General features: G+C 43.5%; 57 protein-coding genes (2 of these 57 cut by a window edge). 37 read left to right on the top strand and 20 right to left on the bottom strand.

Features of this window, described 5'->3' with window-relative positions; all coding sequences use genetic code 11:
• The 5 genes from GQF63_RS15140 to GQF63_RS15120 all read left to right on the top strand — a co-directional run.
• Positions 1 to 97, top strand: the 3' end of a protein-coding gene (locus GQF63_RS15140; protein ID WP_160370084.1) for an ABC transporter permease. The gene continues 2,309 nt to the left of window position 1, outside the view; 97 of the gene's 2,406 nt are visible here — the last part of the coding sequence; the start codon falls outside the window, past its left edge; it ends in the stop codon at positions 95 to 97.
• 86 nt (positions 98 to 183) lie between these two features.
• The gene (locus GQF63_RS15135; RefSeq protein ID WP_160370083.1) at positions 184 to 2,586 is read left to right on the top strand and encodes an ABC transporter permease; all 2,403 of its coding nucleotides are present in this window, start codon (positions 184 to 186) and stop codon (positions 2,584 to 2,586) included.
• A gap of 71 nt (positions 2,587 to 2,657) precedes the next feature.
• Positions 2,658 to 5,063 (top strand): ABC transporter permease, encoded by a 2,406-nt coding sequence (locus GQF63_RS15130; protein ID WP_160370082.1) that lies wholly within the window; start codon positions 2,658 to 2,660, stop codon positions 5,061 to 5,063.
• 84 nt (positions 5,064 to 5,147) lie between these two features.
• A complete protein-coding gene (locus GQF63_RS15125; RefSeq protein WP_160370081.1) occupies positions 5,148 to 5,807 on the top strand; it encodes an ABC transporter ATP-binding protein in 660 nt (219 codons plus the stop codon).
• 48 nt (positions 5,808 to 5,855) lie between these two features.
• Complete coding sequence (locus tag GQF63_RS15120; protein ID WP_160370080.1) at positions 5,856 to 6,701, top strand: transglutaminase family protein; 846 nt, start codon at positions 5,856 to 5,858, stop codon at positions 6,699 to 6,701.
• Between the two features lie 4 nt (positions 6,702 to 6,705).
• On the opposite strand, the gene GQF63_RS15115 is transcribed toward GQF63_RS15120, so the two are convergent.
• On the bottom strand, positions 6,706 to 7,767 hold the full coding sequence (locus GQF63_RS15115; RefSeq protein WP_160370079.1) for an NHL repeat-containing protein: 1,062 nt from the start codon (positions 7,765 to 7,767) through the stop codon (positions 6,706 to 6,708).
• Positions 7,768 to 7,893: 126 nt separating this feature from the next.
• On the opposite strand from GQF63_RS15115, the gene GQF63_RS15110 reads away from it, so the two are divergent.
• From GQF63_RS15110 to GQF63_RS15045, 14 genes are all read left to right on the top strand, one after another.
• Complete coding sequence (locus GQF63_RS15110) at positions 7,894 to 8,544, top strand: epoxyqueuosine reductase QueH (protein ID WP_160370078.1); 651 nt, start codon at positions 7,894 to 7,896, stop codon at positions 8,542 to 8,544.
• Positions 8,545 to 8,618: 74 nt separating this feature from the next.
• Positions 8,619 to 9,158 (top strand): YceD family protein, encoded by a 540-nt coding sequence (locus tag GQF63_RS19790; protein WP_160370077.1) that lies wholly within the window; start codon positions 8,619 to 8,621, stop codon positions 9,156 to 9,158.
• A 15-nt stretch (positions 9,159 to 9,173) separates the two neighbouring features.
• Positions 9,174 to 9,365 carry a 50S ribosomal protein L32 gene (gene rpmF / locus GQF63_RS15100; protein WP_160370076.1) on the top strand — a complete coding sequence of 64 codons (192 nt, stop codon included), beginning with the start codon at positions 9,174 to 9,176 and terminating at the stop codon, positions 9,363 to 9,365.
• 104 nt (positions 9,366 to 9,469) lie between these two features.
• A complete protein-coding gene (gene plsX, locus GQF63_RS15095; protein ID WP_160370075.1) occupies positions 9,470 to 10,408 on the top strand; it encodes a phosphate acyltransferase PlsX in 939 nt (312 codons plus the stop codon).
• Positions 10,409 to 10,413: 5 nt separating this feature from the next.
• The gene (locus GQF63_RS15090) at positions 10,414 to 11,403 is read left to right on the top strand and encodes a beta-ketoacyl-ACP synthase III (RefSeq protein WP_160370074.1); all 990 of its coding nucleotides are present in this window, start codon (positions 10,414 to 10,416) and stop codon (positions 11,401 to 11,403) included.
• Between the two features lie 69 nt (positions 11,404 to 11,472).
• Complete coding sequence (accB, locus tag GQF63_RS15085; RefSeq protein ID WP_160370073.1) at positions 11,473 to 11,952, top strand: acetyl-CoA carboxylase biotin carboxyl carrier protein; 480 nt, start codon at positions 11,473 to 11,475, stop codon at positions 11,950 to 11,952.
• Between the two features lie 61 nt (positions 11,953 to 12,013).
• On the top strand, positions 12,014 to 13,375 hold the full coding sequence (accC, locus tag GQF63_RS15080) for an acetyl-CoA carboxylase biotin carboxylase subunit (RefSeq protein ID WP_160370072.1): 1,362 nt from the start codon (positions 12,014 to 12,016) through the stop codon (positions 13,373 to 13,375).
• A 90-nt stretch (positions 13,376 to 13,465) separates the two neighbouring features.
• Positions 13,466 to 14,338 carry a twin-arginine translocase subunit TatC gene (gene tatC / locus GQF63_RS15075; RefSeq protein ID WP_160370071.1) on the top strand — a complete coding sequence of 291 codons (873 nt, stop codon included), beginning with the start codon at positions 13,466 to 13,468 and terminating at the stop codon, positions 14,336 to 14,338.
• Between the two features lie 6 nt (positions 14,339 to 14,344).
• Positions 14,345 to 14,782 carry a ribose 5-phosphate isomerase B gene (rpiB, locus tag GQF63_RS15070; RefSeq protein WP_160370070.1) on the top strand — a complete coding sequence of 146 codons (438 nt, stop codon included), beginning with the start codon at positions 14,345 to 14,347 and terminating at the stop codon, positions 14,780 to 14,782.
• Between the two features lie 16 nt (positions 14,783 to 14,798).
• Positions 14,799 to 16,385, top strand: coding sequence for a M28 family peptidase (locus GQF63_RS15065; RefSeq protein ID WP_160370069.1), 1,587 nt, complete (start codon positions 14,799 to 14,801; stop codon positions 16,383 to 16,385).
• Between the two features lie 128 nt (positions 16,386 to 16,513).
• Positions 16,514 to 17,332, top strand: coding sequence for an ABC transporter ATP-binding protein (locus tag GQF63_RS15060; RefSeq protein WP_160370068.1), 819 nt, complete (start codon positions 16,514 to 16,516; stop codon positions 17,330 to 17,332).
• A complete protein-coding gene (locus GQF63_RS15055; protein WP_212592599.1) occupies positions 17,329 to 18,117 on the top strand; it encodes a hypothetical protein in 789 nt (262 codons plus the stop codon). Before GQF63_RS15060 ends, GQF63_RS15055 begins: the two co-directional genes overlap by 4 nt.
• Positions 18,118 to 18,471 (top strand): GntR family transcriptional regulator, encoded by a 354-nt coding sequence (locus GQF63_RS15050; RefSeq protein ID WP_160370066.1) that lies wholly within the window; start codon positions 18,118 to 18,120, stop codon positions 18,469 to 18,471.
• Between the two features lies 1 nt (position 18,472).
• Positions 18,473 to 19,258: a hypothetical protein gene (locus GQF63_RS15045; protein ID WP_160370065.1), complete on the top strand. Its 786-nt coding sequence runs from the start codon at positions 18,473 to 18,475 to the stop codon at positions 19,256 to 19,258.
• A gap of 73 nt (positions 19,259 to 19,331) precedes the next feature.
• On the opposite strand, the gene GQF63_RS15040 is transcribed toward GQF63_RS15045, so the two are convergent.
• Positions 19,332 to 19,889, bottom strand: coding sequence for a ferritin (locus GQF63_RS15040; RefSeq protein ID WP_246163559.1), 558 nt, complete (start codon positions 19,887 to 19,889; stop codon positions 19,332 to 19,334).
• A 141-nt stretch (positions 19,890 to 20,030) separates the two neighbouring features.
• Here GQF63_RS15040 and GQF63_RS15035 point away from each other — a divergent pair, with 141 nt between their 5' ends.
• The gene (locus GQF63_RS15035) at positions 20,031 to 20,957 is read left to right on the top strand and encodes a DnaJ C-terminal domain-containing protein (RefSeq protein WP_160370064.1); all 927 of its coding nucleotides are present in this window, start codon (positions 20,031 to 20,033) and stop codon (positions 20,955 to 20,957) included.
• A 3-nt stretch (positions 20,958 to 20,960) separates the two neighbouring features.
• Positions 20,961 to 21,230, top strand: coding sequence for a chaperone modulator CbpM (locus GQF63_RS15030; RefSeq protein WP_160370063.1), 270 nt, complete (start codon positions 20,961 to 20,963; stop codon positions 21,228 to 21,230).
• An 837-nt stretch (positions 21,231 to 22,067) separates the two neighbouring features.
• On the opposite strand, the gene arfB is transcribed toward GQF63_RS15030, so the two are convergent.
• Positions 22,068 to 22,478 carry an alternative ribosome rescue aminoacyl-tRNA hydrolase ArfB gene (gene arfB, locus GQF63_RS15025; protein ID WP_160370062.1) on the bottom strand — a complete coding sequence of 137 codons (411 nt, stop codon included), beginning with the start codon at positions 22,476 to 22,478 and terminating at the stop codon, positions 22,068 to 22,070.
• Between the two features lie 92 nt (positions 22,479 to 22,570).
• Here arfB and bshA point away from each other — a divergent pair, with 92 nt between their 5' ends.
• The 4 genes from bshA (at position 22,571) to GQF63_RS15005 (ending at position 26,170) form a co-directional block, all read left to right on the top strand.
• A complete protein-coding gene (gene bshA, locus GQF63_RS15020; RefSeq protein ID WP_160370061.1) occupies positions 22,571 to 23,719 on the top strand; it encodes an N-acetyl-alpha-D-glucosaminyl L-malate synthase BshA in 1,149 nt (382 codons plus the stop codon).
• A gap of 53 nt (positions 23,720 to 23,772) precedes the next feature.
• The gene (gene pyrH / locus GQF63_RS15015) at positions 23,773 to 24,477 is read left to right on the top strand and encodes a UMP kinase (RefSeq protein WP_160370060.1); all 705 of its coding nucleotides are present in this window, start codon (positions 23,773 to 23,775) and stop codon (positions 24,475 to 24,477) included.
• Positions 24,478 to 24,507: 30 nt separating this feature from the next.
• Positions 24,508 to 25,071 carry a ribosome recycling factor gene (gene frr / locus GQF63_RS15010; RefSeq protein ID WP_160370059.1) on the top strand — a complete coding sequence of 188 codons (564 nt, stop codon included), beginning with the start codon at positions 24,508 to 24,510 and terminating at the stop codon, positions 25,069 to 25,071.
• A 103-nt stretch (positions 25,072 to 25,174) separates the two neighbouring features.
• Positions 25,175 to 26,170 carry a sugar phosphate isomerase/epimerase family protein gene (locus GQF63_RS15005; RefSeq protein ID WP_160370058.1) on the top strand — a complete coding sequence of 332 codons (996 nt, stop codon included), beginning with the start codon at positions 25,175 to 25,177 and terminating at the stop codon, positions 26,168 to 26,170.
• 28 nt (positions 26,171 to 26,198) lie between these two features.
• Here the strand turns inward: GQF63_RS15005 and purE are convergent, their stop codons facing one another.
• The 9 genes from purE to GQF63_RS14960 all read right to left on the bottom strand — a co-directional run bounded on the left by purE (position 26,199) and on the right by GQF63_RS14960 (position 34,332).
• Positions 26,199 to 26,699: a 5-(carboxyamino)imidazole ribonucleotide mutase gene (gene purE, locus GQF63_RS15000; RefSeq protein WP_160370057.1), complete on the bottom strand. Its 501-nt coding sequence runs from the start codon at positions 26,697 to 26,699 to the stop codon at positions 26,199 to 26,201.
• 12 nt (positions 26,700 to 26,711) lie between these two features.
• Positions 26,712 to 27,854, bottom strand: coding sequence for a 5-(carboxyamino)imidazole ribonucleotide synthase (locus GQF63_RS14995; protein ID WP_160370056.1), 1,143 nt, complete (start codon positions 27,852 to 27,854; stop codon positions 26,712 to 26,714).
• A gap of 8 nt (positions 27,855 to 27,862) precedes the next feature.
• A complete protein-coding gene (locus tag GQF63_RS14990) occupies positions 27,863 to 28,375 on the bottom strand; it encodes an NADH-quinone oxidoreductase subunit B (RefSeq protein WP_160370055.1) in 513 nt (170 codons plus the stop codon).
• Positions 28,372 to 28,962 (bottom strand): NADH-quinone oxidoreductase subunit A, encoded by a 591-nt coding sequence (locus tag GQF63_RS14985; protein WP_160370054.1) that lies wholly within the window; start codon positions 28,960 to 28,962, stop codon positions 28,372 to 28,374. Before GQF63_RS14985 ends, GQF63_RS14990 begins: the two co-directional genes overlap by 4 nt.
• A gap of 111 nt (positions 28,963 to 29,073) precedes the next feature.
• Positions 29,074 to 30,417: a signal recognition particle protein gene (gene ffh, locus GQF63_RS14980; RefSeq protein ID WP_160370053.1), complete on the bottom strand. Its 1,344-nt coding sequence runs from the start codon at positions 30,415 to 30,417 to the stop codon at positions 29,074 to 29,076.
• Positions 30,418 to 30,553: 136 nt separating this feature from the next.
• Entirely contained in the window at positions 30,554 to 31,237 is a 684-nt protein-coding gene (locus GQF63_RS14975; RefSeq protein WP_160370052.1) for a zinc metallopeptidase, read from the bottom strand.
• Between the two features lie 343 nt (positions 31,238 to 31,580).
• A complete protein-coding gene (locus tag GQF63_RS14970; RefSeq protein WP_160370051.1) occupies positions 31,581 to 32,171 on the bottom strand; it encodes an RNA polymerase sigma factor in 591 nt (196 codons plus the stop codon).
• Between the two features lie 237 nt (positions 32,172 to 32,408).
• Positions 32,409 to 33,680 (bottom strand): serine hydroxymethyltransferase, encoded by a 1,272-nt coding sequence (locus GQF63_RS14965; RefSeq protein WP_160370050.1) that lies wholly within the window; start codon positions 33,678 to 33,680, stop codon positions 32,409 to 32,411.
• Between the two features lie 121 nt (positions 33,681 to 33,801).
• Positions 33,802 to 34,332, bottom strand: coding sequence for a DUF7935 family protein (locus GQF63_RS14960; RefSeq protein ID WP_160370049.1), 531 nt, complete (start codon positions 34,330 to 34,332; stop codon positions 33,802 to 33,804).
• 89 nt (positions 34,333 to 34,421) lie between these two features.
• Between GQF63_RS14960 and GQF63_RS14955 the strand changes: the two genes are divergently transcribed.
• From GQF63_RS14955 to GQF63_RS14925, 7 genes are all read left to right on the top strand, one after another.
• The gene (locus GQF63_RS14955) at positions 34,422 to 34,775 is read left to right on the top strand and encodes a HesB/IscA family protein (protein WP_160370048.1); all 354 of its coding nucleotides are present in this window, start codon (positions 34,422 to 34,424) and stop codon (positions 34,773 to 34,775) included.
• Positions 34,776 to 34,978: 203 nt separating this feature from the next.
• Positions 34,979 to 38,392: an isoleucine--tRNA ligase gene (gene ileS, locus GQF63_RS14950; RefSeq protein WP_160370047.1), complete on the top strand. Its 3,414-nt coding sequence runs from the start codon at positions 34,979 to 34,981 to the stop codon at positions 38,390 to 38,392.
• A gap of 3 nt (positions 38,393 to 38,395) precedes the next feature.
• Positions 38,396 to 38,779 carry a TraR/DksA family transcriptional regulator gene (locus tag GQF63_RS14945; protein WP_160370046.1) on the top strand — a complete coding sequence of 128 codons (384 nt, stop codon included), beginning with the start codon at positions 38,396 to 38,398 and terminating at the stop codon, positions 38,777 to 38,779.
• A 53-nt stretch (positions 38,780 to 38,832) separates the two neighbouring features.
• Positions 38,833 to 39,483: a lipoprotein signal peptidase gene (locus tag GQF63_RS14940; RefSeq protein ID WP_160370045.1), complete on the top strand. Its 651-nt coding sequence runs from the start codon at positions 38,833 to 38,835 to the stop codon at positions 39,481 to 39,483.
• Positions 39,484 to 39,550: 67 nt separating this feature from the next.
• The gene (locus GQF63_RS14935; RefSeq protein WP_160370044.1) at positions 39,551 to 40,501 is read left to right on the top strand and encodes a M20/M25/M40 family metallo-hydrolase; all 951 of its coding nucleotides are present in this window, start codon (positions 39,551 to 39,553) and stop codon (positions 40,499 to 40,501) included.
• Complete coding sequence (locus GQF63_RS14930; protein ID WP_160370043.1) at positions 40,489 to 41,421, top strand: SDR family oxidoreductase; 933 nt, start codon at positions 40,489 to 40,491, stop codon at positions 41,419 to 41,421. Before GQF63_RS14935 ends, GQF63_RS14930 begins: the two co-directional genes overlap by 13 nt.
• A 3-nt stretch (positions 41,422 to 41,424) precedes the next feature.
• A complete protein-coding gene (locus GQF63_RS14925; protein ID WP_160370042.1) occupies positions 41,425 to 41,952 on the top strand; it encodes an acyl-CoA thioesterase in 528 nt (175 codons plus the stop codon).
• Between the two features lie 24 nt (positions 41,953 to 41,976).
• Here GQF63_RS14925 and GQF63_RS14920 read toward each other — a convergent pair whose 3' ends face one another.
• The 6 genes from GQF63_RS14920 to GQF63_RS14895 all read right to left on the bottom strand — a co-directional run bounded on the left by GQF63_RS14920 (position 41,977) and on the right by GQF63_RS14895 (position 48,902).
• A complete protein-coding gene (locus GQF63_RS14920) occupies positions 41,977 to 45,207 on the bottom strand; it encodes a ligand-binding sensor domain-containing protein (RefSeq protein WP_160370041.1) in 3,231 nt (1,076 codons plus the stop codon).
• Between the two features lie 5 nt (positions 45,208 to 45,212).
• Complete coding sequence (locus tag GQF63_RS14915) at positions 45,213 to 45,944, bottom strand: LytR/AlgR family response regulator transcription factor (RefSeq protein WP_160370040.1); 732 nt, start codon at positions 45,942 to 45,944, stop codon at positions 45,213 to 45,215.
• Between the two features lie 593 nt (positions 45,945 to 46,537).
• Positions 46,538 to 46,945 (bottom strand): EVE domain-containing protein, encoded by a 408-nt coding sequence (locus tag GQF63_RS14910; protein WP_160370039.1) that lies wholly within the window; start codon positions 46,943 to 46,945, stop codon positions 46,538 to 46,540.
• A gap of 18 nt (positions 46,946 to 46,963) precedes the next feature.
• Complete coding sequence (gene gldC, locus GQF63_RS14905; protein ID WP_160370038.1) at positions 46,964 to 47,314, bottom strand: gliding motility protein GldC; 351 nt, start codon at positions 47,312 to 47,314, stop codon at positions 46,964 to 46,966.
• A 2-nt stretch (positions 47,315 to 47,316) separates the two neighbouring features.
• The gene (locus GQF63_RS14900; RefSeq protein ID WP_160370037.1) at positions 47,317 to 47,559 is read right to left on the bottom strand and encodes a hypothetical protein; all 243 of its coding nucleotides are present in this window, start codon (positions 47,557 to 47,559) and stop codon (positions 47,317 to 47,319) included.
• Complete coding sequence (locus GQF63_RS14895; protein ID WP_160370036.1) at positions 47,556 to 48,902, bottom strand: DEAD/DEAH box helicase; 1,347 nt, start codon at positions 48,900 to 48,902, stop codon at positions 47,556 to 47,558. The genes GQF63_RS14900 and GQF63_RS14895 overlap by 4 nt, the downstream gene beginning before the upstream one ends.
• A gap of 112 nt (positions 48,903 to 49,014) precedes the next feature.
• On the opposite strand from GQF63_RS14895, the gene GQF63_RS14890 reads away from it, so the two are divergent.
• Together GQF63_RS14890 and GQF63_RS14885 are read left to right on the top strand one after the other, a co-directional pair.
• Entirely contained in the window at positions 49,015 to 51,153 is a 2,139-nt protein-coding gene (locus GQF63_RS14890) for a S46 family peptidase (protein WP_160370035.1), read from the top strand.
• A gap of 127 nt (positions 51,154 to 51,280) precedes the next feature.
• A complete protein-coding gene (locus GQF63_RS14885) occupies positions 51,281 to 51,463 on the top strand; it encodes a histone H1 (protein ID WP_160370034.1) in 183 nt (60 codons plus the stop codon).
• A gap of 71 nt (positions 51,464 to 51,534) precedes the next feature.
• Here GQF63_RS14885 and GQF63_RS14880 read toward each other — a convergent pair whose 3' ends face one another.
• Together GQF63_RS14880 and GQF63_RS14875 are read right to left on the bottom strand one after the other, a co-directional pair.
• Complete coding sequence (locus GQF63_RS14880) at positions 51,535 to 52,326, bottom strand: GLPGLI family protein (protein ID WP_160370033.1); 792 nt, start codon at positions 52,324 to 52,326, stop codon at positions 51,535 to 51,537.
• 1 nt (position 52,327) lies between these two features.
• A complete protein-coding gene (locus tag GQF63_RS14875; protein ID WP_160370032.1) occupies positions 52,328 to 55,129 on the bottom strand; it encodes an outer membrane beta-barrel protein in 2,802 nt (933 codons plus the stop codon).
• Positions 55,130 to 55,337: 208 nt separating this feature from the next.
• On the opposite strand from GQF63_RS14875, the gene GQF63_RS14870 reads away from it, so the two are divergent.
• The 3 genes from GQF63_RS14870 to GQF63_RS14860 form a co-directional block, all read left to right on the top strand.
• Positions 55,338 to 56,708: a dipeptidase gene (locus tag GQF63_RS14870; protein ID WP_160370031.1), complete on the top strand. Its 1,371-nt coding sequence runs from the start codon at positions 55,338 to 55,340 to the stop codon at positions 56,706 to 56,708.
• A gap of 61 nt (positions 56,709 to 56,769) precedes the next feature.
• Complete coding sequence (locus GQF63_RS14865; RefSeq protein ID WP_160370030.1) at positions 56,770 to 57,513, top strand: lysophospholipid acyltransferase family protein; 744 nt, start codon at positions 56,770 to 56,772, stop codon at positions 57,511 to 57,513.
• Between the two features lie 142 nt (positions 57,514 to 57,655).
• A protein-coding gene (locus GQF63_RS14860) for a DUF2795 domain-containing protein (RefSeq protein WP_002996718.1) crosses the window boundary here: on the top strand, positions 57,656 to 57,671 show its beginning. 206 nt of this gene lie beyond the right edge of the window; 16 of the gene's 222 nt are visible here — the first part of the coding sequence; it begins with the start codon at positions 57,656 to 57,658; its stop codon lies off the right edge, out of view.

Raw genomic sequence — 57,671 nt, 5'->3', positions numbered from 1 at the left:
TGCGCTATTGACACTGTTGGTCGCTTTCTTTACCATGAGCTACCAATCGGTAAAAGCAGCAAGAAGTAATCCGGTGGATAGCCTGCGGGATGAGTAAAACTAACGATTCGCACCTAATAGCTACCTCAGGGTTCAAAAAGTCTCAGACCCTAGATTTAATTATAAACTTTAAACCCGATAACCATGCTATCCCATATCAAATCCCGCATCCCGCGCCTACTTCGCAGCCCCATTAGCTGGGTTCAGCTGATTGGCTTTGCGGTGGCTATTGCGACAGCTACCATATTATACTTAACAGCGATGTTCGAGCTATCTTTTGATAGCTTCCACACGAATAAGGAACGAATCGGCTTGCTATACATGCGTTCGGAGGAGCGTGGTGCTATCATCAGCAATTCGAGTATGGCTCCTCCATTAGCACCATTGGTATCGAAGGAATTACCGGAGGTAGAAGCCAGCACGCGGGTATTGAATGCCCAAATGATGCTGCGCCATGGCGATAAGGAAATAGCCTCGGAATTGAAATATGTGGATGCCTCTTTTTTAAAGATATTTAGCTTCCCCATGGATCAAGGAAATGAAACAGCCTTGGATAATCAAGACGGCTTGGTGATTAATGAAGCGATGGCGGAATCCTTATTTGGGAGCAAGCAGGTGCTTGGAAAAGCCGTAGAGCTTAATATAAATGGAAATTGGGAAAGCCGGATTATCACGGGCGTTTCCAGCGTGAATCCCCGGAACTCCAGCATCAGCTTTAGCAGCTTAATGCGATTTGAGCAAAGCCCAAACTACAAGGAACTGGAAAACGACTGGAGCTATAAAAATCATGCCGTGTATGTAAAGCTAAAGGCCCAATCCATTGATGCCGCAGGCTTCCAGAAAGCCACGGTAGCCTTTATAAATCAACATGAAAAAGTAGCCATCGAGAAATTAAAACGCGATGGCGCAAAGGCTGATGCTAATGGCGCTTACTTAAGCTTACGCATCCTGCCTTTAAAAGATGTTCATTTAAGCGATATTGGAAAAGGTGAAGTGGAAACCAGCAAATTCCCCTGGATACTACTGGTAATCTCCGGATTGATTCTATTTATTGCTGGTTCCAACTTCGTGAACCTATCCTTAGCCAGCGCCATGACCCGGATTAAGGAAATTGGAACCCGTAAAACCATAGGCGGATCGACCTTTCAATTGTTCATGCAGTTTTGGATGGAGTCGGCCTTTATTTGTGTATTATCCCTATTGCTTGGCCTGGCGCTAGCGAGTTTGCTATTGCCCGAATATAATGCCACCCTGAACTACCAGTTTAAAATCGCACAGCTTTTTAGCTCCTTAAATATTAGCTTGTTCCTGGCTGCTTTCTTGCTACTAACTATCATTACCGGAGGCTACCCTGCCCTACGCATGGCCAACGTGAATATTATTAACAGCCTGAAAGGAAAGAGCAGCGTAAAATCGACCTACCTGCAAAATAGCTTAACCGTGCTGCAGTTTTCCATCGCCATGATTTTATGCATTGCCACCGTCATCATCAGCTACCAGCTGCATTACCTCAGCAACAGACCTTTGGGATTTAACAAAACGGAAGTCATCAGCATTCCTATCGGTCAGGGAATCGATGCAAACCTTGCCATAGAGCGCATGCGCAATACGCTGGCCGCTTACCCTTGGGTAAAAAGTGTATCCGCTAGTGATATCAACCTAGGTCGAGGGCGTGATGGTTCCACCAGCACCAGTAGGTTTGGATTCGACCAAGATGGAACAGAGATCGTTACGAATTACTTGACTATTGATTACGACTACCTAAAAACTCTGGGAATAAAACTTTTAGCGGGTCGCGACTTCGACCGGCAGCATAAAACAGATGAAAATGCTGTATTGATTAATAAAGAAATGGCCGACCTGCTTGGAGGACCTGAAAAAGCTTTAAACAGCACCCTGGAAATGGATAACAACCCTACCATTGTAGGTATTGTAGACAACTTTCATTTTCATGATCTGAAGCGCGAGGTTGGACCATTAACCATGGGCCTGCCAATTGGGGGCTTCGACCTATCGTATATCTTTGTGCGCATCCACAGCAGCAACCTGCAACAAAGTTTGAAACAGGTAGAAGATACGTGGAAATCCATCAACCCCAAAGCCAGCATTGCGGCTAGCTACCTCGATGAGAATACCCAAAACCTATACAACAACGACCGGCGGATTGCTAAAATCGTCATTGCCGGCGCTTCCGTGGCTATTGCTATTTCCTGCTTAGGCTTATTTGCTTTGACCCTGCTATTAATAAATGGCAAGATCAAGGAAATCGGCATCCGTAAGGTGTTGGGGTCTTCTATCACGAATATCATCTTGTTGCTATCCAAGAATTTCTTGATGCTAATCGGCTTGGCCTTTCTTATTTCCACACCGATAGCCTGGCTATTGATGACTCGCTGGTTGGAGGCCTTTGCCTTCCGCATTGCCATTCAATGGTGGATGTTTGCCCTCGCCGGTGGAATTGCCCTAGGCTTCGCGATGCTGACCGTCGCCTGGCAAACCTTTAAGGCTGCACGGGTGAATCCAGCATCTACCTTAAAAGAAAATTAATCCGACCTTTTATTGACCTTTAAGCATAATTGTTAACATGGGAGTAAAACAAAAGATTTAACGTATAGGGAATGATGATCAAGAATAATCTTAAAATTACGATTCGGAATCTTCGGAAAAACTGGGGATTTACGCTATTAAATATTCTCGGGTTAACGATGGGGTTTTCAGGATTTATCCTATCCTATCAGTATATCAATCGCGAAATCAGTTACGATCAATGGAATCCAAATTATGAGCAGATCTATTTGGTTGGCCTCACGGAAAATGGCAAGTTTAGCGAAGAGACGCCCCCATCTTTAGCGCCGCTTATTCAAGCGCAGCTTCCGGAGGTTGTCCGTGCCGGGCGGTCTATCCACTATCCTTATGGGGGTTATCCCCTATTCGGCGAGTCTACGGTTTTTTTGCGGAAAGCGATGCTGGTCGACTCGGCCGCGGCATCCATATTTCAAGTGCAAAGCAAAACTGGCCCTGTGTATAAATCAACGGATCAAAAAGAAGCAAGCTTGATTAATCAAGCCTATGCCGATCGTTTATTTAAGGCTGATGATATGGATTTTGACACACCAAAGGCGGTGCCGATGCTATCTTTAGCAACGGGGATGCAGGAAATGATTTATGGCATTGCGGCAGATCGGCCCCTATCGATCCTTAATTACGATTTACTGTTAATAAATGAAATCCAAGATGAACGCGCAACGGGTAACCCCTTTAGCTTTCAAACCTATATTCAGGTCAAAGAAAACACGGATATTGCGCTGCTACAAGCTAAACTAACAGCGCTTTTCCAGCAGGAGATAGTACCTAAAGACCCATTAAAGTCTACAAATTATAGCAAAGGCGGGATTTACCTCGACCCTTTATCCAACCTGCATTTACGGCCGAAAGCAGGTTCTAACAGTCCCTATTTATTGGTATGGGTGATTGGATTGATTTCAGGATTTATATTAGTGCTTGCGGGAGCTAATTTTGCGAATATGATGTTAGCGCAGGCCAACAGCAGATTAAAAGAACTAGCCATAAAGAAAATATTGGGCAGCTCGCGTTCGCAAATTGTGCTTCAACTCTTGATTGAAGTGTTGCTGATTACGCTGAGTGCCGCCATGTTAAGCTGTATCTTGCTCCTCCTCTCCGCGAATATCCTTCAGCAATGGTTCTATGAAGACGTAAAGGCGTATTTATTCTCCAGCACCAGCATGCTGCAATTAGGCTTGGCGGTGCTGCTGACCACCCTGCTTTCCGGCATCTACCCTGCTGTGGTCATTTCCAGGTTCAACCTGAACCAACTCTTAAAAGGCGAAACGGGCACTACAGGAAGTAACCAGAACTTTAGGCATGCTTTATTAGGCATTCAGGTGCTATTTGCGTTAATTTTTGTTGTTGGGCTGTTGGTGGTGCAACAACAGGTGCACTATATAAAACAGGCGGAAAAGGGATTTGAACCGGCACAAATTGTCAACTTCAAAGGCATTGGGCTTTATTTTAACCCTAATCCTGGCGGCAATTTTGAGGATTTTAAAACCCGACTGGACCAATCGCCCTATATTAGCTCGGCCTCCAGTGCCACCAATATTCCAGGCGATATTACGCCAGCGCCCAATAAGGAATTTTCCTATGCCGGCAAGGCTTTTGATATGGCGCATCTCGGCATTGATAGCCGTTATTTTAAAACCTTGGAAATTGAAACGATCGCGGGCCAGGCCAACCAATCCTTAAGCCAACTGCTCCAAGATTCAACGAAGCATTACGCCGTCATTAACGAATCGGCGGCTAAAACATTAGGTTTACCACAGGCCATTGGCAGCAATGTGAAGGGCTGTGGGGTAAATTTTGAAATTATTGCCGTTGTGAAAGACAGCAAGGTATTTGGCTTTGAAAACCAGGTTGTACCGACACTTTACAGCTATAGAAACGAATGTAGTGTAGGTCGGTATATGACGACCCTAATGGTAAAAACGACGGCTGGCTACAGCCAAGAAGCAATTGCGACAATTGCCGAAGAATGGGCGAAGGTGGAAGCGGCCAAAAACCTGCCCTTAGACTATGAATATATGGATCAGAAATATGCGCAATTACATGCAAAGCAAGATGAATTGCAAACCGCATTAAGCAGTTTTACCGGCCTAAGTGTCATCCTTGTTGCTTTCGGTTTATTTAGCATGTCCTTATTTCAAATCAGCCAGCGAAAGAGAGAGATCAGCATTCGGAAGGTGCTGGGTGCCTCGGTGGGGAACCTGTTTCTGCAATTAAACCAACCTTTTATGATCATATTTAGCATAGGCTGTGTGCTAGGCATTCCGATAGCTTATTACCTGCTGCAGCATTGGCTAGCCAATTTCGCTTATCATATCGAGTTGCATTGGGGCTATTTTGCGGTTGCGGCCGTGCTGGTATTCTTGTTAATTCTTGTGGTGGTAAGCGTGCAAACCCTACGCGCTGCCAAAGCAAATCCGGAGGAGAATCTGCGGAATGAATAAGATGTTAGAAAGGCGCTGTGAGGCATGAACTTATTATCAAACAATCTATAAGGGGTGGTTTTTTAAGCAAATAAATAGTAAAACATGATTAAACTAGAACAACTTTTTAAATGGTATTCTCAAGGGAATAACCGTTCATTTGTATTAAAAGATATAAACCTAAGCATTGAGGCGGGTGATTTTGTATCGATTATGGGGCCTTCCGGCTCCGGGAAATCGACCTTGCTGAACGTCATCGGTATGTTGGATGAACCGAATGAGGGCAAGTATTATTTTATGGGGGAGGATGTTTTGGCGATGAAAACGAAAAAGCGGAATCAGCTGTTTCAGGCGCATATGGGCTATGTGTTTCAATCGTACCACCTCATTGATGAGTTGACGGTTTATGAGAATATCGAAACGCCCTTAATCTATAAAAACTTATCCTCGGCAGATCGAAAGGCGATTGTGAGCGATTTATTGGATCGTTTTCACATCGTCGGCAAGAAGGATCTATTCCCGGCTCAACTTTCCGGTGGGCAACAACAGATTGTCGGTATTGCCAGAGCCTTGGCAGGTTCGCCGAAGGTATTATTGGCAGATGAGCCTACAGGTAACCTCAATTCTAAACAAGGGGAAGAAATTATGGAACTCTTTACCCAATTGAACAAAGATGGGGTAACGATCATTCAGGTGACCCATTCGGAGAAAAATGCAGCCTATGGCCATCGGATCCTTGAAATGTTGGATGGGCAGATAAAATAGGCTAGATTAATCTTTTGTTAATGTGTCTTTATTTTCCTAATTTTAAATGTGAATGAAAAGGAAATAAAGGCACTAATATCTTTATTGGATGACCCCGATAAAGGCATTTTCCAGGAGATTGAGCATAAGTTAATCACCTGCGGTCCTGAGGTTGTTCCTTTTTTGGAAAGCTCCTGGGAGTCATCCTTCGACCCCTTATCGCAAAGCCGTATTGAGAATATCATTCATAAAATCCAATTCGATCAGGTTAAGAACGACCTGCAGCTGTGGAAGCTGAACAATCAGGAAGACTTGCTGGAAGGCTTATTGATTATCAACCGGTATCAGTACCCGAACCTCCATGAGGATCAGGTGTACTATCAGCTGGCCGAATTGCGCCGTTCTGCCTGGTTCCACCTCATGTATGACATGAGCTCCCTGGAAAAGGTAAAGCTTTTAAATAACATTATATTTAGGGAATTTGGCCTTTCTGGCAATACCTCCAACTACCACGACCCACAGAATTCCTTTATCCATAAGGTGCTGGAATCGAAGAAAGGAAACCCGATTAGCTTGGCTTGTATTTATGCGCTCGTGGCGCAGAAGCTAGATATTCCAATTTATGGGGTGAATTTGCCCAAGCATTTTGTGCTGGCGTATATGGATGAACAGCATCCGGATAAGGTGGCCTTTTACATCAATGTATTCAACCGTGGACAGATTATGCGGGAGGAGGATATCTTCGCCTTCCTGCGGCAGCTAAACCTGCCTCTATCCGAAGAGTACTCGCAACCATGTGATAACCTCGCCATCATAAAACGGGTATTACGAAATCTGATTGCTGCGTATGAGCATATCGATAATGCCGAAAAGCGGATGGACATCGAGCTTTTGCTGGGCCTGCTGGAAGATTAAGCCCTTATCTGGAATCTAACGATAAGCCTGATGGGGTAGAGTCGCCGTAGACAAACTTAGCATCCGGCTTCGCATCACCTGTTGCCGTTTTCAAGAAACGATAAACCGCCTTAGCGCCCGGGTCGGCCACAAATAAGTATTTGCTATCCTTTTTAAAATCCAGCTCCACATCTGTCGGACGTATCAATCCAGTTTGTCCACCAGCAATAACACGGGTAGGTGATATGGTTCCTGCTTGCTTCGCTAACTCGCTAAAGTTTTCAAAGATCAAAATCTTTCCTTGTGCCGTTGTTCCGCTGCCGGTATAATCAGTAACTGCCAACACATTATTAATGGTATCTAAGGACATGCCCTGTATATTCTGTGAGCCTGAAATGGTCAATCTACGGGACGCTTTTACATCGTTGTACAAGGTATCCACTTTGCGGGAAACAACATCGTCATAGATATCTATCCCTCCATTGGCACCTGTTCTCGTAACATATACAATGTTACCAGCGATGGCAATGGCCCATGGTTTTAAGTCATCGGTAATAATAAAGCGTTGGGAAACCTTCATATAACGATCTCTACCTTTTGGACGATTGTATACGGCGATGGTGGAATTCGCATTATCTAAGGCAAATAAATTATCTACACTTGGGTAGTATACCAAGCCGGTCACATTTTTTAGATGTCTGTTTTGGATTTTCCCACTGTTGGTCAGGTTTCCTTCAGGTCCTACCGGGAAAATCTGCAAGACGGTGTCACGTGGTTCACGGTTAATGGTACTCATGAATACGCGTTGTGCTGCCGGATTAAAGGTAATGGCATTGCCACCCCTGGTTGCCGACTCGAAGTACATGAAGTTGGAGGTTGTATTTTCGAAGTTGGTAGAATCTGAACGTAACATCACACCTATGTTTACAGGCTGGGTTCCCTGATCATTGGGGTTGTAATCTGAAAATGCGATATATAAACGGGAGAAATCTCTATTTACGAAAGGTTCGTCATCGTCGCGCTTGCAGGCTGTAAAACCAATGATTGTCGCCAGCACCCCGATGCCGAATATCCATTTTAAATTCATGTTCTTGTTATTTTATTACAAATGTAAAAATTTTAAAGGTATTCCGGTGCGGTACCAACCCTCAAGAAATGTTAATTTGAATAAATAAAGGGATTTATGTAACATTGCACCTAAGAATTGAATGATATGGAGAATAATGAATTGGTAAGAGAAAAGCTGACTCTGCCTAACGACGGTAAGAAGCTATTGCTTCATTCTTGTTGTGCACCCTGCGCTGGGGAGGTAATGGAAGCCTTGATTTCATCGAATATAGATTTCACCATCTATTTCTACAATCCTAATATCCATCCTCGCAAGGAGTACGATCTTCGTAAGGAAGAGAACATCCGCTTTGCCGAGAAGCATAACATTCCATTTATTGACGCCGATTACGATGTGGACCATTGGTTTGAATTGGCCAAAGGAATGGAACAGGAGCCTGAACGCGGCATCCGTTGCACCATGTGCTTCGATATGCGCTTTGAAAAAACCGCTGAATATGCAGCTGCCAACGGCTTCGATGTGATTTCTAGCTCCTTGGGTATCTCCCGTTGGAAAAACATGGAACAGATAAACGATTGTGGCCTTCGTGCTGCATCGCGACACCCCAATATGGAGTACTGGACCTTCAACTGGCGCAAGAAAGGCGGCTCGGCACGCATGCTGGAAATCTCCAAGCGCGAGAAGTTCTACATGCAGGAGTATTGTGGCTGTGCTTACTCCCTACGCGACACCAATAAGTGGCGTATGGCTAATAACAGAGAGAAAATAGAATTAGGAAAAAACTATTACGAGTAGCATTTACGATTTTTTAAAATAAATTTCATTTATACTTATTTAATCGTTAATTTTGCAGGCTCAAATGCAAGATTGTGAAGTATCTAAAACAATATAGAATACCCTTTTCAGGTCTTTCGACAGGTAAACACAGTTTTGACTTTGATGTTGATGAGAAGTTCTTTGCTTGTTACGAACATTCCTTGGTAAAGGAAGGAGACCTTAAAGTTCAGGTTGATATACAGAAACAGGAAAACATGTTGATTGCCACCTTTGATATTCAAGGGACCATGAAACTGACCTGCGATGTATGTTTATCTCAATTTGACGCCCCGATTCATATTCAGGAGCGCGCCTTGATCAAGTTCTCGGAAGAAGATTGGCAGGATGATACCGAAGAGGTCATTATGCTATCCAAAAACGATTACGAACTAGACATTGCCCCGTTGCTATACGAATACATCAATGTGGCGGTTCCTCCTTACACCAAATGTAGCGAACAAGGTGTGAATATCAGTTGCGACCCGGAAATGCTGGAGCGCATCCAAAATGAACAAGAAGACGACACATCAACACGGGACGATGATCAAATCGACCCACGTTGGGAAGCATTAAAAAATATTAAGAATAACTAAAACGAGAAATACGAGATGGCACATCCAAAACGTAAAACTTCTAAATCTAGAAGAGACAAAAGAAGAACACACTATAAAGCTGAATTACCAAGCTTAACAGTTTGTAAAGAAACTGGCGCGGTTCACACACCTCACCGTGCTTACACAGTTGACGGTAATTTATATTACAACGGTAAATTAATTATCGAGAACACGGCTGTTGTCTAACAACATCATTCGAATAAACATCCCAAAAAAGTGTAATATTTTATATTATTCGCTTTAATTTGGGATGTTTTTTGCGTATTATTGAATTTTATAAATAATAACGAATGAAGATTGGATTAGACGTATTGGGGGGAGATTATGCACCGGACTCAAACATTAAAGGTGCAATCGAAGCTCAAAAATTGCTAGACGAATCTCAGCGCATAGTATTATTTGGCGACGAATCCGCCACCAAAAAAGCTATTGAAGCAGCGGGATCCGACCCCTCAAAATTTGATTATGTTCATGCCCCTGAAAACATCAGCATGCATGAGCATCCTACCAAAGCAATCACACAAAAACCCGACTCCTCTATTGCGAAAGGGTTTGAACTATTAAAAGCTGGAGAGATCGATTCCTTCTCCTCAGCCGGTAATACAGGAGCGATGCTAGTTGGCGCAATGTTCAGTGTGAAAACTGTACCTGGCGTTATGCGTCCGGCCATTGCCACCAATGTTCCCAAACTAAAAACTGGCTTCGGCATTCTACTCGATGTAGGAGCGAATGCAGACTGTAAACCGGAGATGCTCAACCAATTTGCCCTAATCGGCAGCCTCTATGCAGAACATGTATATGGCATTAAATCGCCAAAAGTAGGCCTGTTGAACATTGGCGAAGAAGAAGAGAAAGGAAACAACCTAACCATCGCAACCTATCCCCTATTAAAAGCAAACGACAAGATTAATTTTATCGGAAACGCCGAAGGCCGCGACTTGTTCAGCGAGCATGCCGACGTTTTTGTTTGTGATGGGTATACCGGGAATGTGGTGCTGAAATTGGCCGAATCGTTTTATGTGGTGACCCTGAAAAAAGGATTCAAAGATCCGTTTTTCGATCGCTTCAACTACGAGCAATACGGAGGCAGCCCTATTCTAGGGGTGAATGCGCCGGTTATTATAGGCCACGGCATATCAACTCCGGAAGCTATTAAAAATATGGTTTTATTATCAAGAGATATGATTGCTTCGCAATTTGTGGAGAAAATCAGATCAGCGTTTAATTAATTAATATGTCGAAAATTCATGCCGCCATTACGGCAGTAAATGGTTATGTCCCGGACTATATTTTAACAAACAAGGAATTAGAGTCGATGGTGGAGACCAACGACGAGTGGATTGTCAGCCGTACGGGTATTCGCGAACGCAGAATATTAAAAGACCCGATGAAAGCCACTTCTGATCTTGCAGTACCTGCCGTTTTAGGCTTATTGGAAAAGCGAGGCATCTCGGCCGAGGAAATCGAATTGATTATCTTCTGTACCAGTACTCCTGATATGTTATTCCCGGCGACGGCGAATATTTTAGCCGATAAAATTGGCGCCAAGAACGCTTGGGGATACGACCTACAAGCTGCATGTTCTGGCTTCTTATTCGGATTAACAACCGGGGCTCAGTTCATTGAGTCCGGCAAACATAAAAAGGTGTTGGTAGTTGGTGGCGACAAGATGTCGGCCGTTGTAAACTACCAAGACCGCAATACATGTATTTTATTCGGTGACGGCTGTGGCTGTGTGTTATTGGAACCAGATACCGAAGGCAATGGATTGCAGGATGCTATTTTACGTACCGATGGTTCTGGCGGTCAGTTCTTGAACATCAAGGGCGGGGGCTCCTTGAATCCGGCTAGCCATGCTACCGTAGATGCTGGCTTGCACTATGCCTACCAAGAAGGACGTACAGTATTTAAATTTGCCGTAACCAACATGGCCGATGTGGCTGTGGAAATCATGGAGCGAAACAACTTGACCGCTAATGATGTTAACTGGTTAGTGCCGCATCAAGCCAACAAACGCATCATCGATGCGACGGCGGAACGTGCCGGCCTACCGGAAGAAAAAGTGATGGTGAACATCCAAAAATATGGAAATACAACCAGCGGAACTATTCCTTTGTGTTTATGGGAGTGGGAAAGCCAGTTGAAAAAAGGCGATAACCTAATCTTAGCGGCCTTTGGCGGCGGATTTACCTGGGGATCGGTCTATTTAAAATGGGCCTATTAATATCCCGGATTTTATTACCTTTACAGTTAATCTATTTAATCAAGAAACATTAAACAAACCTACTAGCATATGAGTATGGATATTAAACAAATTCAGGATTTAATCAAATTTGTTTCTAAATCAGGAGTCAACGAAGTATCTATCGAAGAGAAAGATTTCAAGATTACCATTAAAACAAATCAAGAACCGACTTATGTAACAGCAAGTGTTCCTGCCGCCGTAGCAGCGCCAGTTGCCGTTGCTGCCCCAGCAGCAGCGCCTGCCGCTCCAGCGACTCCAGCAGCAGCTCCAGCCGAGGATAACTCGAAGTTCATCACGGTTAAATCTCCAATTATCGGAACATTCTACCGTTCACCAGGACCAGATAAAGCAGTATTCGTAAATGTTGGCGATGAGATTGCTCCAGGTAAAGTATTATGTATCGTTGAGGCGATGAAATTGTTCAACGAAATCGAATCTGAAGTATCAGGAAAGATTGTGAAGATCTTAGTAAATGATGCCCAACCAGTAGAATACGATCAACCATTATTCTTGGTTGACCCTAGCTAAGCCACGGATTAAAATCCAATAAATATAGCGCGAAGCGAAAACTGTTACATCATTTTATATTATGTTCAAAAAAATATTAATTGCAAATAGAGGCGAGATTGCACTGCGAATTATCCGTACTTGTAAAGAGATGGGCATTCAGAGTGTGGCCGTATATTCTACTGCTGACCGCGACAGCTTACACGTACGCTTTGCGGACGAAGCCGTATGTATCGGTCCGCCGGCGAGTAAAGATTCCTACTTAAACATCCCGAATATCATTGCAGCTGCAGAGTTAACCAATGCAGATGCCATTCACCCAGGCTACGGTTTCCTATCGGAAAACGCGAAGTTCTCTGCCATCTGTGCCGAATACGGTATCAAGTTTATTGGTGCTACTGCCGAGCAGATTGAGAAAATGGGCGATAAAGCTTCCGCAAAAGAAACCATGAAACAGGCAGGTGTTCCTACGGTTCCAGGTTCTGACGGTTTGGTACCGGATGTGAAAACAGGATTGAAGCTTGCCAACGAAATGAAATACCCGATTATCCTGAAAGCAACAGCTGGAGGTGGCGGTCGTGGTATGCGTATCGTATGGAAGGATGAGGAGTTTGAACCAGCCTGGGATTCTGCACGTCAGGAAGCCGGAGCAGCCTTCGGAAACGACGGTATTTACCTAGAGAAATATGTGGAAGACCCACGTCACATTGAGATCCAAGTAATTGGTGACCAGTATGGCACGGTATGTCACCTTTCAGAACGTGACTGTTCCATCCAACGTCGTCACCAGAAATTGGTAGAAGAAGCACCGTCTCCTTTTATCACACCTGAATTACGTGCGCAAATGGGTGAAGCAGCAATCAAAGGTGCACAAGCTGTAAAATATGAAGGAGCAGGTACAATCGAGTTCTTGGTTGACAAACACCGTAACTTCTACTTTATGGAAATGAATACCCGTATCCAAGTAGAGCACCCGGTTACCGAAGAAGTGATCAACTTCGACTTAATCAAAGAACAGATTAAAGTAGCAGCAGGTATTCCGATCTCTGGAAAGAGCTACGAGCCTACCATGCATGCGATCGAGTGTCGTATCAATGCGGAAGATCCGTTCAACAACTTCCGTCCGTCACCAGGAAAGATTACCAATTTCCACTCTCCAGGAGGTCATGGTGTGCGCGTCGATACGCACGTATATTCCGGATATTCTATTCCACCGAATTACGACTCCATGATTGCGAAGTTAATCACCGTGGCGCAAACCCGTGAGGAAGCAATCAACACGATGGAGCGTGCCTTAAGTGAATTTGTGATCGAAGGTGTGAAAACTACCATTCCACTTCACTTACGTTTAATGCGTGATCCGAACTTTAGAGCAGGTAATTTTACAACTAAATTCATGGAGACTTTCGACCTTACGGAATACCCTGATGAAGAAGTTATATAAAATTTACTTTACATAAACAAAACATGCCATTCTTCTGCCGAAGAATGGTATTTTTGTTTTCTAACGTATATCATATTCGTACCTACATACATGTCTAAGAATCTTAAACTAATTGAAGCCATAAAAAATAAAGGCAAGAACCTAGAATCTGAAATGTCATTCTTTGACCACCTGGAAGTTCTTCGCTGGCATATCATCCGTTCGGTTATTGCGATTTGCGTATTTGCAATATTATCCTTTACCTTTTACGATTTTGTCTTTAACCAAATCATTATGGGGCCAAAGAGTCTGGATTTCTGGACTTACCGCATGATGTGTAAGGTAGGCGTACTCTTAAACCTGGATGGCTTCTGTGTAGAACGCATTCCTTTCAATATTATCAACACGGAACTTGCCGGGCAGTTCATGTTGCAAATCAACTCCTGTTTGTTGATGGCTGTTGCCTTAGGCTTTCCTTACCTCCTATTTGAAGTCTGGTTATTTATCAAACCTGCATTAACCGAGGTAGAACGTCGTTCAGCACGTGGATTCGTCTTATACGCCACGGTCTTATTTATTATTGGTGCCTTGTTTGGCTATTATATTGTGGTTCCTTTGTCGGTAAACTTCCTGGCCAATGTTTCCTTGAGTGAGGAAATCACCAACCAGATTACCATCGACTCGTACCTCTCTACGATTGCCACCCTGACCTTAGGCTGTGGGGTTATTTTCCTACTTCCGATCTTAATCTTCATCCTATCGAAAATCGGTATCATGACCCCTGAGTTCATGCGTGCCAGCCGTCGTTACGCGATTGTGATTATCTTGGTCATTGCCGCCATCATTACCCCTACTGCAGATATCATTACCCTCTTAACGGTAAGTGCGCCGATGTTTATTCTCTATGAATTAAGTATCATGGTATCGGCCAATGTGAAACGCAGTAAAGAATTAGCAGAAAAAGAATTTTATAACAGTAAATAAAAAATCATGTCTAAAAAAATAGCTATCGGAGGAGACCATGCAGGTGTGGAGTATAAAGCTGCCCTAGTAACCTACTTACAAGAACTAGGTTACATTGTAGAGGATTTCGGCACAAACACAACCGACTCTGTAGATTATCCGGACTTTGCACACCCAGTTGCTAGCAGCGTGGAAAACCAAAGCAATGAGGTTGGTATTTTAATTTGCGGATCTGCCAATGGTGTTGCCATTACGGCCAACAAACACCAAGGCATTCGTGCGGCCATTTGCTGGTTAGAGGAGATCTCTGCCTTGGCACGTCAGCATAACAACGCCAATGTGGTATGCATCCCTGCCCGCTTTATTGACCTTGATTTAGCAAAACGTATTGTCCGCACCTTCTTAACGACCGACTTTGAAGGCGGCCGTCATGAAAACCGTGTCAATAAAATGGCTTGTTCCTAATCTTAAAACCAACACTATGAAAAGATATTTCGTGCTATCTTTCCTACTTCCGGCTTTATTTAGCTGCTCTGTGGCGCAGAACCCTACGCAACAGAAGTATGCCGAATTATTAACCCCGGAGGCGGCGAAAGCGCATCTTACCATTTTAGCCTCTAAGGAATATGCTGGTCGGGGAACCGGTCAGGAAGGCGGCCAAAAAGCAGCCGAGTACATGGCGAATACTTTTAAGGAATTGGGCTTAAAACCTGCTGTAAACGGTTCGTACTTTCAACCTGTGGCCTTGCAAAAAACAGCCTATGCTGTGGAGAACCTACAGATCAATAAGCAGGAATTACGCAATGGTAAAGACTTCTTTGTACAAGGTACGAACGACTTAAGCAGCTATACAGCCGATGAGGTTGTGTTCGTTGGCTATGGTATTCAATCGGAAAAATACAACGATTTAAAAGGCTTAGACATTACCGGTAAGGTGGTGCTATTTATTAACGATAGCGAGCCAACCAATGCCCAAGGAAACTCCTTGATTACCGGCACTAAGACCATGTCAGACTGGTCGACCAGCCGCTTTAAAAAGGTACAGGAGCTTTTAAAACTAAAACCAAAATTAATTATTGCTACCGGCAACCAGACTTCTGATATGATTGCCCGCTTTGGTAACCGCATGACTGGCGGACGCTATAGCCTGCAAGGCAGTAACTCGCAGCCCCGTAGCGGACAAGCTGCAGCACCAGTAATCAACCTGACGGTAGAAGCCGCCAATAAACTATTGGCCGCAAAGAAAACCACGGTAGATCAGCAGGTAGACAAAATAAAAAGTTCAGGCAAACCGAATTCCTTCAACCTCAAGGCGAGTATCAATGCCAAGATGGGCGTAAAGGACGAGCAGTTTGAAGATCCTAACGTATTGGGACTAATTGAAGGAACCGATAAGAAGGATGAAATTGTGATTATCTCTGGTCACTATGACCATGATGGAATCTTACCAGATGGCACCTTCTTCCCGGGAGCCGATGATAATGGCTCTGGAACGGTTGGCGTATTGGAATTAGCCAAAGCATTTGCGGCGGCCAAAAAAGATGGAAAAGGACCACGCAGAACCATTCTATTTATGGGCTTTGCGGCGGAAGAGAAAGGCCTATTGGGTTCTCAGTTCTATTCCGAGCATCCAATCTTCCCATTATCCCAAACCGTCACCTGTTTGAATTTAGACATGATTGGCCGTATTGATGACAAGCACTTAAACGGAAACCACAATTACATCCACGCTATTGGCCCGGAGGTATTGAGCTCCGAATTAAAGGCCATCAATGAAAAAGCCAACGAAACCTATACCCAAATGGAGCTGGATTATATGTATGACGATCCGAAAGATCCAATGCGTATCTATTACCGCTCTGACCAGTATAACTTGGCAAAACATGGTATTCCGGTTATCTTTTACTTTTCCGGATTACACCCTGATTACCACACGCCAAATGATACAGTAGACCGCATCGACTTCAACATGATGTCGAAACGCGAGAAACTCGTATTCCATACGGCCTGGGAAATCGCAAACCGCGATAACCGCTTAGTAGTCGATAAAGCCGTAGAAAAACCATAAGGTTTCCGCAACAAAATAGAAAGGGTCGAAAAATATTTCGACCCTTTTTTTATTTTTTACTTGCAAATATCAACAGGAGAAGTATATTTGTAGTGTATTACATCACTAATACACCAAAACATTAAATTATGATCAGTATAACATCATTGAACTACGCATATTCGAAGAAAAAGAAAATTCTTACGGATATCAGCTGCACCCTACGTCCTGGTCACATTTACGGCCTACTGGGCCTAAATGGGGAAGGAAAAACCACCCTGATTAAACTCATAGCTGCCATGCTCTTGCCCAATTCCGGACAAATATGCTATGCTACGCTCCAAAGTAGTAAACGGTCTGCCGATTACTTCAATGAGGTTTTCTTTCTACCCGACAGCAGCAAGCTTCCCGATTTACCTATAGAAAAATTCGGAAGCCTATATGGCCTGTTCTACAGCCGCTACAACCATGAAGAATATACAGACTATCTGAAAGCTTTCAATATTCCGATTGAAAATGGGTTAAGTGCACTATCCTTAGGCCAACAACGCAAAGTACATATTGCCTTCGCCCTGGCCTGCAATTGCAGCGTATTGTTAATGGATGAACCTACCAACGGCTTAGACATCCCTTCTAAAACCATCTTTCGGAAACTGATTTCAAAATCGATGAACGAGCAAAAGCTCTATGTTATTTCTTCGCATCAAATCCGAGACATTGATCAGCTTTTAGACGCTTTATTGATTTTGCACCAAAGAAAACTTATCGTGAACAGTAGCTTACAAGAGCTTGCACAATCCTATAAGATCAGCACTGAATTGCAGCCTCAAGAAGAAGTAATCTATACCGAGCATGTATTTGAAGGTCAAAAACACCTGGTAAAATCAACAAGCAACGAAGAAAACCCCGTAGACATCGAGTTTTTATTCAATGCCTTCACCCATGCTAACCAACCTATAGCCTTATGAAAATGACCTTAAACTACGTAAAAAATATATTTTACAGCCATAAATATTTAGCAGTCAGCCTTCCTCTTTTCGCTTTTATTGGCTTCGTTGGCTTGTTCATATTTACGAAAAAGAACGTATTGGATTGGATCGATTTAATAAATACCCTACCAAATCCAAGTCCTAAGCAAATCCTAGAATTAAGTAGTGTCAGTGCATTTAATGACTCCATTGCTTTGGTCATCTTCTTGCCCTTTATCCAGCTCTTCTTTTTAGGAAAGCTATTTTATAAATCCTACGAATTCACTTTACCGCTGCAAGCCTGGCAAAAGTATGTGGCCTATCTGCTAGTTGCCATAGTCGTATTTATCATCAATCTGTTATGTATTGTGTTTGCCAATTACCTGCTGGAATGGTACCTGCAAAAAGATTATTTAAGTATGCTGCAAAAGGCCTTTGAAGACAGTGGTTATATATACCAAGAGATTCCGGAATATAATATTCTGCATAACAGCTTCGTCAACAAAGAATTAATTAGCCTGGGCAGCTTTGTGTTTTTCTCCATCTTACCTTTTTTCTTAGCGGCGCAGTTGCTTTTTCAAAAATACAGCTTCATTAAAAGTCTCCTTATTGCAGTAGGCCTTATTGTGCTAGGGCGTATGTTTTCCACCCATGTGTGGTCAAAACATTTCACCTACATCAATAACGAGCAGTATATAAGCATGTATCAGGTAATGATTATTATTATTCCGGCCCTCCTATGCTATATAGGATTTTATTACTTTTTCAAAGACAAGGAGGTCTAAATGCAGTTTACAAACGATAAACCCATTTACCAACAGATTGTAGATTTGGTGGTAAAAAAAATCCTCACCGAGGAGTGGCGGGCCGAGGATAAAATCCTGTCGGTTCGCGACCTAGGTGCGGCGCTCGAAGTGAATCCAAATACCGTGATGCGCGCCTATGATAAATTACAACAAGATGAGGTCATCTTTAACAAAAGAGGATTAGGCTTTTTTGTGTCACCCGATGCCATAAGCAAAATACGGAAAGAAAGGAAAGCGCAATTCTTACACGAAGAAGCACCTCAATTTTTCCAAACAGCCAAACTTCTACACATTAGTATTGATGAATTAATTGACCTGTATAACCGAAATTAACATGAAAAAGTCCATCCCTTACGTAGGCCTAGCCTGCAGCATTTTATTTCTTGGCATTTTTATTTTGCGACCACTCTCCGGATCCTATTACCATAGCTTAACAAGTACAGAACCCGGCGACTTTCTCTCTAGGATGATGCAAAAGCTAAGTAAGCCAGAAATAGGCAAACCGATAGACCTGAATGCTATTGACCATATTATCGTTCGGCAAGAGAGCTTGGATGACGGGAATGTATTTATTAATATCTTTGAAACCGACTCTTCCCGTTTAACCGTTAGAAATTCCTTTGACTACCAGAACTACATCCCTGAAATAAACGGGAGAACTTTAACCATCCGGGTGACTGACATCAATCAGCGGCATATCGAAATTGCACTTCAACCTCAGCAGCATAAAAAGCTTACCCTACAGGGCAAATCGATACAGTTAAGTATTGTGGACAACATCAGTCCTGCATACATTTTCCCGAAACTTATACTCGAGAATCAGGCCATCGTTCGTTTTAACAATTATAACAATAGAAACGAGCAATTTGTCCTAAAAGAATTAGATGTCGCTTTATCTGGAAAATCCATCCTTAGTATTACCAATTTAAAAATCGGTAATTTACAGGCTTCCTTAAATCAATCTCGACTCGACCTTGTAGACCGAGTACAAATTGACAGCCTACAAGCCGATTTACAACAACGTAGTCATATTATGCATGCGAATGTGGAACAAACCGACAACATTAAGCATATCCAGGTCAGTGGCGATACGGAATATTATTTAGCGCATAAAAGATAAGCTAGCGCGATATAAAAACTATAGGGTTGCCCGATGTGGGCAACCCTATAGTTTTTTCCAAGTTTTTACCCGCTTATTCCGGGTTTTCTGCTGTTGCATCCCGCGATAAAGGAACCTCATCAGGCTTCGTCTCCAAATACTTATCTAAAGCAAAGAGCGACTCATCTGAGGCACGGTCTCCACCGGCAATCTTCAATTTATCAATTAATTCTAAAGCCAGTTTCTCTTCTTCAATTTGTTCCTTCACAAACCATTGGGCAAAGTTCCACGTGGCCCAATCCTTTTCTTCCATGGATTGGTTCACTAAACCATAAATCGCATTGGTATTGTCAACCTCATGTTCAAAAACCATATTAAAACAGTCTGTAATATTCTTGGGTTGTCGCTTCGGTGCTTCCACGGCTTCCACCACGGGCGTACCACCACGCTCTAAAATATACATCATAATTTTAATGGAATGATTACGCTCTTCCTGCGCATGGCGAAACAAAAAGTTAGCAATACCTCCATACCCTTTCGTGTCCGCCCAAATACCGAGTGAAAGGTAAATTTGTGAGGCTTGATTTTCCTTGGTCATCTGTTTGATCAGCGACGCTTCCATCGCTTTTGAAAGTCTATTAGTGTTCATCATATTGCTTTTTTAGAGTAACAGTCCGTAAGCGATATTGTTTCGTTAAGGCCTTTTTAAATCCCCTAATAGGTTGTAAATTTGAAGGTAAAGCATACAAACAATTACACAAACGACCTGTTTAATCATAAACCAAGAAGCTATATGGCGTTTTTAGATTATTATAAAGTATTGGGATTGGATAAATCGGCCAGCCAGGACGATATCAAAAAAGCTTACCGCAAATTGGCCCGTAAATTCCACCCGGATTTAAACCCGAACGACGAGGAAGCCAAGAAGAAATTCCAGGAAATTAACGAAGCCAATGAGGTATTGACGGATCCTGAAAAGCGGAAAAAATATGACCAATATGGCGAAAACTGGAAGCATGGCGAGGAATATGAAAAAGCACAACAGCAATATGCGCGCTCGAATGCCGGCCGTGGCGGCCAAAACCCATTCCAGGGATACGACTTTAACTACGATGGCAACTACGATACCGGTGAATATTCCGACTTTTTCGAGGAGCTCTTCGGCAGTCGCTTCTCCGGGCGCAGCTCCAACCGGCGTGGCGGTGCCTTCCGTGGGCAAGACTACAATAGCGCACTGGAGCTAACCCTCTTGCAAGCTTCACAAACCCATCAGCAAACCTTCACGGTGAACGGTAAGAACATCCGAATCACCATACCCGCAGGCGTAGAAGACGGACAGAAAATTCGATTAAAAGGGCAAGGTGCCGAAGGGATGAATGGTGGGCCAAACGGCGACTTATACATCACCTTCTCTATTAAACCTGATCCGCGTTTCCAACGCAAAGGCAGCGATCTGTATACTCAGGTAAAGATTGACCTCCCTACCGCTGTACTGGGTGGTGATACCCTGGTAGAAACGCTAAACGGAAAAATAAACGTTAAAATAAAACCGGAAACACAAAATGGCGCCAAAATACGTTTAAAAGGTAAAGGCTACCCGGTTTATAAAAAAGAAGGCAGCTTTGGGGACTTGTACGGCGAGGTGCAGGTAGAAATGCCTAAAAACTTGACCGAAGAACAAAAGAAGCTGTTTCAACAATTTGCTGACTCAATCAAGTAGACCATGGAAAAGACATTATTTAAAGTAATAGACATCTGCCGCTCGGGAAGGATTGAGCATACCTTTATTCAAGAGCTTCACCAAAACGGACTCATTGAAATCATCATTCAAGAAGAGCAAGAATTTATCGAAGAAGAACAGATTCCGCAAATCGAACGATTCTCCAATTGGCATTACGAGTTGGAACTGAATGTGCAAGGGATAGAAGTGGTGCAACACCTCATCGACCGCATCGAAAAACTACAAGAAGAGATTAAGGTTTTAAACAGGTAAGGGGGGATTAACAACACTTTTATGATCTTTATTTTGAATTTTTTGTCATCCTGAGCGAAGTCGAAGGATTGGTACGTCAGTGCAATCAATCATACATACCGCATTAATTAACAATCTATTACAAAAACATGTCATCCTGAGGGGGTAAAATGTTTGCAAAATTTATTGGACGGTGATGACATGAAGTAGCATTGCTTGTTAAACTTTGCTAGCAAACTACGGCACGCTTTCTATTACGTTTTGTCATCGTATTGTCATCGTGAGCGGAGTCGAACGACTGGTACGTCAATACAAACCATAATACATAAACACCTTACTTACAGTGTTTTGCAAAAACATATCATTGGTAGCGGAGTCGAATAACTGGTACGTCAGTGCAATCAATCCTATTTATCTTCTTTAATATTATCAAAGCATGAGGTGTCAGGGCATTTTCACAGCAATGATTTTAGTCACTCCCATTTTACTTCCCTTTCTCACCCCTTTCACTCCCCTTTCAAACCCCTTTGGCAAGGGCGTAGCAAAAGATGTAAAAGGGAAGATCATGTGCTTTGCAAAGAGCATTACTAAAGCGATTCCCCCTTTTATCATAGTACAAAAAAAGGAGCATTCAGCCCCTTTGAAAAATCTTTTAATTTTCAATTATTACATACTAATCCCTTACTCATAAAGCAACGATATGATTATTTAGGTAATTGATTATAAACTTGGTAAGTATAATTGATTGCACTGACGTACCAGTCGTTCGACTCCGCTCACGATGACAGCACGATGACAATACGACGCCAGCACGATGATAACCCCATACCCCCCTTATATCCCCCCAGCTCTCACAGCTCACATCTCAAATCTATTCCCCCGATCCGCCTTCTTTTGCGCTTGTTTCTTTTTTCTATCCAGTCTTTCCAGCACTTTAGCTTTCGGGATTTTGGTTTTCTTTCTAGGTTTATCCACTTTTAGGGCGTCTTCCAACAGGTTAAAAAAGCGGTCGATAGCAATTTCCTTATTGGCCAGCTGACTTCGATCGGTAGATGCTTCCAAAAAAAACTCGCCGGCTTTATTGATTCTATTTTCGAGACGTGCTTGCAATAATTCCTTTTGTTCGGCATTGAAACAGGCAGATTCCGCTAGGGGCCAAATCAGCATTACCTTTGAAGAAACCTTATTGACATGCTGTCCACCCTTCCCTCCTGCTCTGGCGGTCTTAAACTTGAGTTCGGCCAGCAGCTTCGTTTTTTGTTCATTCATTTGTAATAAAAATAAGATATTTTCCATTCTTGTAAAAATTGTTCCTTCCAATTCTAAAAGCATCATTATCTTTAGGGGAAGAATACATACATATGAAAATAGGAATCGTTTGCTATCCCACGTTTGGAGGAAGTGGTGTTGTTGCCACCGAGTTAGGAAAAGCCTTAGCAAATAACGGACATCAAGTACATTTCATCACCTACAGTCAACCTGCGCGTTTAGATTTCTTCTCTGAAAATCTATTTTACCACGAGGTATCCATGGCGCAGTATCCCCTTTTTGATTTTCCGCCTTACGAAACAGCTTTAGCCAGTAAGATGGTTGATGTGGTACGGTTCGAGAAATTAGACCTATTGCATGTGCACTATGCCATTCCGCATGCTTCGGTAGCCTTTTTGGCCAAGCAGATTTTAAAAACCTATGGCATCGACATTCCCGTTGTTACCACCCTACACGGAACCGATATTACCTTGGTAGGCAAAGATAAAAGCTTTAGTCCGGTGGTCACCTTCTCCATCAATCAATCCGATGGGGTAACCACAGTTTCTGAAAACTTGAAAGAACAGACGCTTAAGTTCTTCGACATCTCTCGCGACATTAAAGTCATCCCGAATTTTATCGACCTGAAGCGATTCAGCAATAAAAACCACGAGCACTTCAAAAAGGCCATTGCCCCGGACAATGAGCGTATTTTGGTGCATACCTCTAACTTTAGAAAGGTAAAACGCGTGGAAGATGTGGTTCGTATTTTCGAGAAAATAAACCAGGTTATTCCCAGTAAACTATTAATGGTTGGGGATGGTCCGGAGCGTCGGAATGCGGAAGAATTGGCGCGCGACCTGGGCATTTGCGATGTGATTCGCTTTTTAGGAAAGCAGGATGCCATTGAGGAAATCTTATCCATTGCCGACTTATTCCTGATGCCTTCGGGTTCGGAAAGTTTCGGCTTGGCAGCCTTGGAAGCCATGGCCTGCAAAGTGCCGGTGATCTCTTCGAATACAGGCGGTTTGCCGGAATTGAATAAGCAGGGGTTCAGTGGCTTTTTAAGTGATGTGGGCGATATTGACAGCATGGCTGAAAATGCCATCCGCATTTTAAAAGACGATGCTACCTTGGCGCAATTCAAGGAGAATGCCTTAATCAGGGCGCAGGATTTCGAGTTGACGAAAATAGTTCCTTACTACGAAGAATTTTATGCGGAGGTAATCGAGAACTTAAAAAATGAAAATAAAACTCGTTAAAGCAAGGTAAAAAATTATATCTTTGGCTTTTGGGAATACTCCAAAAATCAAATATGAAATACAAACGCATCCTACTAAAACTCAGCGGAGAAGCTTTGATGGGTGAACAAAGCTACGGAATCGACATTAATCGCGTTCAGCAATACGCAAAAGACATTCAAGAACTTCATAGTCTAGGCATGGAAATCGCTATCGTTATCGGTGGTGGTAATATCTACCGTGGCCTAAGTGCTGAGAAAGCAGGAATGGATCGGGTACAAGCCGATTACATGGGTATGCTAGCTACGGTTATCAACAGCATGGCTTTGCAAGATGCCTTGGAAAAAGAAGGGATGAAAACACGTTTGTTAACGGCTATTAAAATGGAGCAGATCTGCGAGCCATTTATCCGTAGAAGAGCGGTTCGTCACTTAGAAAAAGGACGTATCGTTATTTTCGGTGCCGGCACAGGAAACCCTTATTTCACCACCGATACAGCGGCTTCCTTGCGTGCGATTGAAATCAACGCCGATGCTGTATTAAAAGGTACGCGTGTTGACGGTATCTATACCGCCGATCCGGAAAAAGATCCTACAGCGAAGAAATTCGACCACATCTCCTTCACGGAAGTGTACGAAAAAGGCTTGAATGTGATGGATATGACGGCCTTCACCCTATGTCAAGAAAATAACTTACCTATTATTGTTTTCGATATGAATAAACCAGGCAACTTAATGAAGTTGGCCAACGGCGAGCATGTTGGAACGATTGTTAGCTAATATTTATATACGATAATTTAGAATCAAGATATGAATGAATTAATTTCACTTCAACTAGACGATTGCAAAGAAGGCATGGCGAAAGCTGTGAGCCATACCGAATCGGAACTGACTAAAATCCGCGCTGGAAAAGCAAGCCCAGGCATGCTTGATGGAATTTATGTAGATTATTACGGTTCTTCCACTGCTTTATCACAAGTGAGTAACATCAACACAACAGATGCACGTACGATTGTGGTTCAGCCTTGGGAAAAATCCTTATTATCTACGATTGAAAAAGCGATTATTGACTCTAACATTGGCTTAAATCCGCAAAACGATGGTAACATCATTCGTTTGGCGGTACCTCCATTGACAGAAGAACGTCGTCGCGATTTAGTGAAAAAAGTGAAAGAAGAAGCTGAAAAAGGTCGCGTTTCTATTCGTAACATCCGTAAGGATTCGAACGAAACGATCAAGAAATTGAAAAACGACGGTGCTTCTGAAGACGAGATAAAACAAGGTGAAGCTGAAGTGCAGAAACTAACTGACGCTTATATCGTTAAAGTTGATCAGCTTGCTGAATTGAAAGAAAAAGACATCATGACCGTTTAATCGAGTCAACCGTCTAAAACATAATAGGAAAGGGATTCACCAAAAGAATCCCTTTTTTTTATTAAAATATTACTTATCTTGAATTCTTAAACTTGATTAAAGTATGACACAGTCGAGACGCAATTTTCTCAAGCAAGCAAGCTTGGGTATGATGGCCGGGCTCCTAGCCCCTCAGCTTTTTTCCTGTAAAAACGCTGCTACAGCCTCGGGATCTCCCTTAAAAAATATAGGAATACAATTATTTACACTTCGCGATCTTTTGGCGCAAAACCCAACCGAGGTATTGAAAAACCTGGCGAAAATTGGGTATAGCCATGTGGAAACCTTTGGTGTAGATGTGGCCAACAACGCCTATTGGGGCTTACCCATCGATGAACTGAAGAAGGTATTGAACGATCATGACCTGAAAACCCATTCCGGGCATTACGACATGGGTAAATACCTTAAAAAAGACCAAAAGGATACCGAAAACATCGAAAAGTATATAGAAATAGCCCATAACCTCGGACAAACGTATATTATTGCGCCGGTGCCGCCGATGGACGACTTGAATAAACTGGATGTTGCCGCGTATCAATACATGGCCGAGCAGCTGAATAAAGCCGGTGAAATGGCGAAGAAAGCGGGTATTAAAATTGGCTATCACAACCATTTCTGGGAGTTCAAAGAATTTGGCAACGGTACTAAGGGCTTGGATATTTTACTAGCCTTTACTGAGCCAGATTTAGTATGCTTTGAAATGGATATGTTCTGGATTAATAAAGCAGGAGAAAATCCGCAGACCTATTTCACGAAATACCCAGGCAGATTCCCGCTATGGCATGTGAAAGATATGGATCGCGCCTTCTCTACCCCTTTAGATCAGAATAAGTTTGACGAGAAAACTGGGAAAAGAGATACGCTGAACCTGGCCGAGGTGATGAAAGACATCAAATTTACCGAAGTTGGAAGCGGCAGCATTAATTACAGCACCCTCGCGAACTTTGCGAACGAGAGCGATTTAAAATATGCCTTCATTGAGCAAGACGACATCTATATGGCCGATAAGTATGCCAGTGTCAAGAAAAGCTTCGATTATATGAACAAGACTTTTAAATAGCAATGGCGGGATATCCCGCCATTCTTTGTTAAAATCGTAGTTGTTCTACTTCTTTTGCCGTTTCCTCCACCTTCTCTCTCAATTCGTCTTTGAATTTCAAGATGGCCTGCGCAACGGTTTCATCCTGTGTTCCAAGAATCTGTGCTGCTAAGATACCGGCATTTTTTGCGGCATTTAAAGCTACCGTAGCCACCGGAATACCATTCGGCATTTGTAGGATAGACAATACGGAGTCCCAACCATCGATGGAGTTGGAGGACTTCACTGGCACGCCGATAACCGGCAAATGCGTGATGGAGGCCACCATGCCCGGCAAGTGCGCTGCACCGCCTGCACCCGCGATAATCACCTTGATGCCACGGCCAGCAGCCTGCTCGGCATAATCAAACATACGCTTTGGCGTACGGTGCGCTGAAACGATAGTTACTTCCGCATCTACCCCTAAATATTTTAATACTTCGATTGCATCTTGCATCACCGGTAAATCCGACTTGCTACCCATGATGATGCCTACCTTAGGATTGCTCATTCTATCTCTTATTTATGCTTTTACTTTGATCAATTGTTGAATTTTGCGGGCATTGTCAATGGCCGTAGCGCGGTCGCTATGGATAATGCACACATGGCCCATCTTACGGAAAGGCTTGGTGTATTTCTTGCCATACAGGTGCACATAGACCCCTTCAATGGCCAACGCCTCTTCGATACCTTCGTATTCTGCCAGCCCTTCGTAGCCTTCTTCGCCTAAAAGGTTAATCATAATGGCGTTTGCGCGGGTATCTGTATTGCCTAAAGGCAGGTTAAAGATGGCGCGTAAATGCTGCGCAAACTGGGAAGTATAGTTCCCTTCGATGGTTTGGTGACCCGAGTTATGCGGACGTGGTGCCAATTCGTTCACCAGAATTTCCCCGTCTTTGGTCAAGAACATCTCCACGGCTAAAAGACCGACAATCTGTAAATCGTTGGCAATTTTCTTGGCTATGGTTTCTGCTTTGGCTTGAATCTCGTCGGAGAAAGTAGAAGGCGCGATTAAAAACTCCACCAGATTCGCCTGTGGATTGAATTCCATCTCCACCATCGGGAATGTTGAAATATCACCACGATCGTTTCTAGCGACTATAACGGCAATTTCTTTTTCAAAATCGACCAGTTCTTCAATAATGCTCGGCTCCTCGAAAGCATGCTCAAAATCGGCAACCGTGTTAATGCGTTTCACACCTTTCCCATCGTAGCCATCTTTTCGCAATTTCTGGATATAAGGCAGCGCCACTTGGGTGCTGGCCAAGTTCTCTTTGCTGGAAATAAACTGGAAGGCCGAGGTTGGGATATCGTTCTGCTTGAAGAATTGCTTCTGTAGGCCTTTATCTTGGATCAGACGAATGACACGCGCCTGAGGGTAAACCAATACACCTTCGGCTTCCAAAGCCTCTAAAGCGTCTACATTCACCTTCTCAATCTCGATGGTGATCATGTCTAGGTCTTTCCCGAAATTATAAACCGTATCGTAATCGTTTAGTGCGCCACATTCAAATTGGTTGCACAAACGCTTGCAAGGCGCATTAGGATCCGGATCGAGTACATGGATATTTACATTAAAATTTATTGCTTCCTGGATCAACATCCGACCTAATTGGCCGCCACCTAGAATCCCTAAGCGTAAATCCCCATAAAAATCTTTTGCCATATTTTATTCTATTGCTCTACTGCCTGAGGGAAAATATCGCCCTTCAGTAAAGACTGTTCATCAATTTTCTTTTGTAATTCTAAAAATGCGCTGATTAAAGCTTCCGGACGTGGCGGGCAGCCTTGTACATACACATCCACGGGAATAATCTTGTCTACGCCTTTTACCACATGATAGCCATGCTGCCAGTAGGGTCCGCCACAGTTGGAACAGGAGCCCATGGAGATTACGTATTTCGGATCGGGCATCTGCTCGTATAACTTACGGATGCGATCGGCCATCTTGAAGGTAACTGTCCCGGCGATAATCATCACGTCAGATTGTCGCGGTGAAGGCCTTGGGAACACGCCCAACCTATCCAGATCATAGGTGGCCGCCATGGCGCCCATCATTTCTATGGCACAGCAGGCAATCCCGAAACTGATAGGCCACATCGACGAAAGCCTGGCCCAGTTTAACAGGTCATCCATTTTCGCAATAATAACGCCATTATTTTGTTGCAATTGCTGGTCTAGACTCATGATTCGGAACTTGGTTTCTTAAACTTGGGTTTGAACCCTAATTTAGGTGCTGCTGCAACAGGTGCCGCAGCGGCTTTCTCCTCGATTTGCGGCGCACGATGGTCGCGAACCGTATAGGTTTGCGCATTCAGCTGTGCATAGGCCGAGGAAGGGATATTGACCGCCGTTTGCGGTGTTTGATGCTTCGGCTTTATCCAAGAGATATCACCGCTTTTCCATACGTAGATTAAGCCTACTATTAAAATTCCGATGAAGATGGCCATCTCGATCAAGGTAAACCATCCCCAGCGACTATCTGCTGCGATAAAGTCGGCATTACCGAAAACCGTGGCCCAGGGGAAGATAAAGATCAACTCCACATCAAAGAGCAAGAAGATTAAGGCAATGACATAAAAACGCGGATTGAACTGCACCCAAGCGGTACCTTGGCTTTCTTCACCGCACTCGTAGGTGCTTAATTTGATGGGATTGGGATTTTTAGGCGATAGGACGCGTGCAAGAAAGATGGTGGCACTAACCAGCAGGATCCCTACTAATGCCATTAGTAGGATCTTACCATATTCCGATAATTGCCCGGGATCGTCCATGCTACAAAATTAACAATTATTCTAGTAATTAGTACCTTCAAGGGATATTTAGTAGGTACATAAACAAAAAATGCGGCCGATGGCCGCATTTTATAGTCGATTAGCTAGGTTCTAAAATGGCTTCCCTGGCATTTTAGGCATATTACGCATCATCTTAGCGGCCATGCCTGGATTAGACATCTGCTTCATCACTTTGCGCATATCGCTGAATTGCTTCATCAGCTTATTCACCTCGTTGATGTCTGTTCCGGAACCTTTAGCGATGCGTGTCCGACGGCGTTGGTCGATTGCATCTGGGTTCTCGCGCTCAAAAGGAGTCATCGAGTCGATGATTGCTTCAATAGGTTTGAAAGCATCATCGTCAATTTCTACATCCTTAATGGCTTTTCCAACACCTGGAATCATACCCATTAAGTCTTTCATATTACCCATTTTCTTGATTTGCTGAATCTGGGATTTAAAGTCGTTAAAGTCAAATTTGTTCTTGCGGATCTTCTTTTGTAGTTCGGCTGCCTGCTTCTCATCAAATTGTTGCTGCGCACGCTCTACTAAGGATACCACGTCACCCATTCCTAAAATACGGGAGGCCATACGATCGGGGTGGAACACATCCAGGGCTTCCATCTTCTCGCCAGTACCGATAAACTTGATGGGTTTATTGACAACCGATTTAATGGATAAAGCCGCACCACCACGGGTATCACCATCTAATTTGGTTAAGACAACCCCGGTAAAGTCTAAGCGATCGTTGAAGGCTTTTGCCGTATTCACTGCATCCTGACCGGTCATGGAATCCACTACAAAAAGGATCTCATGTGGTTGGGTCGCATCTTTTACGGCTGTAATCTCTTGCATCAGGGCTTCGTCAATCGCTAAACGACCCGCCGTATCGATAATCACGACATTTTGGCCATTACGCTTCGCTTCCTCTACCCCGGCAACAGCAATAGCAATCGGATCGGTAGACTCCCGGTTCACGAAAACAGGAACGCCTACTTGTTGACCAAGGACTTCCAATTGATCGATCGCCGCAGGACGGTACACGTCACCCGCTACCAATAAAGGTTTCTTATTCTTTTGGGTCTTCAGGAAGTTGGCTAATTTTCCGGAGAAGGTAGTTTTACCTGCGCCGTTCAAACCAGCAATCAAGATGACCGTAGGATTCTTTGTGATCTCAAGCTCTGTCACTGAACCGCCCATCAGTTCGGTCAATTCATCGCTCATGATTTTGGTCAATAACTGACCTGGAGAGATGCTGGTTAATACATTTTGCCCTAAAGCCTTTTGCTTAACCTCATCGGTAAATGTTTTAGCAGTTTTGTAATTCACGTCGGCATCAAGCAATGCCTTGCGAATTTCCTTCATGGTTTCTGCTACGTTAATTTCTGTAATATTACCTTGTCCTTTAAGTACCTTAAAGGCTCTGTCTAGTTTATCCTGTAGATTTGAAAACATCTTTTAATCTCTTGAAATCCTGTTTCTAATTCTGCAAATGTACAAAATCCTATTGAAAGGAAATCCATTCGGGTAGCAAAACCATAAAAAATGGGATGAAAGCAATTTCATCCCATATATTCGTTCTAAAAAGGTATTAATCTCTTCTACCTAAAAGCAGAGAAGCGTAATACAATAAGGTAACCAAAGCGGCTAATGCAGCAACCACGTAAGTCATGGCAGCCCATTTTAAGGCGTCTTTTGCACCATCATGCTCTTCTGTATTGTGGGTTACTCCTGCACGGTCTAACCAAGCTAAGGCACGAGCCGAAGCATCAAACTCTACCGGCAAAGTAACGAAAGCGAAGATGGTGGTAATTAATAAAGCACCCACTCCTACGGCAAGGACAATGTAGTTTCCTGAGAAAGCCATCATCATCACACCGATCATCAATACCCAAGAGGTAAGACGTGACGCGACCGACACAATAGGCACCATGGCAGAGCGGAACTGCAACCAGCTATAGGCCTTGGCATGCTGCACGGCGTGTCCACATTCGTGGGCAGCAACAGCTGCCGCCGCAACACTACGACCGTGATAAACTTCCGGACTTAAGTTCACCGTTCTATTTCCCGGGTTGTAGTGGTCTGTTAATTGACCCTCAACCGAAATAATCTCAACATCGTGGATTCCACTATCGCTCAACATCTTCTGGGCAATCTCTGCCCCTGAAAGACCAGAGGAAAGCGGCATCTCCGAGTATTTCTTAAACTTATTCTTGAAACGGAGCTGGACTATCCAACTCACTAACATAATTCCAATAAAAATAATCCAGTACATCTATTATATATCTTTTAGTTTTCTATTTCCTTGGGTACATCAAAACTGATTCCAAAGGGCTATTTGTTAGGGAAACTTATTCAATCTACAGTAAAATAGTTGCCTGACAGACAAAATGACAGCATGACAAGGCATTTATGCCCCAAAGGATGAATAGCAAAAGCTTCATCTTTTCTTCATGATTTCATCATGCTTCAAAGTCGATAAAGGGCACCTCCCTAAGACAAACTAAGGGAACAAAAGTCTTGCTAAGTAGGTTGCAGAAAAAAAACACGAGATAAAAGAGAAAGCGGCCTATTTTAGACCCGCTTTACACTTTTATCTCGTTATTCAATGCTATTTGCTAGCCCAATTGAAACATCAAATTGTTCTCCTCAATCATCTTCCTTAAGTTAGATAAGGCATAACGCATGCGACCTAAGGCTGTATTGATACTCACTTCGGTGATATCAGCGATATCTTTAAAGCTCATATCGCAGAACAGACGCATGATAAGGACTTCCTTCTGATCATCGGGAAGCAGTTGGATAATCTTTTTAAGATCAACGTCGCGTTGGCTTTTCACCATCTTGGTTTCCACACTATCATCAGAGAACTGAAGCACTTCGAAAATATCGAAGCCATCGTTATTGATAATATTAGGGGCTCTTTTTTCGCGGCGGAAATGGTCAATCACCATATTATGAGCAATGCGCATAACCCAAGGCAAGAACTTACCTTCGTCGTTATAACGACCTGCTTTTAAGGTGTTAATTACTTTAATAAATGTCTCCTGAAATATATCCTCGGCAAGGTACTGATCTTTTACCTGATGGTAAATAGAAGTGTAGATTTTAGTTTTATAGCGTTCTAATAAAACTTGTATTGCTCGTTCTTCGCCTTTAACGTACGCTTGCACCAGTTGCTGGTCACTTTTCTTATTCAATAGTTTCATAATTATTCCTCCACAAAACTGTCAGAGTATCTGCTATGTACTGTTTTATATTCTAGTTTAGCGTATGCGTGTTTCGATAGGCGATTTTATTTTTGTTTATGAATCAAAGAGAATTAAAAATTCCGATTTATCAAAAAATTACGGTTTATTTTAACATTTCTTCACATAAATATTACTTAACAAAAATGGCTCCAAACTTCCTGTTTAGAGCCATTTTTATGTAATTTTAAGCGATAACTATTTGTATAATGGGAATTTAGCCATCATCTCTTTTACTTTACCATGTATACGATTTAGCGCAGCTTCATCGTTTCTATTAGTTAAGGCTTCATCGATTAGCTCACCAATTTGTACAATCTCTGTTTCTTTAATACCACGGGTGGTGATAGCGGCCGTTCCGAAACGTACTCCTGAAGTTACGAATGGAGAACGGGAATCGAAAGGCACCATGTTTTTATTCGTGGTGATACCAGCAAGACCTAATACCGCTTCTGCATCTTTACCAGAGATATCTTTATTACGAAGATCTACCAACATCAAGTGGTTATCTGTACCACCAGAGATAATTTTATAGTCTTTCTCCACAAAGAACTGCGCTAATGCAGCAGCATTAGATTTTACTTGTTTGATGTAAGTTAAGTAATCATCAGACAACGCTTCACCGTAAGCAATTGCTTTTGCAGCAATCGTATGCTCTAAAGGACCGCCTTGAGTACCTGGGAATACCGCTAAATCTAACAATTGCGTAATTGTACGGATATCTCCTTTTGGCGTTTTGATGCCCCAAGGGTTTTCGAAATCTTTTCCTACCATAATCATACCGCCGCGAGGACCACGAAGTGTTTTATGGGTAGTTGTTGTTACGATATGACAGTGTGGAAGTGGATCGTTCAATAAGCCACGAGCGATAAGACCTGCAGGGTGCGAGATATCAGCTACTACTAAAGCACCGATTTCATCAGCTACCTTACGGATACGGGCATAATCCCAATCACGAGAGTAAGCAGAAGCACCACAGATAATCACTTTTGGTTTTTCAGCACGCGCTGTTTCTTCCAATTTCTCGTAGTCAATTAATCCAGTATCTTCTTTAACTCCATAGAATAAAGGTTGGTAAAGTTTTCCGGAGAAGTTAGCTGGAGATCCATGTGTTAAGTGACCACCATGAGATAGGTCGAATCCTAATATTTTATCACCTGGTTTTAAAATCGCTAAGAAAACCGCAGCATTGGCTTGTGCGCCAGAGTGAGGTTGCACATTCACCCATTCCGCACCGAACAATTCTTTTGCACGGTCGATGGCGATGGTTTCAATTTGGTCAACTACTTCACAACCGCCGTAGTAGCGTTTTCCCGGAAGGCCTTCAGCATATTTGTTGGTTAATACTGAACCTGCGGCTTCCATAACCTGCTTACTAACAAAGTTTTCCGAAGCGATTAACTCAATACCTTCTTCTTGGCGTTTAAGTTCTTCGGCAATAAGATTAAAGATGGACTGATCTCTTTCCATATCGAACATTTTATTGGGATGTATTACTGTTTTAGAAATATCGGCAAATATAGATAATATCAAAGAAATGGCCTGACAATTAGTTAACTTTTATCATTTAATTTTCTTTATTATGATAATGCTAAGCATTCAGCTCATTTTTCAATAAAATTTGTGTGGCTAAATTAAGGTTTTCGGCATTTTTTTGTTGTTGCGCTAAAATTTCCTCCACAAAGCGATCTACGCTCACCGAATTGCCTAGCTTTTGTGCCGTACTACGTATCAGTTCGATGGTATATTTCTTTAAGGCAAGCACCGATTTCCAAGCCGCGTCACTCACATACAATTGTTGGGTATAGTTATGTTCCAGCTCGGCCTCTACCTCCTGAATCATGGACTGCTGAAACTCCTGCAAGGAAATCCCCGGTTGATAATGCCGCTGCATTACCTGTTGTAAATCGATACGATGCACGAATAACAAAAGACGTTCATAGGCGGCGGTGCGCAAAGTTTCCTTGCCGATGCGCTTCTGGCCTACAGCCCTCAACTTCACGAGAAAACGCTCGATTTTAGGCCACGCCAAGCGAAAGGCCAGCAATAAACCGGCGAACACACCGAAGGCAATACTAAACAAGTTCTTTAAAAATTCCACCAAATCTGGGCTTATATCCATACTGTTACTAGATTGTCAAAAAAGTCGTAAATATTAAATTATGGCTAAAAATATGTAATTTTGTTAAACATTTTATACGAGGATACGATATGGCAGCGGATAATTTAACAGCAACAGCACCAGTAACCCTGACAGAAGGGGCCCTTAAAGAATTAAAAAAACTAATCGATCAGCAGGAAATAGGCGAGGATTTTGGCCTTCGTGTTGGTGTTGAAGGCGGTGGTTGTTCAGGCATGAGCTATATCCTAGGTTTCGATCAAAAGAAAGATGGCGATAGCGAGTATGACATTCAAGGCATTCGTGTCTTTATGAACAAGGCACATGGCCTATACCTTGCCGGCATGGAAATAGACTTCAGAAATGGACTAGATGCACGCGGCTTTACCTTCAACAACCCGAATGCAAGCAGCACTTGCGGATGTGGCAGTAGCTTCTCCGCCTAGGCTTCAAAAAAAAGATAAGAACACAGCAGAGCAATCCTTCGGATTGCTCTTTTTTATGCCCTCTTTTTCAGCCTTAAATCCCCTTGAAAAAACCGCCATTTTGTCGGATTAGGGTAAACTCCCCACTAAATCACCCCTTCTATTTCAGCTTTCCTTTAAATTCACTAAATTAGCGACCTTTAAAAATAGAATAAGAACGCGTGATGTATAAGGAATATAAGCAGTTAAACTTACCCGAAATAGGCAAAGAAGTATTGAAACGTTGGGGTGCAACGAACATCTTTGAAAAAAGCATTGCAAACCGTCCTGCAAGCAAGCCATACACTTTTTATGAAGGGCCACCTTCAGCGAATGGCATGCCAGGGATTCACCATGTGATGGCCAGAACCATTAAAGATATCTTCTGTCGCTACAAAACCCTAAAAGGATTTCAGGTAAAACGTAAAGGAGGATGGGATACCCACGGCCTTCCTATTGAATTAGCTGTAGAAAAAACCTTAGGCATTACCAAAGAAGATATCGGTGTCAAGATTTCCGTTGAGGAATACAATAACGCCTGCCGCAAAGAGGTGATGAAATACACCGACGTATGGAATGACCTGACAGAGAAGATGGGCTACTGGGTAGACCTAGAGCATCCATACATTACCTACGAAAACGAGTACATCGAAACCTTATGGTTCCTGTTAAAAGACCTGTATAAAAAAGGATTACTTTATAAAGGCTACACCATCCAGCCGTATTCGCCGGCAGCAGGTACGGGTCTAAGTTCGCACGAGCTAAACCAACCCGGCACATACAAAGATGTAAAAGATACAACTATCGTGGCTGAATTCCGCTTGGATAAAGCACAGATACACCCAATGATCGACCGCTTAGTCGAATCTCCTGAGGAAGATGTTGCTTTCATCGCCTGGACAACAACACCTTGGACCCTGCCAAGTAATACCGCCTTAGTAGTCGGCAAAAACATCGACTACGTTAAAATCAGAACCTTCAACCAGTACACCGGGGCTCCTGTTTCGGTTATATTGGCGAAGAACCTGATAAGCAAGCACTTCAAAGCAGAAGGCCAGCAGGTATCTTTCCAAGACTATACGTTCGGCGACAAGCTGATCCCTTGGGAAATTGCCGCAGAATTTAAAGGCGAAGAATTAGCCGGATTACGCTATCATCAATTGATGCCATACATCACTTCTGAAGAACTTATCGAGAAAGCCTTCAAAGTGATCATCGGCGATTTCGTAACAACAGAAGATGGTACCGGTATTGTGCATGCGGCGCCAACCTATGGGGCGGATGACTTCCGAGTTGCCCGTGAAAACGGCGTACCAGCCATTCTTGTAAAAGACGAAAACGGCAAAGATGTCCCTACGGTAGATCGTACCGGAAAGTTTGTGAAAGAAGTAACCGACTTCGCCGGACGCTTCGTGAAGGAAGAATACTACTCCGCAGAAGAGCGTGAAGCTAAAGACTTCCGCCCTACCGATGTATTAATCGCCATTAAACTCAAGGAAGACAACAAAGCCTTCGACGTTAAAAAATACGAACACACCTACCCTCATTGCTGGAGAACAGATAAACCTGTCTTATACTATCCATTAGACAGCTGGTTTATCCGTACCACCGCATTAAAAGATGAGTTGGTTGCATTGAATAAAACCATCAATTGGAAACCAGAAGCAACAGGCTCCGGTCGCTTTGGAAATTGGTTGGAAAACCTAGTAGACTGGAACCTTTCGCGTTCTCGCTATTGGGGAACTCCATTACCTATCTGGCGCTCCGAAGATGAAAACGAAGAAATCTGCATCGGCTCCATGCCGGAATTGAAATCCTTATTGGAGGATTCCTTAAATTCCGACATCCTTTCTGAAGAAGAAAAAGCCGTTAACAAATCTTACCTGGATAAGTTCGGAACAGATCAATTAGACCTGCACCGTCCTTATGTAGATGATATTATTTTGGTTTCCGAAGCCGGACAAAAGCTCTACCGCGAATCCGATCTTATCGACGTATGGTTTGATTCTGGAGCGATGCCTTATGCACAATGGGGATTGGACTACGATAAACTGGAAAAAGGCGAAGCCCTGCCGTTTAAAGAAGATTACTTCTCCGCCTTCCCGGCCGACTTTATCGCCGAAGGTGTCGATCAAACGCGTGGCTGGTTCTTCACCCTGCACGCCATCTCCACCATGGTACGTGGCTCCGTAGCTTTCAAAAACGTAGTATCCAACGGTTTGGTACTCGACAAAAACGGCAATAAGATGTCGAAACGTTTAGGCAATGGTGTCGATCCATTTGCTACGATCGAGAAATACTCTGCCGATGCCACCCGCTGGTACATGATTAGCAACGCCGCGCCATGGGATAACTTAAAATTCAATGAAGAAGGATTAGATGAAGTACGCCGGAAGTTCTTCGGTACCTTGTACAACACCTATGCATTCTTCGCCTTATATGCAAACATCGATAAGTTCAGCTATGCTGAACCGGATATCAACATCAACGAACGCCCAGAAATCGACAGATGGATTATCTCCTTGCTGAATAGCTTAAGCAAAGAGGTAGATGCCTTCTACGCCGATTACGAACCAACAAAAGCTGCACGCGCCATCCAGAACTTCGTGGATGAACACCTCAGCAACTGGTATGTTCGTTTATGCCGCAGACGTTTCTGGAAAGGAGATTACAGCAGCGATAAGATCTCTGCTTACCAAACCCTGTATACTTGTCTAGACACTATTGCGAAGCTAATTGCTCCAATTTCACCATTCTTTGCCGATCAGTTGTATTTAGACTTAAATGCAGCCACGCAAAAAGAGAATTTTGAATCGGTACACTTAGCCGACTTCCCGGTTTACCACAGCGACTTGGTCGATAAAGCCTTGGAAGAACGGATGGCTTTAGCGCAGGACATATCCTCTCTTACGCTATCCTTACGCAAGAAAACCGGTATTAATGTGCGTCAGCCATTAAGCAAAATCTTATTGCCGGTATTGGATGCTTCCTTCCAGGAAAAAGTAGAAAAAGTAAAAGATTTAATTCTTTCTGAAACCAATATCAAAGCTATTGAATTCATTATTGATACCACCGGTATCATCAAGAAGAAGGTAAAACCAAACTTTAAAGTGTTGGGTGCCAAGGTAGGTAAGGATATGAAAGCGGTATCCACGGCCATTCAGGCTTTAGATGCAACCGCTATCAATAACCTAGAAACCCAGGGTACCCTCGCGTTAAGTGGCACGGATTATGTTATTAGCACCGAAGATGTCGAAATCATCGCAGAGGATGTTGAAGGCTGGCAGGTCGCCAATTTAGGCCGCCTAACCGTTGCTCTAGACGTACATATCACGCCAGAATTGAAGAATGAAGGCCTCGCACGTGAGTTAATTAACCGCGTTCAGAACCTTCGCAAGGATAAAGGATTTGAAGTTACCGACCGAATTGCTGTTACCCTAAGTCAAAATACTGAAATTCAACAAGCTGTAGAAAATAATTTCTTGTATATTTGTACGGAAATTTTGGCTGATACTCTTAAAATCGATGATTCGCTGGCTGTAGGGGAACCTATAGAAATCGATGGCAAGAACTTATTGCTACTAATAGAAAAAATTTAAAGTATGGGAAAGACAGAAAAAACACGGTACAGCGATGCTGAATTACAAGAGTTTAAAGCAATTATTCTTGAGAAGTTGCGTATTGCCAGAGAAGAGTTATCGTCATTAACAAAATCACTGAGCAATAGTAATGCGAACGGTACAGATGACACAGCAGGTACTTACAAAACCCTAGAGGATGGCTCGGCCACCCTAGAAAAAGAACAAATTAACCAGCTTGCTGCACGTCAGAAGAAGTTCATCGACAACTTAGAAGCAGCACTTGTTCGCATCGAAAACAAAACCTACGGGATTTGCAGAGAAACTGGAAAGCTTATCCAGAAAGAAAGATTAAAAGCAGTACCTCATACCACACTGAGTATCGAGGCCAAGAACAAACAATATTAAGCAAAAGATTAACTCGATGGTCTTTGTGAGAACAAAGACCATTTTTATGCACTATGAAAGGATATACCAAGCCCGTTCTCCTCATTGTAATTATCTTACTGATTGACCAAGTTTCAAAGCTTTGGGTAAAGTTAAACATGACTATCGGACAAGAATTCAAAGTTCTTGGCGATAAATTCCTTATCCACTTTATTGAAAACCCGGGCATGGCCTACGGTATGGAGTTTGGTGGCGAGTATGGAAAACTATTTTTAAGTGTCTTCCGTATTATCGCTGTCATCGGCATTGGTTATGGCTTGCACTACATGGTGAAAAACAAATACAATAGAGGGTTCATCCTCAATGTAGCGTTAATTTTCGCTGGTGCGCTAGGTAATATCATCGACAGTGCATTCTACGGGATGATCTTTAGCGAAAGTACCCCTTATCAAAAAGCCGTGCTCTTCCCAGAAGGCGGTGGCTATACCACATTCCTACACGGCTATGTGGTGGATATGCTTTATTTCCCCCTGATCGACGGCACATTCCCAACTTGGTTTCCAATTTGGGGTGGTGAGGAATTCAAATTCTTCCGTCCAATTTTCAATGTGGCCGATTCAGCCATCTCCGTTGGGGTATTCCTTATCTTAATTTTCAACAACCGCTATTTCAAAGAGGAGCACCAAGAAAAACAAAGTGCCCATAGCGAGGTTGCCGAAGACTAAGCCATCAACTCCTTATTTTTACAGGAAATAACCCTTCCAATTTTCGCTTTTAGCGTATATTTGGAACATGAAACATTTCCAATTCTTTTGGGCTGTCTGCTGTTGTGCCTTTTTTGTAGGCGTTTCCCCATCAGCCATAGCCCAAATAAATCCTAAGAACTTAAAAAAGCACATCGAATACCTGGCTTCCGATAAGATGAAAGGGCGCGAAACGGGAAAACCCGGATCGCATAAAGCCGCCAAGTATATCGAAAAGCATTTCAAAAAATATGGCCTGCAGCCCAAAGGCGAGCAAGGCTTTCGCCAATCCTTCGAAGCCAAGATCAGAAGAGTAAAGGTGCAGGACTCCCTCCGCCAATCTGACAATATCATTGGCTTTATCGATAATAAAGCTCCTTACACCATCGTGATTGGTGCTCATTACGATCATTTGGGCTACGGCACCATAGGAGGCACCCGCGACTCGCTAGGTGTGGGCAAATTACACAATGGCGCCGATGATAATGCTTCCGGTGTTGCGGGGCTCTTGGAGCTGGCTCGTCATTACGCAAGCAATGGAGAACAAGAAGCCTTCAACCTCTTATTTATCGGCTTTGGTGCCGAGGAATTAGGCCTTGTCGGCTCCCGCTATTATACGGAAAACCCAACCCTACCCTTAAACGACATCCACTGGATGCTGAATATGGATATGATTGGTCGCTACCAACCGGAACAAGGCTTAGCCATTATTGGCTATGGCACCAGCTCGGCCTTCCCTAAAATCTTCGAAGGTATCAGCAGCCCCCTAAAATTCCACACCAGTAAAGATGGCAATGGCGGTTCCGATCAAACCTCCTTCTACAAGAAAAACATCCCGGTGCTGTTCTTTCACACCGGTGGTCACGACGATTACCACAAACCTTCCGATGATGCCCATAAGATCGACTACAAAGCGTTGGAAGAGATTTTAAACATCGAGATGAAAGTGATTGACCATTCCATGAAACAACCAAAAATGGACTTCCAATGGACGAACTAAACAAAACGGAAAAACGAGTCTTACTGACCGGTTCCAACGGTTTCTTAGGCCATAAATTAACGGAACTTATCCTGCAAAAGCCAGGATACAGCTTATGCTGCACCTCCCAATCGCCAAACCGCAATCCCCAACAAGAAGGCTATCGATTTGAACAGCTAGACCTGGTCGATTTTGATGCCATCCGCCAGTTGGTAGAAGATGTTAAGCCTAGCCATATTATCCATGCCGCCGCATTAACCAGCGTGGAAGTCTGCGAAAGCAAACCCGACCTTTGCCAGCGCCTGAATGTAGATGCTTCGGCTTATTTTGCGAACCTTTGCGCCGAAAAAGATATACACCTGACTTTCCTATCTACGGATTTCGTATTCGATGGAAAGAACGGACCCTACGCGGAAGACGACGAATGCAGACCCTGCAATGCCTATGGGCAAAGCAAATGGGATGCAGAGCGCCTTATCGAGGCGACAGGTTGCCGGGCGGCCATCCTGCGCACTATTTTGGTCTATGGTGTTATTGCCGATGCCAATCGCTCCAATATCGTGTTATGGGCTAAGGGCAAACTCGAAAACGGCGAGGCCATTCGCGCGGTTAGCGATCAATGGCGCATGCCCACTTGGGTAGACGACCTGGCAGCGGCTTGTTTGTTGGCCCTGGAAAAAGAGGCCCAAGGCACCTATCATATTTCCAGCGACACCCTTTACAGCATTCGTGAATTAGCCCTATTGGTAGCCGAGCATTGGCACTTGGATAAAAACTTGCTGGGTGAGGTGAGCGCAGCAGAAATTGGACAAGCCACAAACCGTCCGCAAAAAACAGGGTTTATACTAGAGAAGGCGAAAAGAGAACTGGGCTTTAGCCCCACCTCCTTTACCGAAAGCCTCTTTACCATCGATCAACAGATCAACGCATTTAGAAAATAATACATGAAACACAAATTCGCGAAAGAATCCTATACCGAAATGAACGAGTTGGTATTGCCCAACGATACCAATACCTTTGGCAACCTCATGGGAGGCCGCTTATTATACTGGATGGACATTTGTTCAGCCATGGCAGCCCAAAAGCATTGCAACAACCAAGTGGTTACTGTATCGGTTGATAATGTATCCTTCAAACGCTCCATTAAACTGGGTGAGGTGGTTACCATTCAGGCGCAGGTGACCCGTGCTTTCAACACCTCGGTAGAAGTACGCATGGAAATCTTCGCTCAAAACTTGCCCGAGGGCACCAAAGTGAAGTCGAATGAAGCCTACTATACCTTTGTTTCCATTGATGAGGAAGGACGTCCTAAAGCCATCCCAACCTTAAGCCCGGAGACAGAAGTGGAAACAAAACTCTTTGAAGAGGCTTTGCAACGTCGGGAACTTCGTTTGTTACTGGCCGGCAAGCTGAAACCGGAGAACGCCAAAGGCATTAAGGAATTGATCAAGACATTCAACCGCTCGCATTAAGCAGCATATAAGATACCAAGGACGCTAATTAGCGTCCTTTTTTAGGCTTCCAAACACCGCTGAATCGGGCAGAATGATACGCACAAGCGTACTAAAGCCCTCATTTTCTACGCTTAATTTTATGATCTGCAATTCCGCAACCGGCAAGGCATTGTTTTCATTAATCATGTGTAGCCGCTCCTGTATGCCCTTTATACCGAATGAACTGTTCTTAAAGCTGGAGGAAGTCGATTTTGGCCGCGCATGAAAGCCGACGCCATTATCGAAAATATCAATAAACAGCTTGCCTTGCTCGGCATACACCTCAATGCGGATCTGCCCCTTCCGATGCAGCAGATGGCGAATACCATGATGTACCGCATTCTCCACCAAAGGCTGAATCAACAGCGAAGGAATGCGGCAATCGGGCTGCTTTATAGTCGGGGCAACCACGATGACATAGTCAAAGGCATGGTCAAAACGCTCGCGTTCCAGCTCCAGGTACAGCGATACCAGTTGCAGTTCAGATTTTAAACTTACAATGGAAAACTGCGAATTCTCCAAGACAATGCGACTCAAGGTCGAGAATTGCTGAATCAGTTTGGAGGCATTGGCGCTATCGTTTTCCACCACGTAGGCCTCAATGGAATTCAACACATTAAATATAAAATGTGGATTCATTTGCGAACGGATGGCTTTCAGCTCACTCTCATAAAGTTTTTGCTTATAGTCTTTCGCCATTTTCTCTTGCTTTTCCCGCTCGATATCCATGGCCTGTTCCTGAATTTTCTGCACTTTCAAGGCCAGCTCTTCCTCCAATTTCGTATTGTAGGATTGCTGTAAACGGTTCACCTTCTTTTGTTGACTGATGCGATACCAGAAAAAGAACAGCATGGCCGCCAGCAGCGCCATGCCCATAAGCATGCGAAACCACCAGGAGGCATACCAATAGGAAGCCAAACTGATGGGCACTTCCAGAATTTTACCCGACCAATTGCCATAGCTATCCCCTACCCGCACCTTAAATACATATCTACCGGGGGCCAAATTATTGTAATAGGCCTGCAAATCTTTCGATGCTTCAACCCAATGTTCATCCAGCCCTACCAATTGATAAGCATAGCGCATGGGCGAACCCAAGTGTTGGGCATCTGAAGAAAAGGAAAACGAAAAATTATTCTCGTTGGCCTTCAAATCTATTTTACGCTGCCCATACATGCGGTAGGTTTGGTCTTCGTTTAAAATGGTCAGCTTAGAAATCATCGGCGTGGCATGAAAAGGCTCCATCTGATGCACCTTATACAGGTCGCCCACCACCAAGCCTTTATCCGTCATCCACAGTAATTGGGCACCCATCAGGTAAAAACCAAAGGTCTTAAAGCTGCTGCTCGGATAGGTTCCCTTCCCCGGCAGTAAATGCCGAAAAACCTGCTTCCGCTGATTGAACAGCATCACCCCGTCCAGCACCTTCACCCATATATAGCCCAGGCCGTCCTCTTGCATCTCCACCGCATATAACCATGGGTATGGATTACGATCGTAAAAATGTACAAACTCCACCTGCTGTTCTCCCTTTGCTAATACCCGCCCAATTCCCGATGCACCGCTGGAAAACCAAAAATTACCCGATTGGCCCTTGTAGAATGAAAAAATGGTATTCGACATCAGGGCGCCACTTTCCCTACTTTGAACAAACTGTTGAAAACGAGGGTTCGCTTTGTTTAAAAGACGTAACACGCCATAGCCATCCATGCCCAGCCAAATTTGACCGGCATGGTCCTTACCCACTGTAATTACTTTAGGGTCAGGCAAGCCCCTGTCTTTATCAAAAAGTCGGATTTCCTGTCGATTCGGAAAATACTGGTACAGGCCAGAATTCCAGGATCCAATCCATAAAACAGGCTCCCCCTGCACGGTATCGGGAATCACGTTATTGCAATCGGCACTTTCAAAACCATAGGCCTCGCCTTTTATTTTCAAGGGCTGCACCCGCTTGGTTTGCCTATCGAAAACAAAAACCCCATTTTCGAAAGTAGAAAAATAAAGATGCTCCCGGTCGCTGCTCATCATGCTCACCCGAAAGCCATCAACCGGATAGGTTGATATCCGCTGAAAGTGCTGATCGAGCTGCCCAAAACTATGCGCCGTTTTATACCAAGTCTCCCCTTCCCAGGAAATCAAACGCTCGATGGCATCCTCTTTTTCCTTTAACGGAATCAGCGTGTTGATTTTATTCCAAGCCTTGGTATAGAAAAACAAACCATTTTCCGTCGCCATCCAATAGCCCTCTTTCACGGGCAAGAGCTGCCGAATGCGGGAAGGCTGCGGCAAAATGGGCATTAAATCGTCCCAACTGATCTGTTGGCTTTCCTTGCTGTCGAGCTGGTACTGCCATAAACCCCGATCGTTGTGGCCAACGAGCAGGGAGTTTTCTTCCGGCCAATAGGCAATTGCCGACACAAAATTATCGTAGTAGGTTTGGCTCTTTCCCAAATTCAATAGGGAATGTTGCAACTGATCGGTCTTCGGATTAAAGCTGACCAAATCACGGTCATAATACCCCAAATACACCTGCCCATTCGCCATAGCAAAGTCGGCCACCCCATTTTCACCAGGCAACCGAAAGTCTACCTGTTTGCTGGTTTGTTGTTTCGGATTATAGCAGATAAAGCCATGATAGCGCGTGCCAATCCACAAATTACCTTCAGCATCTTCCTGAATACAATAAATGGTTAAAGGGTCACTGCTGTTGATATGCGGAATTGGCAGTTGTACGACCTTGCCCGATTGCGGATTTAACACCTGCAAATCGGTTTCTTGTCCCCCAAAATAAATTAAGCCGGATGAGGAGACCAGCACATCGTAGAGGTTCGATTTAACCAGCTTTTGCTCGCCTACAAGCGCATTAAATTGCGACATCGACCGTTCCAGCGGTTTACTACGATCGTAGCACAGCAAGCCTCTATCATTAGTTGTCATCCAAATCCGGTTTTGCTTATCGATAGCGAGGGATCCCAAGTAATTGGAATAGGTATTGGTGCCCTGCTGAAAAGCCACATGGTTAAAGCGGGCGCCATCAAAATAGGCCAGCCCATGTTTGCTAGTTAACCACAACAAGCCGGTGCTATCCAAAGCCAGGCCATTGACGGTATTGCTTGGCAACCCCTCCTTCTCGGTAAAATGAATGAAATTATAGAGTTGTTTTTGGCCATAGCTAGGCACAGCCATCAGCATAGCGAAAAGCAGCATAGCAATTAACATCCTTGTCGGCTTCATAGGCTTTAGGAAAATAAGCGTTCCATCAATAGGCTTTTCTTGGCCGAGGATACTTCCAGCTCCGCGCCATCCAGCATTTCCACCTGCCCTCCGTCTCCTTTTTTATATTTCACCACGAAATCTAAATTCACAATGGTACTGCGGTTTATCCGCAAAAAATTAGGCTCCTCCAGCAACAGCTCGTATTCTTTCAGGGTTTTAGAAACAATAATTTTAGGTTGATTCAGGAGGTAAAAAACGCTGTAATTGCTCATGGCCTCAATGCGTAGAATATCCTCCCGCTTAATGAGGTGTATACCTTCCGCCGTAGGCAAGGCAATCCGCGAACTGCACTGGCGCTGGGGCTGCGGCTCCAGGTGCTTTAATTTTTCCTTACCCTCCATGCGTTTCTCCAGCTTTATAATCGCCTTGTGTAGCTCATCCGGATTCACCGGTTTCAATAAATAATCCAAGGCATTCGCCCGCAGCGCATCCAAGGTATAGATGTTATAGGCCGTCACAAAGATCACCTCAAAGTCGAACTGCTCCAATTTCTCCAAGAATTGAAAACCGTTCAGCACCGGCATTTCCACATCTAGAAAAAGCACATCCGCCGCCAAAGCCTTCACCTTCCCTAAAGCCTCCTGCGGATCATTGAATACCTGCAACACCTCCACTTGTTCAGAAAAGGCTTTCAGCTTATGCTGCATCAAGTTGCTACCCTTGATCTCATCATCCAAAATGACCGCCTTTATCATAATAGGTTAGTTTAGTACGTCTTATAAAAATACCTAATAATAAAGATAAATCAATCCTATTGCTAAAATGTTTGAAATGAGCGAATCGGATTGTTTAATGTGTGAACACATATTTCTACCGATTGTAGGAGGGAAAGAAAGGTTAACTGCTTTTGGAGAGAACTTTTGTAAGGCTTTTATAACAGCCTTGTTGCTCTTTTGCAAAGCCGTTTGCAGAAGGCCGTGAAAGGGGTTTGAAAGGGGAGTGAAAGGGGTGAGCAAGGGGGGAAAGCGGTCATTGTATAACCGTGCTGTCAACGTATTACCATCGTTTTGTCATGATCTTGTCATGGTGAGCGGAGTCGAACCACGAACGACTGGTACGTCAGTACAGGTAGTACGCATCCACAAACATTAAAATGATAAAATATCAAATATTGATGGTCATTTTGCTACTCTTCTATCAAAGGTATTTTTAGCAAAACATTACTAATATGCAATATAATCGTTGATAATTGCACTGACGTACCAGTCGCTCGTGGTTCGACTCCGCTCACCATGACAAAATGATGACAACAGGATGATAATTTCTTTCTGCTGCAAGCATCCACCAATTACATACTTCCAAGTTCCAGAATGCGGTCGAATTCTTCTTGCTTCAGGGGCATCACCGATAATCTCCCTTGTTTTACCAAGGCGATATCCTGCAGTAGCGGGTCGGCTTTCACTGTTTCCAGGGTTACCGGGGTTTTTAGGGTTTCCACCGGTGCCAGGTCGACCACCACCCAACGTTCGTCTTCGGTGGTGGGATCCTGGTAAAATTCTTTAACCACCTTGGCCAAGCCAACCACTTCTTTGCCTTCGTTACTGTGGTAAAACAACACTAAATCGCCTTTTTTCATGGCTTTCATGTTGTTGCGTGCTTGGTAGTTGCGCACGCCATCCCAGAAGGTTTCCCCATCTTTGTTAAATTGCTCCCAGCTGTATTTGAAGGGTTCAGATTTCACTAAAAAATAGTTCATTTGTGGCTTTTTTAAGGGTTAGTTTTGTTGTTCTAAGATTTCCATTTTATCGGCATAATGCGCGCAATAGTCGCGAAGGTCGCCAATTACCTTTTCGGCCATCGGATCTCCACCGGAAGAGCGAAGGAAAGAGTCGGCCATGGTTTGTAAGGTTTCGTAGAAGAAACGTTTCATCTCATCGTATGGCATATCTTTGGTCCACAGGTCGATGCGTAAGGTATTTTTATATTGGGCATCCCATAAGGCCAGGAACATGGCTTTTGCGGGTAATTCTTCGGAAGTTTCACCATCAGAGGAAGTCCACTGAATACGCTCGGGCACATTGGCTTCATCCAATTCCACTTGAAGCTTTATTTCTGCTTTTTTCATATCTAAAACTGTAATTTTATCAACACACTAATTATTCCCACAATCAATACGAAGCCAATCTGCATGGTCCATAAGCGTTGGCCATCCTTTATCCATACCCGAAAGAGGATATCGACAAAGATCAGCAGCACGCTTAATACCAGAAGCCATACCCAAGAAAACAAGGGTTTGGTTTCGTTTCCCATTTCGGTAATGGCCCATACCAGCACACAGGCCAGCACGATATTTAGCGGGGTTAATTTCATCTTTTTTTCTTAGGTCCTGCGGATTTACTTTTCCCAGGTTTGGCTTTGCCCCGGTTTGAGGGGCGGGCGCCACTGGCTTTCGCCTGCGCGGCTTTTATAACATATTTCTTATCGTGGAAAGCCCCTTTAAAGTCGGGATCTTCTTTTTTCTTCTGGTTATCGATTTCCTTGGCAATCGCTTGGCGCTCATCAAATGGTGTCTTTTCGATAACGACCTCCTCAGGAATCTCCTGCACCGGGATAGACTGACGGATCAGCTTTTCGATTTTGGAAATATAATAGGTTTCCGATGGATTGCAGAAGGTTATGGCGTCGCCGGTATTAAAGGCGCGGCCGGTACGACCAATGCGGTGTACATAATCTTCAATCACAATCGGCACATCAAAGTTGATGACATGGGATACCTGGCTAACATCTAACCCACGCGCAGCCACATCGGTAGCCACCAAGATGCGCACATTCCCCTCTTTAAAGGCATTGATGGAGTTGATACGTGTATTCTGTCCCTTATTGGCATGAATAACACGAACCTCTTCCTCCCCATACTTACGCGATAAGAAAGCAAAAATACGATCGGCTACTACTTTGGTTTTACAGAAGACAATGATACGGCTAAAGGCCTCGTCGTCTTTAAAAAAGTGCTGCAGCAGGTTCAGCTTGGTCTTTAAATTCGGCACATGGTATAAGGTCTGCTGTACGGTTTGGGCGGGTGTAGCCTGTTCCGATACTTCAATAACCGTAGGGAAAGCTAAAAAGTCGCCAGCAATCTTGCGCACCAGCTCGCTCATGGTCGCCGAGAACAACAGGTTCTGTCGCTTGCGGGGCACCACTTCCAGGATGCGATGGATCTTGGAAATAAAGCCCATATCCATCATTTTATCGGCCTCATCGAGCACCAGAAACTTCAACGATTTGGTGTTAATTTCTCCCGATAAATAGAGATCCAAGAAGCGTCCAGGAGTAGCGACGATAATGTCACAACCTTTTGACAACAATTCTTTCTGCGTTTTTGGGCCTAAACCACCGTATAATAAAACAGTACGTAAATCGAGGTAAGTTGAAAAGGAGCGGATGCTCTCTTCAATCTGCATGGCCAATTCGCGGGTTGGACTTAAGATTAAAGCACGTGGGTCATTTCCCTGCGCATATTTCAATTTCATCAGCATAGGCAGCACAAAAGCGGCTGTTTTGCCCGTTCCGGTCTGGGCAATGCCCATTACATCTTGGCCGGCAAGAATCGGGGTTATTGCTTTTTGTTGAATTTCAGTAGGTACGATATACCCTGCTTCAGCTATCGCATTTAACAGCTGACGGTTTAATTTAAAGTCCTCAAATGATGCCATTGCCACAAAGATAGGGAAATCTGCGGACATGCTGGTGTACGTATTTCCTGACAATTCATTTTGATTTGCGGCCAAATTGCAGCAAATTTGTCCTACTACAAAAAAGGTTGATATGAAAAAATTAGGATTATTCATGGTATTGGTGCTCACCAGTACCTTCTCGTTTGCGGACGAGGGCATGTGGTTTTTAATGTACCTCAAGCGCCTTAACGAAGCAGACATGCAGAAAAAAGGATTGAAACTTTCTGCTGAGGAAATTTACAGCATCAATAACTCCAGCTTAAAAGATGCTATTGTGCAGTTTAACGGTGGTTGTACTGCCGAGATTGTTTCCGGTTCAGGATTGGTATTCACCAACCACCACTGTGGCTATGATGCCATTGCGGAACTCTCTACGCCGGAGCATGACTACCTTAGCAATGGCTTCTGGGCGAAAAACTACAGCGAAGAGTTGAAACCAAAGTCGCTATCCGTACGTTTCTTCGTGCGCATGGACGATGTTTCTAAGCGTATTTTGAGCTTAGTGAACGACAAGATGTCAGAAAAAGATAGAGAACGTGTAATTAACCAAGAGATTGCTAAAATTCAAGCGGAAAACAGCGAGAATGGTAAATACGTGGTTTCGGTACGTTCTTTCTATAACGGCAATGAGTTTTACTATTTCGTGTATCAAGACTATACGGATGTGCGCTTGGTAGGTACGCCGCCAAACAGCATCGGTAAATTTGGTGGTGACACCGACAACTGGGAATGGCCACGCCACACCGGCGACTTCTCCATCTTCCGTGTATACGGCGATAAAAATGGTAACCCGGCAGCCTACTCCAAAGAAAACGTGCCGTTGAAACCGAAATACTTCTTGCCAGTTAGCTTGAAAGGTATTAAAAACGGTGATTTCTCCATGATTTTAGGATACCCTGGCCGTACCAACCGTTGGATGAACGCCGCAGGCATTGACCAAAACGTGAAATTCGCTTACCCGGCATGGGTTGAAGCCTCGAAAACAGGTATGGACGCCATGAAAAAACACATGGATAAAGACCAAGCGGTACGCATTAACTATGCTTCTAAATACTCGGGCGTTGCTAACTACTGGAAAAACAGACAAGGGATGATCGATGCCTTGACCAAGCATAAAACCGCAGCTACCAAAGCTAAACAAGAGAAGAAATTCAACAAATGGGCGAATAAACCGGCCAATAAAGAAAAATATGGTGACGTAATTGCGACTATTAACGCTTATTACGCAGCTACTAACGAGAAAGCTAGACATGATAACTTCCTGATGGGAATGTTACGTTCGTCTACCTTTGCGGCATTACCTTATTCCTTGGGGAATGGCATGATACAATATGCCCGTGAGAACGCCGCTAAGCGTAAAGAAATGCAACCGCAATTAGACGCTTACATCAATGATAATTTCGAAGGTGTTTACTTGCCTTTAGAGGTTGATGTATTGGCCGATGAGTTGAACCTATATGCAGCCAAAGGCGGAGAAATTGCTCCTTATGTGCGCAGCATGGCCGACAAAAATGGCGGTAATTTCCAGGCTGATATTCAAAAAGCGTTCGATAATAGCATCATGAGTTCAAAAGAAAAATTAGCCGCTTACATGGCCAATCCAGATGCTAAATTGGTAGAGAACGATCCGTTATTCCAATTGTCTTCTGCCTTGATGAACAAATACCGCGAGTCTAATCCTACCTTGGAGAAATTAACCAACGATTTCCAAGCGGCTTCCCGCAAATACATCGCTGGGGTATTGGAAATGGACCCCAAAGGGAAATACTACCCTGACGCAAACTCCACATTACGACTTACTTACGGAACAATCAGAGCTTTACCGAAAGACAAACGCAACGATGCCAAAGTAAACTATTACACCACCTTGGAGGGAACCATAGCTAAATACAAGCCGAACGATGAAGAGTTTGACTTGCCAAAACGCTTAATGGAATTGTACGAAAAGAAAGATTACGGGCGCTATGCTGATGCCGCAGGATACTTGCCTGTGAACTTCTTGAGCGACCAAGATATCACCGGTGGAAACTCTGGATCGCCGGTTTTAAATGGAAATGGTGAATTAATTGGCTTGGCTTTTGATGGTAACATTGAAGCGATGGCCGGTGATGTGATCTTTGATCCAAAATTACAACGTACAATCTCGGTAGACATCCGCTACGTTCTTTTCATTATCGATAAATTTGCCGGTGCGCAGAACATTATCGACGAGTTGAAAATCGTAGAATAGATACTATAAAAAAGGCTTTTAAACATAAAAAAAAGCGGGAAAATTAGCTTTGTTTGCATACCTTTTGTATATTTATAATATCTTAGAGAATTAATTAAGAAAAACTAAAATTATATTAATTAAAAAAATGGAAAACTACACTAAATTAAAAGAGCTAGTAGCTTCAATCGAAGCTGATGCAGAAAAATTCTTTAACAATGGCAACTCTGCTGCTGGAACTCGCGTTCGTAAAGGTTTACAAGACATCAAAACTTTAGCACAAGATATTCGTAACGAAATCACCGCTAAGAAAAACGACGGTAAAAATTAATTTTACCCGTTTTAAACATAAAAACCCGAATCAATGATTCGGGTTTTTATGTTTTATAAGCTCCGCTGGCCTTAGAGGAACATGGCCGTAAAGAGGTAATGGAACTGTTTTTCTTTAATAAAGCGTCCTAAGCTGCCTAGCAGTTTTTTCCGCGTATCTTCTCGGCTGGCGACCTCACCTTTCTTCTTCAACAGATCGGTATTTACCTTCGCTGCTGTCAACTCTACCTTTGAAGCATAGATATTGACATTCTGCTCTGGAATAACCAGCCCTAAGATCATGCCGGGCAATCCTTGAATCACATTGGGCCCACCTGGGGTTGGAATCTGATCGGTATAGAAGGCTACCACATACACGGAGTCTTGGGTTAAGCCATTGGCCCGTCGGCAGTCGTAGCCTGCAATATTGCGGTATTCATTGGTAATCTTCCATTTTACTGAGGGCAGGCTATCCTTGATCATTATGGCGGATCCTCCGAATTCTAAACTAACCTGCGATTCGTTTTTAGCGAAATTCTGATAGAATTTGGTTCCATAATCCAGCATCCCAAATTGCATCAGCTGCGCAATAAAGGGTTCATGGTTTTTCGGAACGGGTTCTACCGACACTTCCGTTGGGGTAAAGTTCAAAGTCCGCTGCAATACCGCTGTTTCAGGCGCATTGGGAATCATATTTTCCAGGAATCGGCGTTGCATATCACCTTCGGGTATCAGGGTCAGCTGTCGCTTCAATAGATTTTTAACGTGAATGGTTTTATCGTAGGTAATAATCCCTTGTTCCGGGAAAAAGGCATGTTGGGCCTGGCTTTGCATTAAACCTAAGCAAAGCAGGAAAAATAAGGTGATATAGCTTCTATTCATCATATTATTGCGACACTTTCATGGAGGTAAAATCCCAAGATGCTTTTAACATAAAGTAACGGGATATGGTAGTATAAGTTTGTTGGGTAAAGGAACTGGCCGATTGACTACGGTTGTATCCCTTATTTTGATTGAAAAGGTCTTTAACCTGAAAGTCTAGCGTTAAGCTTTCATTCTTCAGGAACTTTTTGCGCAGCCCTGGCGAAAACAAAAGACGTTCAAACTTCTCGGCATACACCTTGGTAGGAGCCTCATATTGATAATTTGCATTTCCATAGAATTGGAATTTCTTGGGCAGGTATAAGGTGAAATCACTAGTCCCATTTAATACAAATCCTTCAGAATTTTGATCCGGTGTGAAGGTGGAACGCATCAGGTTCCAGCTCGGTGAAATCTTCATGCGGAAATCAAAACCCTTGGTGGTCTGGCGCTCAAAGCCAAAGTTAGCACCGTAAAGCATATTCGTATTTTTATTATCCTCGAAACGCAGGGATTGGAATAGGAAGTCATGTGAATATGATCCATCAATCTCCTGAATGCGGTTGTAGTTGGTACTATAGCTCGCATTTAGACCAAACATACTTTTGATTTGTAGCTTTTTGTAAAGATCGAATCCATAACCGGAATAGTAATTTAAAGATTGGCTGTTTTTGTCCATATTATCGGCCATCATCACGCGCGTACCATCAGAAAAGACAATGACATTCTGCGAGAACTGGTTCTCCGTGAGGCTGTAGTTTCCGCCCATATACACAAACTTACCCTTCAGGATATCAAAGGACGTGTAATTGAATCCAATGTTGTTCCTGCTGGACGGCTTCAGGTTCTCATTCCCGATCGTCTGGTTCATTTGGTCGGTATTCTGACGTAAGGGTTGGATCTGGCTGAGGTTTGGCAAGTCGCTCGTGCGATCTAAGTTGATATGTATGCTCTTGTTTTTATTGAGGTTATAGCGAAATCTCAACCCCGGATTATAGGTCGTATAATCGCGGCTCAGCTTGTTGTTCTCTAGGATATTCTTTTGGAACATATCATCATAGCGCAGTCTGTTCATGATATTGAGCTCGACTTTATCGGTTTTGTAAAAAACATTCAGGGTAGCCGCATTGCGTCGGGTTTCGAAATCGAAGTCATTAGAGAATTCTTCATCGAACTCGGAATATTTCCCATCGGCACCCTTGTTATAGGAACTGGTGGTTGTACTAGCAAGGCCCTGTGTAAAATCATAGGTAATATCGGCCCGCCAGCGCGCGCTTAGAGGCTCGGTGTAACTGATGCTCGTGGCTAGGTTACTTGTAGTGGACTGCAAGTCCTTCAATTGATCGATAATATCCTTACTATCGGTTAAGTGATTATGGAGCTCGGAGTTTAACTTCAGATCGCCATCTTCGCGTTCATTGCTACCGCGTACACTTAAGGAAAGCGAGCGCCCTACTTTTCGTAATTTTCGAGTGAGGTAGGCATCGTAGGTCATCACATCTTTTGTAGAATTGGCCTGCTGATCGGAGAAGTTCGTGGATACTAAACTGTTATTGCGCTGGGTTTCACCCGTTACTCCGGAGAACTGCTCTGATTGCGTTTTCTCGGCCGACATCTTCACCGTTAGGCTGGTTAAGGAATCGATCGCCACATCGTACTTACCCATTATTTTATGGCGATTGGCATCGACGTTACTCTCTTTCGTGGTGTTTTGATCCAGGATACTGCTGGCCGTCGAGTTTTGGCTAATCGTATTTTCGTAGGTATCGTTCTTGATCTGTCCGTATTTGTAATTGCTGCTAAGCTTGTGTTTTTTATCCTTCCAATCGTTCTGGTAAGTTACACCGCCAGTCAAGGCTTGCGGATGACCACGGCCATCCCAGCTGCTAAACGGATCGGAGCTCCCGAAAACCATCACACTCCCCGTGCCGAACACAACGCTCTCATTGATGCCTAAGCGTTCTTGATCTTTCCAATTCAAGAAGTAATCACCATCATTGGAGGTAATTCCGTATACGCCAATTTTCTGAGAACCATTGAACTTATTGAAGAGCAGCTTGCCCACATAATAACCATTATCACTATCCAGGCCTCCGCCGGCATCTACTTTACCAAACATACCGTTCTTGGCGTCTTCCCTCAGCTTTACATTGATGGTTTGCACCCGTTGCCCATCATCAACGCCTGTACGTTCGGCCTGCTCCGACTTCTTCTCATACACTTGGACCTTATCGACCATATCCGAACGGATATTACGGGTCACTAAGGTCGGGTCATCACCAAAGAACTCTTCCCCATCCACCAATACTTTTTCTACGGTTTTCCCCTGCGCAGTAATCTTCCCGCTGGCATCTACAGATATCCCCGGCAGCACGCGCAACAGGTCTTCTACCTTGGCATTCTTCTCGGTCACAAAACTGGAGGCATCGTATTCGGTGGTATCCCCTTTAATCACGACTGGTATCTTACCGGTAATCAATACTTCTTCAATCAGTCGGGCAGCACTCTGCAAGGCAATCTCGCCTAATTCAACATCGGTATTCCCTTTTTTGATGGTTTGAAAGTATTCGCCGAACTTCGGATAACTGACAATTAAAAGGTAATCCAGCGTATCACTGGCTTGGATCTGAAACTTTCCATTTTCCTGCACACGTACAAAGTCGACAAGGATAGAATCCTTCGCTTGCAAAAGCATCACGCTAGCTTGCTTTAGCTTGGCCTTGTCGCTCTCATCCACAACCTCAGCACTGATCTTGCGCTGGGCATAACTTGGCAAGCTGAGCAGGGCTAATAAGAGGAAAAATAAAAATTGTCGTAAAAAATTCATAGTAATAGATTAGTATGGGTATAAGGCTGAACGAAATTAGAAGGTAATATTGACATTCCGATACGTTAACCTGCTTTTTAACAATACATTAACAGCTTTTTCACTAAATACTGAAAAATATGATGACTTATTTATAAGTAGCAGCCCCCTAGGAAAAGTTACAGGTTAAGTAAAATTTATTTCATTACCTTTGTAAAAACCATTTGAAATGCAAAAAATCAAAGACTATGTAGAAGCCAACAAAGACCGCTTCTTAGATGAATTATTTGAATTATTGCGCTTTCCATCTGTAAGTGCAGATCCGCAATTTAAAGAAGGGGTATTGAATACCGCCGAATTTGTAGCTCAGAAATTGAAAGATGCCGGAGCCGACAATGTTGAAATTTGCCCAACGGCTGGATATCCTATTGTATACGGAGAGAAAATCTTCGACCCTTCCCTACCAACCGTATTAGTATATGGCCACTACGATGTGCAACCTGCCGATCCGTTGGAATTATGGGACACTCCTCCTTTCGAACCAACCGTACGCGATGGCAAGATCTATGCACGTGGTGCTGCCGATGATAAAGGACAGTTCTACATGCACGTGAAAGCCTTTGAATACATGATCAAGAACAACGAATTAGCATGTAATATCAAGTTCATGATCGAAGGTGAAGAAGAGGTAGGCTCTGCAAACCTTGGTATCTTTGTAGCTGCCAATAAAGAACGCTTGAAAGCTGATGTTATCGTCATTTCAGACACATCTATGATCAGCTTAGAAACACCTTCCCTAGAAACAGGTCTTCGTGGTCTATCCTACGTGGAAGTGGAAGTAACTGGTCCGAACCGCGACTTACACTCAGGTGTATACGGTGGTGCTGTAGCTAACCCTGCAACCATCCTAGCGAAAATGATCGCTTCCTTACACGATGAGAACAACCATATCGCTATCCCTGGATTCTACGACGATGTTATCGAATTGACAGCGGAAGAGCGTAAAGCCTTAAACGAAGCTCCATTTGATGTGGAAGAATACAAAACTGACCTTGGTGTTAATGAAGTTTGGGGTGAAGAAGGTTATACATCGATTGAGCGCACAGGTATCCGCCCTACCCTTGAGGTAAATGGTATCTGGGGTGGTTATATCGGTGAAGGTGCGAAAACTGTATTGCCATCGAAAGCTTTTGCTAAGATCTCCATGCGTTTAGTACCAAACCAAAACTCAGAGCGTATTACTAAATTATTCAAAGATCACTTTGAAAAGATTGCGCCTAGTTCTGTAAAAGTAGAAGTTAAACCGCATCACGGTGGCGAACCGGTAGTTACACCGACAGACAGCATTGCTTACCAAGCCGCGGAGAAAGCTTTAGAAGAAACATTCAATAAGAAACCTGTACCTACGCGTGGCGGTGGATCTATTCCTATCGTGGCCCTATTCGAAAAAGAATTAGGTATTAAAACTGTGTTATTAGGTTTCGGATTAGATAGTGATAACCTGCACTCGCCAAACGAGAAATACGGTATCGAAAATTACTTGAAAGGTATTGAAACCATTCCTTTGTTCCACAAGTATTACGCGGAATTAAGTAAATAAGAAAAAATGCTTCACGCTTGTGAAGCATTTTTTTTATCTTCGACTTACACGAACGTAGGTAATGTTACTTTTATTCAAGAAACTCCATAGGCTCCTCTATTTTATATCCGTCCTTGTATTTTTTAGCCTCTGCTATCCCCTACTTTATTTCTTAGCTAAAAACCCACAGAAACACTATAAGGCTATCGTGTGGTTCCGCAAGTGGATCAGTGTGATTTCTATCCACGTTGTGGGTATCCGATTTAAGGTGCATTACGAAGAGCCGATCGATTGGAACATCCCTTACATCCTCTGTCCGAACCATACCTCTATTCTTGATATTACGGCATTGACCTACCTTTGTCCGCAACATTTTTCCTTTATGGGAAAAATGGAACTGCTCAAGAACCCCGTGACCCGGATCTTCTTTCAATCTATAGATATCCCGGTGAAGCGGGAGAGTAAAATATCTTCTTTTAAAGCCTTTAAGCGTGGGCTAGAGCTCTTACGCGAGGGGAAGTCGTTGGTTATTTTCCCAGAGGGAAGCATTGATAACGAATACCCACCTACCCTGCATAAATTTAAGCCTGGCGCCTTCAAGATGTCGCAGGACAACCGTACAGCGATCCTTCCGGTTATTATCCACAATGCCTGGGATATCATGTGGGACGATGGCGGTCGCTTTGGCTCAAAACCCGGTGTTATCCATATTTCTGTATTAAAACCTATCTTCTTTTCCGAGCAGGAAAAAAAGGGACATGACAGCATTGAACAGGAGGTTTATGAAAAAATGCACAAAGTATGGGTGGAAAACTGGAAGAAATAAGGATTTCCATCAGCACCTAACAACAATTAATTCACTGACTTCCTGATAGATATAATAATTAAGAAAGATTTACAACTATTTTACTTGCATTAGTTAAATTATATATTATTTTTGCGAAAATGTAAAACTTAATTAAAGAGATATGTATTGGACACTTG

This window comes from Sphingobacterium humi (assembly GCF_009768885.1).
GTDB lineage: Bacteria > Bacteroidota > Bacteroidia > Sphingobacteriales > Sphingobacteriaceae > Sphingobacterium > Sphingobacterium humi.
This window is presented reverse-complemented; position numbering and strand designations above follow the sequence as displayed.

Bases quoted from the DNA above. Each gene is read 5' to 3' on its own strand.
- GQF63_RS14990 (WP_160370055.1), bottom strand. From the start codon at position 28,375: ATGAGTCTAGACCAGCAATTGCAACAAAATAATGGCGTTATTATTGCG.
- GQF63_RS14875 (WP_160370032.1), bottom strand. From the start codon at position 55,129: ATGAATTTTTTACGACAATTTTTATTTTTCCTCTTATTAGCCCTGCTC.
- GQF63_RS14880 (WP_160370033.1), bottom strand. From the start codon at position 52,326: ATGATGAATAGAAGCTATATCACCTTATTTTTCCTGCTTTGCTTAGGT.
- ileS (WP_160370047.1), top strand. From the start codon at position 34,979: ATGTATAAGGAATATAAGCAGTTAAACTTACCCGAAATAGGCAAAGAA.
- GQF63_RS14995 (WP_160370056.1), bottom strand. From the start codon at position 27,854: ATGGCAAAAGATTTTTATGGGGATTTACGCTTAGGGATTCTAGGTGGC.
- GQF63_RS14920 (WP_160370041.1), bottom strand. From the start codon at position 45,207: ATGAAGCCGACAAGGATGTTAATTGCTATGCTGCTTTTCGCTATGCTG.
- frr (WP_160370059.1), top strand. From the start codon at position 24,508: ATGAATGAATTAATTTCACTTCAACTAGACGATTGCAAAGAAGGCATG.
- GQF63_RS15125 (WP_160370081.1), top strand. From the start codon at position 5,148: ATGATTAAACTAGAACAACTTTTTAAATGGTATTCTCAAGGGAATAAC.
- rpmF (WP_160370076.1), top strand. From the start codon at position 9,174: ATGGCACATCCAAAACGTAAAACTTCTAAATCTAGAAGAGACAAAAGA.
- GQF63_RS15090 (WP_160370074.1), top strand. From the start codon at position 10,414: ATGTCGAAAATTCATGCCGCCATTACGGCAGTAAATGGTTATGTCCCG.
- GQF63_RS14910 (WP_160370039.1), bottom strand. From the start codon at position 46,945: ATGAACTATTTTTTAGTGAAATCTGAACCCTTCAAATACAGCTGGGAG.
- GQF63_RS15050 (WP_160370066.1), top strand. From the start codon at position 18,118: ATGCAGTTTACAAACGATAAACCCATTTACCAACAGATTGTAGATTTG.
- GQF63_RS14970 (WP_160370051.1), bottom strand. From the start codon at position 32,171: ATGAAACTATTGAATAAGAAAAGTGACCAGCAACTGGTGCAAGCGTAC.
- GQF63_RS15130 (WP_160370082.1), top strand. From the start codon at position 2,658: ATGATGATCAAGAATAATCTTAAAATTACGATTCGGAATCTTCGGAAA.
- GQF63_RS14925 (WP_160370042.1), top strand. From the start codon at position 41,425: ATGAAACACAAATTCGCGAAAGAATCCTATACCGAAATGAACGAGTTG.
- GQF63_RS15030 (WP_160370063.1), top strand. From the start codon at position 20,961: ATGGAAAAGACATTATTTAAAGTAATAGACATCTGCCGCTCGGGAAGG.
- GQF63_RS14935 (WP_160370044.1), top strand. From the start codon at position 39,551: ATGAAACATTTCCAATTCTTTTGGGCTGTCTGCTGTTGTGCCTTTTTT.
- pyrH (WP_160370060.1), top strand. From the start codon at position 23,773: ATGAAATACAAACGCATCCTACTAAAACTCAGCGGAGAAGCTTTGATG.
- GQF63_RS15060 (WP_160370068.1), top strand. From the start codon at position 16,514: ATGATCAGTATAACATCATTGAACTACGCATATTCGAAGAAAAAGAAA.
- GQF63_RS14955 (WP_160370048.1), top strand. From the start codon at position 34,422: ATGGCAGCGGATAATTTAACAGCAACAGCACCAGTAACCCTGACAGAA.
- rpiB (WP_160370070.1), top strand. From the start codon at position 14,345: ATGTCTAAAAAAATAGCTATCGGAGGAGACCATGCAGGTGTGGAGTAT.
- accB (WP_160370073.1), top strand. From the start codon at position 11,473: ATGAGTATGGATATTAAACAAATTCAGGATTTAATCAAATTTGTTTCT.
- GQF63_RS15065 (WP_160370069.1), top strand. From the start codon at position 14,799: ATGAAAAGATATTTCGTGCTATCTTTCCTACTTCCGGCTTTATTTAGC.
- GQF63_RS14930 (WP_160370043.1), top strand. From the start codon at position 40,489: ATGGACGAACTAAACAAAACGGAAAAACGAGTCTTACTGACCGGTTCC.
- GQF63_RS14965 (WP_160370050.1), bottom strand. From the start codon at position 33,680: ATGGAAAGAGATCAGTCCATCTTTAATCTTATTGCCGAAGAACTTAAA.
- purE (WP_160370057.1), bottom strand. From the start codon at position 26,699: ATGAGCAATCCTAAGGTAGGCATCATCATGGGTAGCAAGTCGGATTTA.
- bshA (WP_160370061.1), top strand. From the start codon at position 22,571: ATGAAAATAGGAATCGTTTGCTATCCCACGTTTGGAGGAAGTGGTGTT.
- GQF63_RS15045 (WP_160370065.1), top strand. From the start codon at position 18,473: ATGAAAAAGTCCATCCCTTACGTAGGCCTAGCCTGCAGCATTTTATTT.
- GQF63_RS15005 (WP_160370058.1), top strand. From the start codon at position 25,175: ATGACACAGTCGAGACGCAATTTTCTCAAGCAAGCAAGCTTGGGTATG.
- GQF63_RS14985 (WP_160370054.1), bottom strand. From the start codon at position 28,962: ATGGACGATCCCGGGCAATTATCGGAATATGGTAAGATCCTACTAATG.
- GQF63_RS14915 (WP_160370040.1), bottom strand. From the start codon at position 45,944: ATGATAAAGGCGGTCATTTTGGATGATGAGATCAAGGGTAGCAACTTG.
- GQF63_RS15035 (WP_160370064.1), top strand. From the start codon at position 20,031: ATGGCGTTTTTAGATTATTATAAAGTATTGGGATTGGATAAATCGGCC.
- GQF63_RS14960 (WP_160370049.1), bottom strand. From the start codon at position 34,332: ATGGATATAAGCCCAGATTTGGTGGAATTTTTAAAGAACTTGTTTAGT.
- GQF63_RS14870 (WP_160370031.1), top strand. From the start codon at position 55,338: ATGCAAAAAATCAAAGACTATGTAGAAGCCAACAAAGACCGCTTCTTA.
- GQF63_RS15115 (WP_160370079.1), bottom strand. From the start codon at position 7,767: ATGAATTTAAAATGGATATTCGGCATCGGGGTGCTGGCGACAATCATT.
- ffh (WP_160370053.1), bottom strand. From the start codon at position 30,417: ATGTTTTCAAATCTACAGGATAAACTAGACAGAGCCTTTAAGGTACTT.
- GQF63_RS15040 (WP_246163559.1), bottom strand. From the start codon at position 19,889: ATGATGAACACTAATAGACTTTCAAAAGCGATGGAAGCGTCGCTGATC.
- accC (WP_160370072.1), top strand. From the start codon at position 12,014: ATGTTCAAAAAAATATTAATTGCAAATAGAGGCGAGATTGCACTGCGA.
- GQF63_RS14900 (WP_160370037.1), bottom strand. From the start codon at position 47,559: ATGAAATTAACCCCGCTAAATATCGTGCTGGCCTGTGTGCTGGTATGG.
- tatC (WP_160370071.1), top strand. From the start codon at position 13,466: ATGTCTAAGAATCTTAAACTAATTGAAGCCATAAAAAATAAAGGCAAG.
- GQF63_RS14890 (WP_160370035.1), top strand. From the start codon at position 49,015: ATGAAAAAATTAGGATTATTCATGGTATTGGTGCTCACCAGTACCTTC.
- GQF63_RS15055 (WP_212592599.1), top strand. From the start codon at position 17,329: ATGAAAATGACCTTAAACTACGTAAAAAATATATTTTACAGCCATAAA.
- GQF63_RS14940 (WP_160370045.1), top strand. From the start codon at position 38,833: ATGAAAGGATATACCAAGCCCGTTCTCCTCATTGTAATTATCTTACTG.
- GQF63_RS14975 (WP_160370052.1), bottom strand. From the start codon at position 31,237: ATGTACTGGATTATTTTTATTGGAATTATGTTAGTGAGTTGGATAGTC.
- GQF63_RS14865 (WP_160370030.1), top strand. From the start codon at position 56,770: ATGTTACTTTTATTCAAGAAACTCCATAGGCTCCTCTATTTTATATCC.
- GQF63_RS14945 (WP_160370046.1), top strand. From the start codon at position 38,396: ATGGGAAAGACAGAAAAAACACGGTACAGCGATGCTGAATTACAAGAG.
- GQF63_RS14885 (WP_160370034.1), top strand. From the start codon at position 51,281: ATGGAAAACTACACTAAATTAAAAGAGCTAGTAGCTTCAATCGAAGCT.
- GQF63_RS15135 (WP_160370083.1), top strand. From the start codon at position 184: ATGCTATCCCATATCAAATCCCGCATCCCGCGCCTACTTCGCAGCCCC.
- GQF63_RS15110 (WP_160370078.1), top strand. From the start codon at position 7,894: ATGGAGAATAATGAATTGGTAAGAGAAAAGCTGACTCTGCCTAACGAC.
- GQF63_RS14895 (WP_160370036.1), bottom strand. From the start codon at position 48,902: ATGGCATCATTTGAGGACTTTAAATTAAACCGTCAGCTGTTAAATGCG.
- plsX (WP_160370075.1), top strand. From the start codon at position 9,470: ATGAAGATTGGATTAGACGTATTGGGGGGAGATTATGCACCGGACTCA.
- arfB (WP_160370062.1), bottom strand. From the start codon at position 22,478: ATGAATGAACAAAAAACGAAGCTGCTGGCCGAACTCAAGTTTAAGACC.
- gldC (WP_160370038.1), bottom strand. From the start codon at position 47,314: ATGAAAAAAGCAGAAATAAAGCTTCAAGTGGAATTGGATGAAGCCAAT.